Origin of the sequence: Enterobacter sp. WCHEn090032, assembly GCF_003986875.1 — a bacterium.
Taxonomy (GTDB): Bacteria; Pseudomonadota; Gammaproteobacteria; order Enterobacterales; family Enterobacteriaceae; genus Enterobacter; species Enterobacter sichuanensis.
Genome location: NZ_RXRN01000009.1, coordinates 1 through 57671, shown reverse-complemented (window position 1 = coordinate 57671; position 57671 = coordinate 1). Strand labels below are relative to the sequence as shown.

Below are 57671 nucleotides of genomic sequence, written 5' to 3'. Positions count from 1 at the left end.
GCCGCCCTTCGGCAACCCCTGCTGGGCCAGCTTCATGCGCACCTCATGCACCTGCGATCCCGGCACCATGATAACGCCTCCCGGCGTCTCAATGCGGTAAGGCACATTCAGTTGCGTCAGCTGCGCCACGATCGCGCCGCCTTCTTCATCACTGATATTGCTGAACAGCACGCGGTAGTCTGGCTCTTTGGCCCAGAACAGTAAGGCGATAATGACGGAAAGCGCCGCTGCGCCGCAAATCACCAGCAGTAGCTTTGGGCTACCGCGAAGCGCGGACAGCATCGATTTCATTCGCTCTGCTGGATTGTTCGTTAAATCATTTAGTGTGGCACTCATGCCGTATTCCTGTATGAAATAGCACGCATCAACGATGCGCGTCAGCTCACGAAATTCGCGAGAGTGATGTCGACGATTCAAAAATATAAGATTTTTTCAGGCGGGCATTATCGTCTGAAAGGTGTTTTTTTTAAGGATAAATAAGCTCAAAGTTCTGTCGGCTTATTGGATTTTCTACCGTTTTTATTCACGTGTTAAGCTGGCAACGTTTAAAAGATATGCAATAAATAGCGGTTTTTATCTCATTAACCAGGAATAAAAGAATGTCAGCGACATTAATGCGTGGCGTCCTTGAGCAAATACAGACTCAGGCGCAACAGGTCGGAGGCCCGGCAAATCGCCTGCATCCGGCCCGCAACGACGGCCCGTCATTTTCGGATGCGTTACTAAACAGTATTAACGAAATAAATAAAACACAGGTCGAAGCAAAAACCAAAACCCAGCAATGGATGTCCGGTAGCAGTGATATTGGCCTGAATGATGTCATGCTGGCAATGCAGAAATCATCCATTTCTTTCAGCTTCGGCATGCAGGCCCGAAATAAAATGATCGGTGCCTATCAGGAAATAATGAATACTCCGGTTTAAGGTCTCCCTCTTTCAATGAGTGAAATTAACAGCATTCCTGCACGCTTATCTCTGAATACGCTTTCATTGACCGACGGCGAATTACAGCGTGTCGGCAAATTAATCTATAAGCGCGCGGGAATTGTCGTCAATGCCCAAAAGCGAGAGATGATTTTTAATCGTCTCTCTCGCCGTGTGCGCTCGCTGGCATTTAGCCGTTTTAGTGACTATATCGAATTACTTGAGTCGCATCCGGAGCATCCGGAATGGCAAAATTTTATTAACGCTCTGACGACCAATCTGACCTCTTTCTTCCGTGAGTCTTATCACTTTCCGGTTCTGGCGGAGCATGCGCGCCTGCGCGCAAATGGCTATCGCGTCTGGTGTACCGCAGCGTCAACAGGTGAAGAGCCCTGCTCAATTGCCATGACGCTGGATGAGCAGCTGGGTGTATCGGTGGCCGGCCCACGCGTCTGGGCATCCGATATTGATACCGAGGTGCTGGCAAAAGCCGAAGCCGGTATCTATCGGTTGAGCGACCTGGAGTCGCTGACGCTGGCGCAAAAGCGTCGTTATTTCCTGCGTGGCGCTGGCGATAACAGCGAATGGGTGAAAGCCAGACGAGAGTTGTTGTCCGCCATCCACTATCAGCAGCTTAACCTGCTGGATGAAAAGTGGTCCGCTCCGGGGCCGTTCGACGCCATTTTTTGCCGCAACGTCATGATTTACTTTGATGCCCCTACCCAGCAGCGGCTGCTGCAACGCTTCACGCGCCTGCTGAAGCCAGGTGGCTTGCTATTTGTGGGCCACTCAGAACATTTTAATCACTCACATATTCCGCTGCGCCTGCGCGGTCAGTCGGTCTATGAACTGACGGAGACGACACGGTGAACCCGATTCGCGTGCTGGCGGTCGATGATTCAGCCCTGATGCGTAACATGCTCAGTGCGGTAGTGAATCAGCAGCCAGATATGGAAATGGTGGGAACGGCTCCGGATGCGTTTATTGCACGTGAGCTCATAAAACAGCTCAACCCGGACGTGTTGACGCTGGATATCGATATGCCGCGCATGGACGGACTGGAGTTTCTCTCTCGCCTGATGCGCCTGCGTCCGATGCCGGTCATCATGATCTCCTCCCTGACCACGCGTGGCTCAAAAGCGACCCTGGCGGCTCTGGAGCACGGCGCGGTGGATTTTCTGCCCAAACCGGAACACCGCGGGGCAGATAATATCGAATGCTGGAGCCAGCAGGTGGTGGAGAAGATCCGGGTTGCCACACGAGCTAGGCTGGCCCAGCGTAGCCCAACCGACATCCCCATCCTCACCGGTATTACCGTGCGCCAGCAGAGCATCATCGCCATAGGCTCTTCCACGGGCGGCACGGAGGCGCTGCGTCGGGTTCTCATGCCCCTTCCCGTCAGCACACCGGGGATTGTCATCGCCCAGCATATGCCGGCCGGTTTTACCTTTTCTTTTGCACAGCGTCTCGACTCACTGTGCCAGATAGCCGTGCGCGAGGCGCAGGATGGCGAACCCGTGCGCTCCGGCACGGCGCTGATTGCACCGGGCGATCGCCATATGGAGATCATCAGTCAGGACAACGGCTACCGGGTCAGGCTCAGCGATGCCCCGCCAGTGAATCGCCATCGTCCCTCCGTGGATGTGCTGTTTGATTCCGTGGCCCGTCAGGCCAGCAAACACGCCAGCGCCGCCATTCTGACTGGAATGGGTGGCGACGGCGCACGCGGGCTCTTGCATCTGCGTCAGACCGGCGCTTTTACGCTCGCACAGAGTGAGGCCACCTGCGTGGTCTTCGGCATGCCGCGTGAAGCGATTGCCCTTGGCGCGGCGAAAAAGGTTGTCGACCTCGATGATATCAGCCAGTGCCTGCTGGACAGTTTTAACTATAAAAACTCACCTCAAACCGACTTACGACGTTAAGGAGATCCCCCCATGTCGGATAAGAATTTGCGTTTTCTGGTGGTGGACGATTTTGCCACCATGCGACGCATCGTACGAAACCTGCTGCAGGATCTGGGCTACAAGCACATTGATGAAGCCGAAGATGGCCAGGATGCCCTGAATAAGCTGCGTACCAGCGATTTTGATTTCGTGGTCAGCGACTGGAACATGCCGAATATCGATGGTCTGCAATTGCTGAAAACCATACGCGGTGATACAGCGATGGCAAAACTGCCGGTCCTGATGGTCACTGCCGAGGCGAAGAAAGAGAACATCATTGCCGCCGCCCAGGCGGGCGCCAACGGTTATATCGTCAAGCCTTTCACCGCGGCGACGCTGGAAGAGAAGCTTGGCAAAATCTTTGAAAAACTCGGGTAACCCTCATGAACTCCCCGTTAAACATGCAGGCGGATAACGCCAAAGAGATTTTCGTTCGCATTGGACAACTGACCCGTCTGCTGCGCGACAGCATGGCCAATCTGGGCCTGGAACAGGCGATTATGGAAGTGGCGGACGCGTTTCCGAACACCCGCGATCGTCTGAACTATGTGGTTGGTAAAACGTCACAAGCCGCCGATCGCGCGCTGACCAGCGTTGAAGTGGCGCGTCCGCTGCAGGAAGGGCTGAGTGAAAACGCCTCTGCTCTGAGCGCCCGCTGGGATGCATGGTTTGAAGCGCCACAGCCGCTCGATGAAGCCCGTGAACTGGTCAAAGCGACCCGCGGCTTTCTGAGCGAAGTCCCTGAAGTGACCCAGCAAACCAATCGCCAGCTAACGGAAATCATGATGGCGCAGGATTTTCAGGATCTGACCGGCCAGGTGCTGCAAAGCCTGATGCACGTGATTGAGACCGTTGAGAAAGAGCTGATCAGCGTGCTGGTCGAAAACATGAACGAGCGCGACATTGATGCGCAAACCAGCGATGCGCACCTGAAGAATGGTCCTCAGATCGATACCACCGCCGAAGGGATTGTTGCTTCACAGGAGCAGGTGGACGATCTGCTGGAGTCACTCGGCTTCTGATAACGCCGGGCAATTGCCATGTCAGAACAAAACGACAGCGAAAAAACAGAAGACCCCACCCCCCACAAAAAACAGAAAGCGCGAGAAGAGGGACAAGTTCCCCGATCGCGCGAGCTGACGAGCCTCTCCATGCTGCTGGTGGGCTGGGGATTGATGCTGGTGGCCGGAAGCTATCTGGCCAAAAAGCTGCAGCAACTGCTGCACAACGGTTTAACGTTTGACCGGCTGCTGGTCAGCGATCCACAGCAGATGCTGCATCATGCCGGATCGCTGCTCGGTCTGGCGTTTCTGGCGATCCTGCCCTTTGTTGGCGGGCTGTTTATTACCGCAGTCGCCACGCCGTCAATCATAGGCGGCCTGAATATGAGCGCCAAAGCGGTCAAGTTTAACCTCAAAAAGCTCAATCCATTGAGCGGCATTAAGCGCCTGTTCTCCGGGCAAATGGTGTCGGAAATGGTGAAGAGCGTACTGAAGGTCATGCTGGCGGGGATCGGTGGCGGGCTGTTTTTGTGGTTCAACAAGGACCGCTTTATCAACCTGGTATTCGAGCCGCTGCACATCGCCCTTGGCGATGTTAGCGCCCTGCTGACGGGCTGCATGCTGGTGATCATTTTATCGCTGATTCCGATGGTGGTTTTCGATGTGGTTTACCAGCTCTGGAGCAACTTTAAAAAGTTGCGCATGAGCCTGAAAGAAATCAAAGACGAGTTCAAAAATCAGGAAGGCGACCCGCTTATCAAAAACCGCATCCGGCAACTGCAGCGTCAAATGGCGCAGCAGCGAATGATGACTGATGTCCCCACTGCCGACGTGGTAGTGAATAACCCGACCCACTATTCGGTCGCGCTGAAATATCAGGAAGGTGCCATGGGCGCGCCTCTGGTCGTTGCCAGCGGCAGCGGGCTGATTGCACTGCGCATCCGCGAGCTGGCCGAAGAGAACCGGGTCCCGATGCTGGAAGCACCGCCGCTGGCACGCGCCCTGTATCGCCACTGTGAACCTGGCACCCCGGTACCTGCCGAGCTATATAGCGCGGTGGCGGAAGTCCTGGCCTGGGTTTACGGCCTCAAGCGCTGGCGTAAAGGCTACGGCTTACGTCCGCTGACACCTAAAGATCTTCCCGTTCCGGCGGGGATGGATTTCGCACAAGAGAGTAGAAAGTGATGGCCAATATCGCCACCAAGTTACGATTACCCAACATGAAGGAAACCCAGTGGCAGGTGCTGGCCGGCCCGGTGCTGATCATGACCATCCTTGCGATGATGATCCTGCCGCTGCCGACCTTCGTGCTCGACCTGCTGTTTACCTTCAACATCGTCCTGTCGATCATGATTTTGCTGGTCGCCATGTTCACCCAGAATACGCTTGAATTTTCAGCGTTTCCGACGGTGCTGCTGTTTTCGACCCTGCTGCGTCTGGCGCTCAACGTCGCCTCCACACGCGTGATCCTGATGAACGGCCATACCGGTTCCGAAGCGGCAGGTCAGGTGGTTGAAGCGTTTGGTCACTTCCTGGTGGGCGGCAATTTCGCCATCGGTATCATTGTGTTCATCATCCTGATCATCATTAACTTTATGGTTATCACTAAGGGTGCAGGACGTATCGCCGAAGTGGGTGCGCGCTTTTCTCTCGACGGAATGCCAGGCAAGCAGATGGCGATTGACGCCGATCTCAATGCCGGACTGATTGGCGAAGAAGAAGCGAAACGCCGCCGCAAAGAAGTGACACAAGAAGCCGACTTTTACGGTTCAATGGATGGGGCGAGTAAGTTTGTCCGCGGCGACGCCATCGCTGGATTGCTGATTATGGCGATCAATATCATTGGTGGCCTGGTGATAGGCGTGATGCAGCACGACATGTCTGTGGGCGTGGCCGGTGAAACCTATACCCTGCTTACCATCGGTGATGGCCTGGTTGCCCAGATCCCGGGGCTGGTCATCTCGACCGCAGCAGGCGTTGTGGTAACTCGCGTCGCCAACGATCAGGACGTTGGTGAGCAGATGGTCGGCCAGCTGTTTACTTCTCCTCGCGTCATCGTGCTGGCGGCGGGCGTGATCGGTTTACTGGGCCTGATCCCCGGCATGCCTAACTTCGTCTTCCTGCTGTTCACCGCCACGTTGCTGGGGGTCGCCTGGTGGCTACGCGGTCGAGAAAGCGAGGCGAAAAAAACAGGTGGTGTGACGGCGGCTGCAGCCGTGGACGAACCCGACGTCGCGCAGGTGCATGAAGCGACCTGGTCTGATGTTCACATGGAAGATACGCTGGGGCTGGAAGTGGGTTACCGCCTGATCCCGATGGTGGATCACGAACAGCAGGGTCAGTTGCTGACGCGTATTCGCGGGATCCGCAAAAAATTTGCCCAGCAGATGGGATTCCTTCCCCCTGCCGTGCATATTCGTGACAATCTGGAGTTGGCGCCGACGCACTACCGCATTCTGCTCAAAGGTGTTCGCATTGGTCAGGGCGAAGTTCAACCGGATCGCTGGATGGCGATCAACCCCGGCTGTGCAGAAGGTGAAGTTCCGGGTACGCCATGTACTGAGCCTACCTTTGGCTTACCCGCACTGTGGATTGATGAAGTTCACCGCGAGCTGGCGCAGACGCTGGGCTATACGGTGGTGGATCCCAGCTCGGTTGTGGCGACCCATCTGAATCATCTCATCAGCACCCATACCGATGAATTGTTTGGTCGTCAGGAAGCACAACAGTTGCTTGACCAGATCACGAAGCAGTCACCTAAGCTGGTGGAAGATTTGATCCCGGCGGTCATTAGTCTCACCACGTTGCACAAGGTTCTGCAGAACCTGCTGTCAGAGCGTGTGCCGATCCGCGATATGCGTACCATCATCGATACTCTGGCGGAATTTGCCACAGCCCAGAGCGATGCCGATGAGTTAACTGCCCGCGTGCGTGCCCGACTTTCCCGTGCCATTACCGAGCAGTGGTTCCCCGGTGAGGGCGACATTCAACTGATTGGTCTGGATCTCTCCCTGGAGCAATTGCTGGTCCAGGCGACCCAGAGCGGCAGCGCGATTGAACCCGGTATTGCAGAAAATCTGATGAAGCAGACGGAACTGGCCCTGCAGCATCAGGAAGGGCTGGGTGCACCACCGGTTCTTCTGGTTAATCCGGCCCTGCGCCTCATGCTGTCTCGTTATCTGCGTCGCATCTTCCCGCAGTTAGCCGTGTTGTCCAGTCAGGAGCTCAACACGCAGCGCAACGTACGTATGACGTATCTTATTGGAGGAAAAGCATGAGGAGAGTTGGGCTGGCACTGCTTCTGATTTCGCCACTGTCACTGGCGGCTGATGGATCCTGGAGCAGCGACAGTTTTGGTGGCACCCTAACACACGGAAAGCTGGTTCTCAAAAGCAAACCGGTGCAAAGCCCCTCCCCTCTGCCTTCCGGTGCGGTGGCCTCACGCGTCTACTGGAAGATTAAGACCTCAGGTTACACGCCCGACGGGTTTCGTATTCGCTTGTGCAGCGCCACGCGCTGCCTGCCATTATCTGGCTTTAGCGGTGAAAGCCCTCTGCCAGCCGGTTTTCCGGCTGCCGGGCCATTTCGTTTTGAGTATTATGCCGCCGTGGGCGGCCGACTCGACTCTCCCCTGACCGTGCTGAGTAATCAGGTCACGGTGAGTTATCGCCTCGTACGCTAAAAGTGTGCTTTACCGGCTAACCGGTAAAGCACATGTTGCCTTTAGAAATCCACTCTCAGACCGATATTTCCCGCTACCGGCGACTCGGTATGCTCGCTTTTCGCATAGCTCGCATCCAGCCAGACCATGGTTGATGGTGTCACCATGACGCTGATACCGCCCGTAAACTTACCGCCCGTGCCGGTGAAGTCGTTGGTAAATTCATAGGTTTCGTTAATTCGCGTACTGCCGTTTTTCACCAGCCCCTGACTCAGGGCAGCCGTCGCGTAAGGCATGACCTGCATTTCACCCGCCTTCAGACGGGTGGTCACCCGCAGACCCGCCTGCGCCTGCAGCGAACGTCCGTCGCCTGTTTCAGCCGTCATCCCGTTGTTTAACCTGACCGACTCGGATGGGGTGATCCAGCCGTCAAGACCCGCAAACGGCGTCAGACGCGTGGCATCGTTCAGGACGATATGACGACCCGCTTCCAGACCCAGTCCGTAACCCCAGCTGTTCCAGTCTGCACGCGCTGTGCCGCCATCGCTCATACGGGCGCTTAGCTTGTTGGCAAAGTGGCTCATCTGCGCTGAGCCGCTGGTGTACCAACCGTTAGCCGAGTTCAGCACGGCATACAGACCGCCACCGTAGCTGGTTACCCGGCTCTGGCCACCGCGGGCATGCTTAACCTGACCGGTTGACTGGCTCAGCCAGGCGCCTGTGGTCAGTTCCCCTGCCGAAAGAGTGTTCACCTTATCGCCACCCAGCATCATACCGTTCTGTTCCAGACGGTAGGCAGAACCCCAGACACCGTCTACATCAGTGCGGCTGTGCAGCACGGTTCCCCACATGCCGGACTGTGGCTGCGAGCGTGTATCGTCAAGGCGCGAGCGCAGGACGTTCAGCTCATTTTCGTGGATAAACTGTGGCGCTGAGGCCATGGAGAGCATCGCATCGGTCGAGGCAGAGGTTGAACCTGTCGACTGAACCAGCTCCCACTGATTGCCGTTACGCACCAGCTCGTGCTGCCAGGCCCCCATGTCAAGGTGTCCGCCGTTGAGGGCAAACTCCGCATCACCTCCGCTGGTATGTACCAGCGCCAGCGCATCACTGCTCGCCGCTTCGCGACCCGTTGCCGCCAGGTGGAGTATATGCTTCCCACTTGCGTTACCGGTGATATCCAGAAGATCGCCCTGCCAGCCTGAGGTATCAATATTCATCATAAAATGACCGTTACCGGAGAGCGTGCCGAGCGTCAGCGTGTGATTTTCCCCCGTCTCTGCGGCAGCGAATTTCACCGTTCCTCCCGCCAGAGAAAGCGCGCGGATGTCGGAGTTGGCGGTCATTTCATAGCGCGACGTACCGTCGAGTGAGAGGGAATTGACGTTGGTCATGCCACCGGAAAGCTGACTGCCATTGGCTAGGACAACATCCACCACAGCGCTGTCTTCTGCGCGAATGTCGCCCGCTGCATGACTGGCATTGAGCGTCAGGACAACGTCACTGCCTTTTTTGGCTGTCAGCAACGCCCCCGTCAGTGAACTGGCGCTGCTGCCATTTTGCAGGAGAATATGTTGCGTACCGCTGGCAACCGCAAAAGCGGGGCCGTTTACTGCCCAAACGCTGCTTCCGGCGAGGTCAACACTGTTATCACCACTCAGATACACCCCGGCGTTATGGCCCTTAATGATGCTGCTCGTAAACGCGGCGTTGGTACCCGCTAAATCAACAGCCCCCGTATACGTATCATCAATGTTGGCAAAGTAACCGTTATCAATAGCGATATCACCGTAACTTGCATAAAACTGTTGGGCACGAATGTGTGTCGCAGAGAGTTGCGCGTTAAAGACCACCAGCTGAGTTTCAATCGTGGTATTACGAAGTTGTGCGTCGCCCATTAGCGCGGCCAGTTTAATCGTCGCGTTATTAATGGCTGCTGTACTGCCAGCATCAATCTGTAGATATTCTGTGATCTGCCCCCCGTCCATCGCCAGATGTCCCGCAGTGACCATCATCTGACCGGCAACCGCGCCATTTGCGGTGAGTGTCGCGCCATTTTTAACCTGATAGTCTTCATTGACAGGGGAATTGCCATCAATCAGGCTGTCTTTATCGATAAGGGTGGCGGCAGAGGTAACACCGGTCGTCCCAAGTAGTGCAACAAGGATCGCCTGGCGTAGATAAGAGTATTGATATAACGGTTTCATGAATTGCCTTTGTATTTAGAAATTAATTAAGAGGAATTCCTCTCTGTTAATTCATCGGCGAAAAGGCAATCTACTGAAATTATTCAGCCAGCATAGTGTTCTCTTTTGCTGCAGTAAAAAGGCCACGCAATGTGGCCTTTTTATCGTTAGAAGTAGAAGGTAAATTGCGCGACACCGCCTATCGTACGGTCACGACCGGCAATGGCGGTTAAGTCAAACTGCATGGCGTCACCGGCAGAAAGTCCCACACCGCCCGTGACGACGCGGCGATCGTTGCCACGCATATCAAGGCGATAACCTGCCCGCACCTGGATCCAGTCCGCCGTGCGCCATTCAGCACCAAATGCGGCATACTGATTTTTATCGACATACTGGAAATGGCTGACCGGTGTCAGGTCAATATCTGCGCCCAGCGTCACTGATCCCGTTTGCCATGCTGTACCGGCGGTGACCTGCGGTCGAATAACAAAAGCAGGCTGATAGCCGTTCACCTCACGGGTTTTAACGCGGTTTTCAAACAGGTTTTGTGCTGACAGCGCTACCATCCAACCCGGCGTGGGTGAGGCAAAGAAACCGGCATCGATGTTGGCACTCATGGTCTGGTGCTGCCAGTTACCATCGCGCAGATCGGAGGTATCATAGTTGTTGATGGCAACGTTGTAGTTCCACGTTTCAATACGCTGGATCTTCGGCGTGATCCCCACGCCCATCGGCATATCGCCCACGGTAAACGGATGCGCAATCGACACGCCGTATTCGGTGACCAGCGCAGCCATCCCTTCAGCGCGGGAGGTTAAGTTATCCAGATCGTCTTTCACAGGAATAATTGACCCGTTGGCAACCCCTTCCAGATAGTCCAAATCGCTCTGGCTCACTAACGCGCGCGCATTCCCTTTGGCCCAGCTATTTACGGATAACGCGATGGGAAGTGAATCATCAGGCACCGCAAGCACCATTGCCAGGCCGACATTCGCATAGGCATTTTCCCCGGCGAGGCCAGACACAATATCACCCAGCTTGCCTGCGGCTTCAGCTTCTGTACCGGTGCCGAGGGCGTTTTCCAGCGTATCCCAGGCCGATTTGACGTCATCAAAACCGTCAATCAGGTTTGCCGAGTCGCTGACTTGCGCGCCGAGGGACGGTGCAATCAGGCTGATTTTATCTTGTGAGCGCGAGGTCGCAAGCAACGCCGGGTTCACTAACGGTGCCGCACCAAAATGTGCCGATGCCACGCCAGTGCCACCCATTGCGGTGCTGCGCGCATCAAAACCGTTATAAGATGCAGAGGCAAAAGGTACTGCCGTGCTAAAACCTGCGATTAACAGGCTGCGCATAATGATATTCTTTTTCATTTTATTCCCGGAGTAATATTGAGCGGTGTGTCAGGATGCTCATTGCGTGTGATATAAATTTCTCTTTATCATGTTAGCAAAAAGTTCATTTTGTTTATTTGGCGATAACCTAAAAGACATTCCCGTTATTGATGACTTTATTCATCAGAATTTTTTATTTCCCGCCCCATCCGCTGAAATGCTTACAAACATGACCGTTTATTAACGTTACAAACGATTGTTTGTAATAAACAGGCTGCGATAATGGCTCCTCAATTCATCTTTGCGGGAGAATAACCGTGCGCTATTTCGCAGTTGTGGTTTCGTCAATTTTAATGTGTGGCTCATCGCTGGCTGCATCCGTGAATTCAGCAACCCTTCCTGAGCTGGCTGAGGCATTAAATACACGATTCGAGGTGATGAAGGATGTGGCGGGTTATAAGGCGGCAAACCATCTTCCCGTTGAGGATCTCCCTCGAGAAAAAAATGTTCTCCTGAAGGCAGAAGCCGCTGCCCGTGACGTCATGCTGGATCCGCAGAGTATTGATGCGTTTGTCCAGACACAGATGGCCGTCAGTAAAAATATCCAGTATCGCTATCTTGATCGCTGGCGTTTGCAGCCTGAAAAAGCGTGGCACCCCCGCCCACTGGCAGAAGTAAGAGCACAAATTCTTGAACTGGATAACACCATTCTGAACCTGATTAGCCGTCAAATCATGACCGGGGGCGGATTTGGTGATGAGCAAGAGCGCATATTGACGCAGTTACTGAACGATAAGCAGTTATCCGTGCTGGAGAAGGTGCAACTGATTGACGCACTCAGGAAGATTAAACGTCTCTAACGGTCTGCCTGACCCGTCATATTTACGACGGGCTCAGGGTTTAATTTTCAATGCACATTGTGCAAAATCTGCCTTTAACGCTTTGATTTCATCCTGCTGTTTTCGTACCGCTTCAATCAGCGGAGCCACCCGTTTTTGATAGTCAACCTTTTTCCCCCTTCCATTTTGACTCGTTCAGGGTAGATCTTTTCAACCCTTTGCGCCAAGGTCGCCCAAAGCAGAGGTTGAAAACATTAGAGGAATAGCAGTAAAAGCGGTTTTCTTTAATTCGATAATCACTCCATAAATGTATGTAATTTACTGTATTTGCAGGATTAGATATTTAAAAATAAGCGTACCAGCAAGATATCACCGTGATGACGATAAACGTCAGCAATCTTTTTAATGTCAAACCACACGCCCTACCGGTCAATAAGAGCGTATCATTGCCGGCAATTACTACGAATAAAGTGTTCGACCCTCCCATTTTTTAAAATAGTCATTCTGTGCAGTTCTATTCGTTTATTACACATTTGGAACCTGGAAACATCGCGTAAAATATTGCCCCCATTACACTCACAAGGGTAATCATGAGAACTTTTATTTTGTTGATTGCAGCACTGGGCCTAACGGCGTGTCAGACAAACCGTGAGCTACCGGTACGGGTGGTACCTCCGGTCGCCATAGTACCAGCACCGGTTGTAGAAGAAGTCGCCCCGGCTACCACAGTCTCGCCAGAGGACCAATTGAAAGCATGTCATCTTAAAATAGAAGAACTAAAACACTACGATAAAAAGCGGGCAAACGCGGCACGTTATACCCTCTCCAGGGCGATAAAAACCAAAGCCGAAACGCTAGCCAGCGCAGCGCATATTTCTCCGGAGGCACTACACTACGCCCTGTACCATCAGGATCAAAGTATCGAGGTGACGTGCACGCAAGTTTCGCAGCGCCTGGACAGACTGATTCTGAACAAAGTGATGAAGACATCTGCCTGATCACTTTTTTCAACACGCTGATGCCCAGGGCAGCAAATCTACGAAATCCCTGTCTTAACATGGTTTTATTTATGGGATTTTCGCTTATTAAAGAAACAGGAACGGTGCTTAAATAATGGCCAGAGAGGCCAGCCTCTCTGGCCATTCCGACATCTCGACGTTTTGTAGTTGCCTTTATGACCCCGCACAAGTTATGTGGGAGCGCTTTAGTCGGTGAGCTTAGGGGGACAAACACCATTTCCGATGGAAGCTTAATACACTTTTTCAGCTTCAACTGACGGGATGTTCCCGAGACGTTCCAGTTATCTGCGATTGTTGTACCTCTCCCCTCTAGTCAGAGTCGCCAGTCCAACCACAGCATGGATTTGCAGTGCAAGCGGTATCCCTCACCTTGTAAAGGCCGTTGATACTTTCGGTCATTACATTTTCATACAAGTCTCCTCTGTTTCCCGCGGAGGCCAACAACACTACTTCCTTCAGCTCTTGTATGTATGAATATGAGGCGTACTACGATCGATTGGCCAAGCGATGGCTAATTCCGTACAGGTGACGGGACCACAGTGCTCCTCAAGCTCATCCACTACGAACGCCGCCTCCATCGACGACACCCGACAAGACCACGATGATCCCGGCGAACACATTTATATTTATGATGATCGCTACATACGCGATACCCTGGCAGATGCTGACACAGCTCCAGGTGCTGATAATATGTAAACAGGGCGATACCCAACTTATGGCATACCAGTCCGACCCCATGGCTCCCGCTGAAGGGAGCCAGCACTAGCATCACTTTTCCCATAGACGGTTAAACCACCTTCACGAAATAAGCTGAAGCCAGCCGCAGGAAATCGTTATTGCATGGCAGTTGCCAGACTTCCCAATTCAGATCATTGATTCGTTCGCGTTCCGAACGGTACTCACCGCGCTGATCCAGGAACATCCTGACAGACCTCTATCCAATGTCCGGGGAGTAAAGGTTGGCTGATTTCGAAGTCATTTATGGTCTTCTTTTACTTAAAGATTAGTCTCCCGGCCCCTTCTCCAAGAGTTGTCGGGCATTACCTCATACTATCAGGTAATGCCCGACAACTACGGCGGAAGATGTTTGCGCTGGTTTAGCCGAGTGTTAAATGACTGTCAGAGATGTTGAAACAATCAAGTGATCCTGTTGTCGCCCTGGGTCGACTTACCTATGCTTCCCTGCTCAGCAGTTGATAGATACCCTAGCTAATACTCAGTGGTGAAGAAAACTTTGCGCCCCGCTTCATGGAGTCAATGTGCCAGAAAGACCCGCTACTGAAAATGGGACAACAGTTATCCCTCAGCTTCTACCGGATGTTGGAAACGTAGAATAATTAACTGTTAAACCAATGGTTCTCTGATTCATCCTAAGTGGGTTCGTTGACCTTCGGCGCCATTTTACCGGGATGGAAGCTGGTGCAACAACAATACACGAAACGATATGAACCAGCTGGAGTAACGGTATTTTAGTAAACCATCTATATCGTCTGAAAATGCCTAAAGGACAGATGTATGGTCGGGTTACCTTCGTGTTACTGCGCCGACGAATCATGAGCCTATTGGCAGAAAATCCCCACCAAAACAGACTCCTTTTATGACGTGAGATCATTCACCTGTCAGACGTTTTGATTTATTCTCTTACTGCGGGCATATATGTCCCGGGATAACAGAGATACAAAAATGAATCTTTCACCAGAAATTTACCAAGCCAGCCAGAACATCACGACCGTTTTAACAAACTTTCACGCAGGAAAAATATCACAACCGTATCCGGTTGCCTCATTTCCAGCAGTGCTAGAAAATATTATCCGCTCATTGCACGAGTCTACGCACATCCCCGCAGAGCTCATCGGTAATGTTGTACTGGCTGCAACATCGCTCGCCTGCCAGTCACTGATTGATGTCATTCAGCCACATACAAATACCCCGGAATCGTGTTCACTTTATCTTATGACCATCGCGGAATCGGGGGAAGGCAAAACGACCATCAATAAACTGGTGATGAAACCTCTTTATGCTTATGCCGCCGAAATGAAGCGTGAATATGAAGAAAAGTTAGAGCCCTACAGACGTGAACATAATATCTGGAAAATAAGAAACCAGGCCCTTAATAGCAACCTGAGACAGGCAATTAAAAAAGGGTATTCTGGTGAAGATGAAGAACGCGAAATTGTAAAACATGCGGAGTCCGAACCACATCGCCCAGCACGCCCGAATTTTATTTATGAAGATACCTCGCTGAAGGCACTCGTTGAAGGCCTCGGTGAACACCCGGAAGCCGGTTTTATTTCTGACGAAGCCATCACGTTTTTTAAAAGCTATCTGAAAAACAATCCGGGCCTTCTGAATAAAGCCTGGGACAGTGAGATGTTTGATTTCCGCAGAGCGGACGGAGAAATTTACCAGATTAAACCACTCCTGACATTTTCCTTAATGTCCCAGCCGGATGTGTTCAAGGAATACCTAAAAAAACATACCGTCACCGCCAGAGCCAGCGGGTTTCTTTCTCGTTTTTTATTTGCATGGTGTGAAAGCACCATCGGCACCCGTAACGGTCATGCCGATTATTCCAACACAGAGCAGGCGCTGAATACCTTTTATGACCGAGTCAATGAATTATTGAGGCAGAATAAAGCCCGCGTTAGTGACAATACACATACACCTAAAAAAACATTAGCATTGTCAGACCTGGCCCTGTCAGACTGGAAAACAAATCGAACTAAAACGGAAAAGAAAATTTCCACTGGCCATGAATGGGAGCATATTCGGGATATTGCTTCAAAATCAGGTTCCAATACCCTAAGATTAGCCGCTCTGTTACAGTATTTTTACGACGATACCTCAGTTAATGTTTCACAGGGAGCTATGGGGTCAGCAATTACCATTATGGACTGGTATTTGAATCAGGCAAGTCAGATATTCTACCCGCAGTCTGAACGCTGGCAATTTGAGCAGGATGTTCGGGAACTATTTCACTGGATTATGAACCGCATACGACAAAATAATGGTTTCGCTATCCTGAAAAATGACCTTGAGAAATATGGACCACACCGACTGAGGCGGACGGATAAGCTCACCCCTGTTCTAAACCAGTTAATTAGCCAAGGGTATTTCGGAGTCATCCAGATGATTAAAAATGGCGCACTTTATATCACTCTCCGTCATTCGAACGGCACATTTAATCTACCTGCCGGTTATAGTTACATTGATCATGCAATTATCGTCCAGTCTCCGGTTAACACTCATGGCCGACCTTATCCAGTGAATATCTAAGGCTTCTGAACACTCTGCATACTTCAATTGTATGCAAACATAACGGGAAATAAGCGAAAGCATGAATGCTTCGTATGAAAGATAGTTAACCTGTTTCTCCGGGGTAATAAAAAAGACTAAAATAACATCAATTTCAGTACCATTACCTCTTCAAGATTCGGCTTCAATTGCTACTGTAGCAATTGAAGCCAGATAAAAGTTAGATGCAATTCCTTTTTTGTATATTTTTCATGCACCCACAGGTACCTTCTCTCAACAGCATACATGCATAACAGACCGTATCTCGGTGTAACAACTTTCGAATCAACAGGAATTTCTTTATTGAAAAATATAGAATCTCACGACATCAATGATATTAAAGGATATAAGCTTCGTGATGCCGATATAAGTTCCCCCACCATTCTTCAACTACACTTATGAACCCACGTTAACTACGTCCCGCTTTAATGGAATTAGGGAAAAATTGATTATGAATTAATTTATAATATAACTGTCGAATCATGCTGGAAATTCCGCAATGGCTGTCACACAATCATCTTATCATTGAACAGGACTCTTTTTTTATCAGACATGAATATTCCTCTGTCTTAAGATAATGAAAGACAGGGGCACCATTAAGTAGTCGTTTATCCTGAGTCTGGTGCACCCGTAACTTTCCTCTCGCCAGTAAAATAATACTTATGACTCCGTCAGTATTGACTACAGCCAAAATTACGCTGGCTATCAGAATTATCTTTGCTGTAGTCCTTCGCCAGATAGTTCAACCTGTCAGTGACATTTGATAACTGATTCGTAAAGTTGTTATGATTTTTACTGAGGTGGGAATAGCAACTGGCAGGAAATTCCACGAGAGAATAGTACTGTTGATGGTTATTTACTGTATTCAACCCCAGGGCACGAATCCAGGCCTCCATAATCATCATGGCCAAATTGTGGGTATATTCTCCGTCTGTACTGGTATAGGTTCCAGGATAAGCATATGCTTCGCGATTAAAGAGTAAGGCCACATGATAATGTTTTTTCCCGTGTTCATTAAACTCCCTTGCCCAGATATGACGAACATAACAAGAGTGAACCCGCTTCCCCGCATTGTATTTTTTCAATAAATCAGCTTCAATCTGTGATTTTAGAGACACAATGAAACGGGTAACGATGCCTGAGTCAGACTTGTATGTTCCTGTTTCAATCTCAGGTAAACGAAGATCCACCCTCAGTACCATAACTCGGGGATAATCATTAAGGGCTTTTGTGATAGTCTCCTGAATACGTTTAACGTAGTTCTTATTCAGCACACCGTAGCTGTTAGTATTGACACTCATGATGAAAGACCTTATTTAGTGAGTTTGTTCAATAGAATATATATAGACAGTAATAAATTAATCTCCGTCTTTAAGATTGATACTTGGGAGTGCAATGCTATACGAATGTGTATTACTGATTTAACGTTAGACAAAGTCTTGTTGATTATTCGCAACCAATGAGCTTGTTTATTAGCTGATTTCGCTTGCATTATGCATAATCGTTGAATGTATTCAGCACGCTTATTAACATACTCACAAAACATCAGTAATGTGTATCTATATTAATATATTACCAACCCGACAAAAGCCCGAGTATTTTTACACAAAAATGCAATAGAAGAATAAAATGCTTAAAACTCGTGTTTTCACATCAAATAAGCGCTTGTTTTTACTCTCAAGTTAGCACTTTTTCACATACAATAGACAGCTTAGAAAATGATCTTTTACACCTAATCTGTCATACCCAAATCTGCCCTCTCTACGATAACAGTTCATCTCCTTCAAAATTAGATTCAAAAAAAACTCAGACCGATATTACCAGTCTGAGAACGGAAGCAGAAATGCTGCCGTTTTGTTTTTTCACTCATGGAGGTTAATGTGTCCGATAAAACTGAACAGGGCCTTGATACCCTGAAGCAACAGCTGTCTATCCTACCTGAAACACTCTCCTGCACGATACTGAACCGCATCAGGCAGCATATCCATTACGAACCAGTCATTGGCATCATGGGTAAAACAGGGAGTGGAAAAAGTTCTCTCTGTAATGCTCTCTTTCAGCAGCCCCTCAGCCCAGTCAGTGATGTGCAAAGCTGTACCCGTGAACCGCTTCGCTTCACGCTTGATACAGGCGGACGCCGCATGACACTGGTCGATTTACCCGGTGCAGGAGAATCTCTCATCTATGACCGTGAATATCAGCAGCTCTATAAAGAACAACTACCGAAGCTGGATTTAATTCTCTGGGTGATTAAAGCGGATGACCGAGCCTGTTCAACCGATGAGGCGTTTCACCGGTTCCTGCTCGAATGTGATGTTTCACCAGCCAGCATTGTATTCGTCATTAACCAGGCCGACAAAGCAGAACCTTCGCTGGAATGGGACAGGGAAGCGTCTCAGCCCTCCACCGGCCAGTTGCTGACCCTGACCGCACGAAGCGCAGCCATTTCACGACAGTTCTCCTGCCCATATCCTGTTCATGCGGTGTCGGCCAAAACCGGTTACAACCTAGCCCGTCTGGTTGAAACCATGATGTTTGCCCTGCCCTCGGAGGCCAGCAGCGGCGTGTTTCGTCAGGTCAGAGAAGAGCACCGAACTACGGAGGCAGAGAGTACTGCCCGAAAAGATTTTGGCGATTTGCTAAGTGAACTGCTCAGCCAGATTATGGACGCAATTCCTCTGCCAAAGCCCGTCCGGGAAGCATTTGTAACGATCCGCGAAGGCATTGTGAATGTCGCATCTGCCCTGTGGCACTGGTTTTTTTGATAGATGGGAAAATGATACTCATGAAGTTGTCATGGCCTCTTTTGAGCATGCTGCTGCGACATCTCTGCAGACGGTCAGTTACCCGGCCCCTGTATTACTTTCAGCGCAGGCTTGCCGGAACAAGAATCCTGAATGTCCATTTGGCTTTCATCGTTTTGCTGCGCATTTTGTTACATGTACTGAGTGAGCGATTTATACAATGCTGCAGAACTGCCTCTTTTAGATTTGCCAATTACACCTGCCGACCTCCTTATTGACAGGGTATGTCCATCTGCAGTCGCCCTGAAGAAGCGATCGTAATATTTCTCTTTAATTCAACAAGTTACTATGGGAAAAATAATTCATCTTTTCTGCCAGTCTCGCTCATCGCTGGTCATAACCTGTCCAGCACGTCCTGCATAATAACCGCTTGAGTTATTTCAGTGTTTTTCATTTACGGAGGGCATATGCGCGCCACGGATCCTGCGCATCGTCACGACAGGCTGGCACTCAGGCTGTCAGTTATTATCAGTCGGCTTCTTGCCGGAGAATCCCTTTCACTGAAATCTCTGTCTGACGAATTTGGCGTGTCTGAACGCACACTGCGCCGGGATTTCTCTCAGCGACTGCTGCATCTAGATCTCACTGGCGATAACGGCTGCTGGCGTTTACGGACTAACCCGATGCGCGATCATACTCCTGGTGCGCTGGCATTTGCCCGCAACACCGGAATTGCCCGCCTTATTCCCTCACAGAGCCGTCAGTTAATGCAGCTGTTGATGAATGAAAATGGCACATCTCCGTGTCTGATAGGTCATGTATATCAATCTGCAGGGATCCGCCCGGACTGCTTTCAGCGACTTGCTGAAAGCATTTATCTCCATCGGATGGTCAACCTGCTCGTTAAGGGTATTCATCACGACCACCTTGAGCCCTACCGGCTGATTTTTTCACATGCAAATTGGTATCTGGTGGCCTGCCGGCAGGGAGTCATTCAAGTTTTTTTACTTGACGAAATTAACTCTGTCTCACTGTCAGAGCAGAATTTCAAACATCGCAACGAGACTAACGCGCTTATCGTCATGGAGGACTTCATCAATGCGCTCCCGCATTTTCACTTTATCAGCAACGTTATTCATACCTTCGGAGAGCCTTCTCCCGAGACTCAGACCAAACCAAAAGGAGTCAAAACATGAAACATGGTACACCTCTTCTGTTAAGCGCAGGAATAATGCTCTCATTGATGTCGGCCGCAAATGCCGCGACGCCCGAAGCTCTTATACAGGCGCATCACCAGCGCTGCGGCAAGCCCGTCTTCTATGCTCAGACCTCTAACCACAAAAAAGAGGTCGAGATTTGCATCATCACCCCGTCGGTATCGTATTCATTCGGCAGGATCGGCACAGAACCTAAGGAAATGAACATTACCGTACCGACCACCGCCACCACGTATGCATACCAGAGAAATCAGGTTATCAGCCTGCAGGAATTTACTGTCCGGAACGGTGATATCTCATACCTGGTATCTGCCGGGACAAACGATGAAGGTAAACCTTTCGCGTCCCTAGACGTTTATCAGGGAACACCCGATGCGGGTAAGCATCTGGCAGAAATCCGGCTCGACCCGGATACGGTGGTGAACAACATCAGCCATGCCCTTGCACAGGAAGGTGTAGCGCAATCAGACAGTCTCTGAGCACAGATGTCTAAACATATGGATATTTACAGAATGATTAACAGGCAATTAAAAATGACGACGGCTCCCTGGGGCGTATTAGTGCTCTTCACTCTTCTGTCAGCTCTGGCCGTCAGCGGTTGTGGTGACAAGAACGAAAGCGAGTTTATCCGGGGCTGCAAGTCCAGTGGGGGAACCACCGCGGTCTGCAACTGTATTTGGGATACGCTTAAGACGACATATACCCACGGGGAACTGGAGAAAATAAACCAGCAGTATGGCTATGTGCCGCCACGTTTTATGGACAACATGCAAAGAGCTGCTTTGCAGTGCAGAAATAAGGACTGACCAGAATGACGATTGTTCTTAAATATTTCGCGATTGCCTTCGCCATCGCGCTTGTGGTTCTCCTGTTTAACGTATTCGGGAACACGGGCGAAATTCGCAGTTTCGGACAGGGGATGGGGTATCTGTTCTGGATGACACTCGGCCCCGGAGCCGGTATGACAGTCGGCGCGTTCCTGCGCCTGTGGCTGATGCCGGACAGCGTCTATACCACCGGTGGAATGGGAGGCCTGCTGAAGGCCCGTTTGTTCTGGCTTATAGGCCCTCAGTGTATCGGCTGGCTGGCCGGTCTGATGACGGTTGGCAAACAACTGATGTAATACGTTACACGTCCCCATGTCCATATAAGAATCGCAAAAAATTTATATATCCTTCAGAAAGGAAAGACCATCATGTTTAAACATGTACTGACCGCCACGCTGATCATCATCAGCACCTCAGCCGAGGCTGACACTGCGCCTCTGTCCGTAAATTCACAGGGAACGTATTTGATTAATAATCCGAATCTTCCCGTCTGGCAACTCACTCTGACCAGCCTGGAAAACGACATCACCATTCAGTCACTCACTCTCAACCGAGGCAACTGTCTGATTTCCATCGCTGGACGGGGTAAGAATATGAACAAACGTCTGGGCTACGGGCAAACGTTTTCTTTCACCACGCCGAGTAACAGTAACTTCACCCGTTGCCGTCCACTGGAACTGACGGTTCAAACGAGCAAGGGTCCCTATACCTTTAACTGGCAGTAATGGCAACCACTTCTTTTGCACTTAATATTTGAATTCATTATCTGATAAGGAAATTATCCCATGGTCGACATCAATACCCTCAGCCAGCGGCTCAATACCCGTACGCTGCATTTGATCCTGCTCAGCATGGCCACCTGTGGAGTCTGGCCCCTGCTCTGGCTCTACAAAAAACAAGATATCATTAGCGATACCACGGGTTACCCGCTTTACGGCAAGATGTTTATTATTTGGTTGACCGTCTGTTTCGGGCTCAGCCGCCAGCTGGGTGCAATGGCAGCGCCTGACCCCTACGGCTATGACTCAACCGGTGATATCCTGCTTGCGCTTAGCGGACTACTCTCAATGGCCAGTGGCATCATGTATGTGGTCTGGGCCTTTAAAGCCAGAACGGCGCTACGTCACTATGCGCTGAACACGTTTCGCTTCGACCTAAAGATGAACGCCTTTTATACCGTGCTGTTTAATGTCTTCTACATCACATATTGCATCAATGACATGCACCAGGCACTGGCGAAACACATGATTATTCATGGTACTCCCGCAACATCGAACGCCCCCGCTCCGGCCCGGACAGAACAGACAAACCTGCCCTGATAACTACCACAACATCAGTACCACAACCCTCCGACGCCCTGCTCATCCGAGCGGGGCGTTTTCTTTTGTTTCTCAGAAAGGAGATATCCATGCGTTTAGCCAGCCGTTTTGGCGCAGTCAACCTTATCCGTCGTGACCGACCGTTAACCCGTGATGAACTGGCACATTATGTACCCAGCGTTTTCAGTGAGGAAAAGCATGCCTCCCGCAGCGACAGATATACCTGTATCCCCACCATCACCCTCCTCGATAACCTGCAGCGCGAAGGGTTTCAGCCGTTCTTTGCCTGCCAGACCCGCGTGCGGAACCCTGACAAACGTGAACACACGAAGCACATGCTGCGCCTGCGGCGTGAGGGCCAGATTACCGGTAAACAGGTCCCGGAAATCATTCTCCTCAACAGCCATGACGGCTCCAGCTCATACCAGATGCTGCCGGGGCTGTTTCGTTTTGTCTGTCAGAACGGTCTGGTCTGCGGCGAAACCTTTGGGGAGGTGCGGGTGCCGCACAAGGGCAATGTGGTGGAGAAGGTCATTGAAGGAGCCTACGAAGTGCTGGGGATATTTGACCGGGTGGAAGAAAAGCGGGACGCCATGGAGTCGCTGATACTCCCCCCACCGGCACAGCAGGCGTTTGCCAGAGCCGCGCTGACGTATCGCTTTGGTGAAGCGCACCAGCCGGTAACAGAGTCTCAAATCCTCTCTCCGCGCCGCTGGCAGGATGAGAGAAACGACCTGTGGACAACCTGCCAGCGCATTCAGGAGAACCTGATGAAAGGTGGCCTGCCGGGCAGAACCGCAAAGGGAAAACGGGCCCGCACGCGTGGGGTTAACGGTATCGACAGCGACGTGAAGCTCAACCGGGCCCTGTGGGTGATGGCAGAAAGCCTGCTGGAAAACCTGAAATAATGTCGCGTTTTCCCGATGGTGTGATTCAGGTATCAACTCATTCACATCCCCTGACCCGCCAGGACAGTTGTCGCGCCATCTCAGACGACGACCTGTGCGCCTGGTGTTCGCACCTTCTTACCGCCCCGGTGAACTCTGCCTGTGTAGCTTAAGCCTCCCCGAAGGTCACTGGCCCTCATGCTGTGATGAAGATGGCTATTCCCAGGCCTGTCCGTCACTTCGCTTCAACAATCCCTCTCAATAACAAAGGAAATTGCATGAATAATGCACTTCACCTCACCTGCACGGTGACGGAATCTCTCACATCACCACGAACTGATGCAGACTGCATCGTGTGCACACCGGTGCCCGATGAACAGCGTGTCGACTTCTGGCCACAGCACTTTGGCAGCATACCGCAGTGGATAATCCTGGAGCCCACAGTCTTCGCCTGGATGGACCGCGTCTGTGAGGATTACAGTGGGGGCATCTGGCAGTTTTATACGTTAAGCAATGGCGGTGCGTTTATGGCGCCCGTAGCCGCTGCCGGCCGCGATGAAAAGTGGAGGTTATTTAACGCCATGAACGGTAACGGTGCCGAAATGAGTGCAGAGGCTGCCGGGCTGGCTGTCTGCCTCATCGCATACAGCCATCATGCCTGCCGCACGGAATGCGACACCATGACGGAGCACTATTACCGGTTGCGGGATTATGCGCTGACGCATCCTGAATGCAACACCATCATGCACATCATCGACTGAGGCCAGCCGCTATGAAACAACAGCTACCCTTGTTTGCCATCGCACTACCGGCATCCGCACAGCAGACTATCCGGGAGGCTATCACTCTGCTGGAAAATCAATTACGTGAACCCGGTACGCCATTCACGTCCAGCCAGTCAGTACGTGACTGGCTGCGTCTGCAGTTTGCCACGCTTGAGCGTGAAGTCTTTATCGTGATATTTCTTGATAACCAGCATCAACTACTGGCTTACGAGATACTGTTTCAGGGCACCATTAACAGTATTACCGTGCACCCACGTGAGGTGGTCAAGGCCGGACTGAAACATAATGCCGCTGCAGCCGTTCTCGCGCACAATCACCCGTCAGGCTACGCAGAACCCAGCACTGCCGACAGGCAAATTACAGAATGCCTGAAACAAACACTGGCATTGGTTGAGATCCGCCTGCTGGACCACCTGATTATCGGTGGTATGGATATTGTTTCTCTTGCAGAGCGCGGCTGGCTATAAGGGTCAGGGAGAAATACGTCTGTAATTAATATGTAATTCTCTTATGAATATACGCTATAGGCACAAATGCCACGAGTTCAGCACGGTAAACAAGAACAAAATCATTATCAGAAGAGGGAAAATAATCAGAAGCAAACGAAAACGCCACATAAACCACATATGGAATTGCTAATATTATAAGCTCATGTGAGAATGCCTTCCTTAAAAGGGGCATTCTCAATCCTCCTGGGGGTAATTATTTTTTTGCTGATTTATAAGATGAACTCAGCTTAATAACATTTATTTTTGTAGCTCTGCTTCGGCTTCCTGCAAGTCTGCCCTGGATTCGTTGAGCTTAGCTTGTTTTTTTGCGATCTTATCAGCACTTCCGGACGCATTTGCCTCCTGAAGCTCCTGTTCCCGCTCGATGACCTTTTGCTGTTTTTTAAGCACGTCAGCCTCACGCTCTTTTGTGAGCGAGGCATCCGTACAGGTTGCGACAACTTCTGCATAGGCTTTTTTTAAGCCCTTAACGCGATAACTATTTTCGTGCGTTTCCGCCTGCCGAATTTGCTGCTCGATGTTATACCGTTTAGCAGCACATCCCGTTAATGCTTCCGCCGCCTGTGCTGAAAGAGAAATGCCCATCGTGACAATTACTGCGATAATTGATTGCTTTTTCATATTTTGATTCTCCATTTATTTAACTCGTCTACTTTGAATCATTTCGGCAAATATAGAATTTTCTGAAATTTTTATTTTCCATAGATGAAGGATTGACGATGAAAGAAACAATAATTTATGTTACAAGTTAATAGCTTTTATAAAAGAGGAACCTGTTTCCATGAAAAAATCTACTATACCAGGATTAGCGTTCATTGCGATAACCAGCTTACTGGCTGGTTGTCATGCACAAACGCAAACATCGGCCTCCAGAGATCAAATTCAATTTAAGACTCAGACAGTGCCTTTGCCGTACAACGTGGTGCTCTCAGGTTCTGTTAATGATCATATGCAATGTGAAAACTGCGGTAATAACGGCAAAAAGACCTTCATCAAAGGAGGTGAGCATCTCAGCCAGTACAGTATGATGATTGACAGCCCGTACTTTGTCTTCCTCTGTAATAACTCAACCGACGACTGTCGCAACGGAAAATGGATTGCAATTAATAAAAATCTCGTCGAACCGCATGTCAGAACGATTTCACTCGCCGGCGATACGGTTCTTAGCGATCTCCGCCCGGCAAATGACGCGCATAACACCTGGCTACAGGTGACTTATGCCAATGGAGAGCAGCACGTATTTACTTTCGACAACAATAAATAGTCGCATATCAACCGACTTTTCTCGCCTGGTTTTCTCAATGGGATTCTTGTCACTGAAAGGAAACGGGATAAGTGTTTGAATAATGGCTGAGAGGCTGGCCTCTCCTGCCATTCCGACATCTCTACGTTTTGTAGTTGCCTTCATGCCGGGTTCTTTGGCATGTTAACCTAACCTGACCTTTCCATTTTGTTCACGTGACGAGTTTGCGAGCACAGCGATGATTAAGTGGCCCTGGAAATCAAATGACGCTGGTCAACATGTGGCGCTGCCGTGGGATGACGCGCTGGCGATCCCCGTGCTGGCCAACCTCCAGCCGGATGAACAGTCAAAGCTGATTCAACTGGCAGATCGCTTTTTGCAGCAAAAGCGGCTGGTCCCGCTGCAGGGGTTTGAGCTGGATGCACATAAAAGTGCACGTATCGCCCTGCTGTTTTGCCTGCCGGTGCTCGAACTGGGTATCGAATGGCTGGATGGTTTCCACGAAGTGCTGATCTACCCGGCGCCGTTTATCGTTGACGACGAATGGGAAGATGATATCGGGCTGGTGCATAACCAGCGCGTGGTGCAGTCCGGTCAGAGCTGGCAGCAAGGGCCGATCATCCTTAACTGGCTGGATATTCAGGACTCGTTCGATGCCTCTGGCTTTAACCTGATTGTTCACGAAGTGGCGCATAAACTGGATACCCGCAACGGCGATCGCGCCAGCGGTGTTCCGCTGATCCCGCTGCGTGAAGTCGCCGGTTGGGAGCACGACCTGCATGCGGCGATGGAAAATATCCAGGATGAGATTGACCTTGTCGGGGAAAGCGCGGCCAGCATTGATGCCTATGCGGCAACCGATCCGGCCGAGTGTTTTGCGGTGCTGTCAGAGTATTTCTTCAGCGCCCCGGAGCTGTTCGCCCCGCGTTTCCCGGCCCTGTGGCAACGTTTTTGTCATTTTTATCAGCAGGATCCCTTGCAGCGTTTGCGGCAAAGTGAGGAGTCCGGCAGCCACGCCTCCCGCCAGGTCCACTAAGGCCTTCCGACAGGGGGACGCTCAACCGACCGTACCCCTAAGCTCAGGGCTAGAAACAGCAGCGCCATCGCCCAGGCGGCCACGATTAAAAACGTTTCACCGAACATGCGCGTCACCAGCGGCACCAGCAACGCGCTGAGGCCGTAGCCCAGGGTATGGCTGGTGGCGATCACCCCCGCCCCTTTGCCTGTCGTTAACCTGTCGTTCAGCAGCAGCTGATATCCGGGCGTTGCCATCGCCGCCCCCAGCGAGGTGATGACGATCCCCACATAGAACAGCGCCACATCCGCGAGACACATCACCCCAAGCCCGACCACCATCAACACCGCGGCCAGGCAAAGTAACGTCATCGGGCGAAAGTGCTGCGGACGCACCACCAGAAACTGGGCAGCGAGCGTTGCCAGCGCGGCCAGGCTCAGCAGCAGCGCAACGTGATGACTGATTTGCGCCGCATTGCCGTCCAGCAATGGGCTCAGATGGGGTGACAGGCCAAGCTGCATCAGACTCACCAGCGCCGCCAGCAGCAGCGCCAGCAGCAGAAACGGCAGCATTGCTGCGGTTAGCCGGGTCGACTGGTGCGCCACCGGCGGCAGCGGCGGATCGGCGACTTCGCGCAGCACCAGCAGCAGAGCGATTAACGGCGCGATCGCCATCAGCCACAGCGGCGCCACCGGGTCAACGCTGAGCATCATCGCCGCCAGCGGCGGACCGAGCAGACGCCCGCAGCTGAGACCGGAGCTGATTGTCGCCAGCGCGGCCATTCTTTTCTCCAGCCCCGCACGCTGAATCGCCCACGTCTGGGCCGCAGGCACCAGCCCTGAGACCGTCAGGCCGTACAGCGTTCGCGAGAGAACCAGCCCCGCCAGCCCCCAGGCGGTATCCAGCCTCCCGGCGGCCATCGCCCAGACCACCAGCGCCATGACGACAAAACTGGCCAGATAGCCGCTGAGCGCGGCCAGCATCACGCTTTTACAGCCGTGCCGCTCGCTCTGGCGTCCCCACCAGGGCGAGGCCGGTAAAAAGAGCATCGATCCGAACATCAACAGACCCGCCCAGACGGAGAGCGAGAGTCCGGTCAGGGTGACCAGCTGCGGCAGCATCACCAGCAAACCGTTTTGTCCGATCCCTAATAAACCTGCACACAATGCCAGGGGCCAGTTCGCTTTCGGGGTGAGATTGTCCGTCAGAGTGTCAGAAAGTGAGCGCATAGAATTGTGAACATAGTGTCAATAAATGTGTGGAAATCATGAACTTTATGAAAACAAATATTGCAAAAATAGTTGCGACTGTAAACAGAATGAATATCATAACGAGAATTATTATCAGTCATGGAATGAGGTACACCTATGCGTACTCTGCCCCGCTCTGCCGGTACAGACGTTGCGGCCCAGTGTTTTTTAAACGCCCTGTTGCGCGAAACGAAGGACTGGCGCTATCTCCCCGCGACCTGTGCGGATGCGTTATCGCAGATCCATATCCCGCTCTCGCCAACCCAGGCCATTCGGGTTTCAGTACACTATTTTTCCCCAACCCAGCATCATCAGTACCGTTTCCCGGCAACGCTTATCCAGAGCGACAGCGACCATGGTGACGCCGTCACTTTCCCTCAACTGGTTGATTTAATTCTTGAAAAACCCTCTGTAAAAGGCTCACTGGATGCCGATACGCTGGCGCGTTTTAAACAGCGCGTCCTCGAAAGCCATGCCCACACCTGGCAGGCGATCGACTTGCGTCACCGCTGGGCAACCCTGCGCGACGCGCCGCTGACGTTCGCCGAGGCGGAACAGGCGCTGCTGGTGGGGCATGCGTTTCACCCGGCCCCGAAATCGCACGAGCCGTTTAACGAAGCCGAAGCGCGTCGCTATTTGCCCGATTTCGCCTCCCGCTTCCCGCTGCGCTGGTTTGCCGTTGAGAGCGAACTGATTGCCGGCGACAGCCTGAACGTCTCCCTGCGCGAACGCCTGCTGCGCTTCGCCGCCCAGAGCGCGCCTGAGCTGCTCGGCCACTTCACCGACACCCGCTGGCTGCTGCCGATGCATCCGTGGCAGGCGGAGTATCTGCTGGAGCAGGCGTGGTGCCAGCGGCTGGTGACGAAGGGTGCTCTGCAGGATCTGGGCGAAGCGGGCGCACAATGGCTGCCGACAAGCTCTTCCCGCTCGCTGTACAGCGAAACCAACAGCGACATGATTAAGTTTTCCCTCAGCGTGCGCCTGACCAACTCGGTGCGCACGCTGTCGGTGAAAGAAGTTAAGCGCGGGATGCGCCTGGCGCGTCTGGCGAAGACGGCGCGCTGGCAGGAACTCCAGGCGCGCTACCCCACCATGCGCGTCATGCAGGAAGACGGCTGGGCGGGTCTGCGTGATGAAAGCGGCACCATTCAGGAAGAGAGCCTGATGGCGCTACGCGTCAACCTGCTGTTTGATACCCCGGCTACGCAAACCAACGTGCTGGTGAGCCTGACGCAGGCCGCGCCGGACGGCGGTGATAGCCTGCTGGCCGCGGCGGTGCGCCGTCTCAGCCAGCGGCTGGATTTACCACTAGCCCAGGCCGCGCGCTGCTGGCTGGACGCCTATTGCGACCGCGTGCTCCTCCCGCTGTTCAGCGCCGAGGCGGACTACGGTCTGGTGCTGCTGGCACACCAGCAAAATATCCTCGTTGAGATGCAGCAGGATTTCCCCGTCGGGCTTATCTACCGTGACTGCCAGGGCAGCGCCTGGACCGAAGGGGCCGACGCGTGGCTGCAGGAGGCGGGCGAAAGCGAGGTGGAAAACCGCTTCGGCGAGAGCCAGCTGCTGCGCTACTTCCCCTATTACCTGCTGCTGAACTCCACCCTTGCCGTGACGGCCGCCCTCGCCGCTGCCGGCTTCGACAGCGAAGAGAGCCTGATGTCCCGGGTGCGTGATGCACTGGCCGGACTGCGCCAGACCGCGAAGCAGACCCGCTGTCTTGACTACGTGCTCGACAGCCCGACCTGGAACTGCAAGGGCAATTTCTTCTGCTACCTGCACGACCGCAACGAAAACACCATTGCCGACCCGGCGGTGATCTATTTCGACTTTAGCAACCCGTTTTACAAGGAGAAGGCGTGATGGCTAACGCGAATATCGTCCATTCCGGCTACGGCTTTCGCTGCACCACAACGGATAAATCTCTTCCGCTGAGCCTGGGTCTCGACGGCAGCGCGGTGCTTGAGCGCATGAACGACATTCCAGACGGCTGGCTGGTCGAGGCGCTGGATCAGCTGTTCGTCGCCGCACCGTCGCTGACCGGCATCACGCTGCCGTGGGCAGTCTGGCAGGATGAACCCCAGGCGCAGGCGCTGTTTCGCCAGGCTCACGGGGATTATCTGGCCCGCGAGACCTTCTGGCAGCTGCCGCTGTGGCTTAAAGGCGAACGTCCGCAGGCCAGCGGTGGCATGCAGTTTGATGAGAGCCGTCAACTGTACTTCCCGCTGCGCCCTCACCGTCCGCAGGGCGAAGTCTATCGCCGTTACGATCCACAGATTAAACGCACCCTGAGCTTCCGCGTGGCGGACGTGGCGCTGGACGGCGAACGTTTTACCCAATGGATGAACAATCCACGCGTCAACGCCTTCTGGGAGATGGCCGGCCCGCAGGCCGAGCAGGAGAACTACCTGCGCCGTCAGCTTGATTCGACGTACTGCTATCCGGTTATCGGCTGCTTTGACGATCGGCCGTTCGGCTATTTTGAGCTTTACTGGGCGCCGGAAGATCGCATTGGTCGACACTATCGCTGGCAGCCGTTTGACCGCGGGCTGCATATGCTGGTCGGGGAAGAGAACTGGCGCGGCGCGCAGTATATCCGCAGCTGGCTGCGCGGCCTGAGCCACTATCTGTTTATGGATGAACCGCGCACCATGCGGATTGTCGCCGAGCCACGTTTCGACAACCAGCGCCTGTTCCGCCATCTGGCTAGCGCCGGTTTCGACACCATCAAAGAGTTCGATTTCCCGCACAAGCGTTCGCGCCTCATCATGAGCGAACGTCACCGCTTCTTCAGCGAGGTGGGCCTGTGAACGCACTCTGGCAAAAAGTGAACCGTGAGATGGTGGCGAAGATCCTCGCCGAGCTGGAATACGAGCGCACCCTGCGCGCCGAGTCCCTGGACACGGACCGCTGGCAAATCACCATGGGCAGCGAAACCTGGCAGTTTCACGCCACGCGCGGGATCTGGGGCTGGCTGCATATCGACCCGAACAGCCTGACCGCCGTGAGCGGCGCGGCCATTGAAGCCGAAAGCGCGCTGCTGCAGCTGGCCACGGTGCTGGAGATGAGCGATGCGCAAACGGCAGAGCATCTGGAAGATCTCTACGCCACGCTGCGGGGCGATATTCAGTTGCTGCAGGCGCGTGAAGCGCTGGATGCCGACGCGCTTATCCACCTCGACCCGGACGAACTGCAGTGTCTGATGAGCGGCCATCCGAAGTTTATTTTTAACAAGGGACGCCGCGGCTGGGGGCTGGATGCGCTGCGCCAGTACGCGCCGGAATACCGCGGGCGTTTTCGCCTGTACTGGGTCGCCGTTAAGCGTGAGCATCTGGTCTGGAGCAGCGACGCCGATTGCGACATTCACAATCTGCTGGCCAGCGCGATGGACAACGCCGAGCGCGCCCGCTTCAACACCCGCTGGCAGGCGTTGGGGCTCGACGACAGCTGGTTGCCTGTGCCGCTGCACCCGTGGCAGTGGCAGCAGAAGATCGCCATTCATTTCCTGGCCCAGCTGGCGCGCGGTGAGATGGTGGAGCTGGGCGAATTTGGCGATGAGTACCTGGCGCAGCAGTCCCTGCGCACGCTGACCAACGCCAGTCGTCGTACGAAATATGACATCAAGCTGCCCCTGACCATCTACAACACCTCCTGCTATCGCGGTATTCCGGGCAAGTACATTGCTGCCGGGCCGCTGGCGTCGCGCTGGTTACAGCAGCAGTTCGCCAGCGACGCCACCCTCACCCGCTCTGGCGCGCAGGTGCTTGGCGAACCTGCGGCGGGGTATCTCTCGCATCCGGGTTATGCCGCATTGCCGAAAGCGCCCTATCGCTACCAGGAGATGCTGGGCGTGATCTGGCGGGAAAACCCCTCCTGCTATCTGCAGGACGGTGAACAGGCGGTGCTGATGGCGGCGCTGATGGAGACCGATAACGCCGGGCGTCCGCTGATTGACGCGTGGATCACACACTCGGGGTTAAGCGCCGAAGCGTGGCTGGAAACGCTGTTTGAGGCGACGGTGATCCCGTTCTATCACCTGCTGTGTCGCTACGGCGTGGCGCTCATCGCCCACGGGCAGAACGTGACGCTGGTGATGAAAGATTACGTCCCACAGCGCATCCTGCTGAAGGATTTCCAGGGCGATATGCGCCTGGTGGATGAGGATTTCCCGCAGGCGCAGAGCCTGCCGGAGCAGGTGAAAGCCGTCACGGCGCGCCTGAGCGCGGATTACATCATTCACGACCTGCAAACCGGCAACTTTGTGACGGTGCTGCGGTTTATCTCGCGTCTTACCCAGCAAAGCGGGGTCAGCGAAACGCGTTTCTACCAGATCCTCGCCGGCGTGCTGCAGCGCTATATGGCTGCGCACCCGGATCTGGCGGAGCGCTTTGCCAAATTCGATCTCTTCAGGCCGCAGATCATTCGCGTGATCCTCAACCCGGTCAAACTGACCTTCTCCGAACACGACGGCGGCAGCCGCATGCTGCCGAACTACGTCTCCGACCTCGATAACCCACTTTTTCTGGCCTCACGGGAGTCAGCGCAATGAAAACCTATGATTTCATCGGCATTGGTATTGGCCCGTTTAACCTCAGCATCGCCGCCCTCGCAGAGGGGCTGGACGGCTTTAGCTCGCTGTTCCTTGAGCGTAAACCGCATTTTTCCTGGCACCCGGGAATGATGGTGCCGGACTGCCACATGCAGACCAGCTTCCTGAAGGATCTGGTCAGCGCCGTGGAGCCCACTAACCGCCACAGCTTCCTCAACTACCTGGTGCAGCGTAAAAAGTTCTACCGCTTTCTGACCACCGAGCAGCGCACCGTCTCTCGCGAAGAGTTTGCCGATTACCTGTGCTGGGCGGCGGAAAACCTCACCAACCTCGCCTTCAGCCAGCAGGTGCAGCAGGTCAGTTTTGATGAGAACAGCGGCCTGTTTGAGGTGGTAACCCAGCGCGATCGCTTCCTGGCACGCCATGTCTGCGTGGGGATTGGCAAACAGATCAATCTGCCCGACTGCGTCACCGTGCAGGACGATACCTGCTTCCACGCCAGCGAGATGATGCTGCGCACGCCGGATCTTGCGGGCAAGCGCGTGACTATCGTCGGCGGCGGACAGAGCGGCGCCGACCTGTTTTTAAATATCTTCCGCGGGGAATGGGGACAGCCGCTGAGCCTGAACTGGGTGTCACGCCGCAACAATTACAACGCGCTGGATGAGGCCGCATTTGCCAACGAGTATTTCACGCCGGAGTACGTGGACAGCTTCTCCACGCTTGGTGAAGAGGCCCGTCGCCAGATGCTGCACGAGCAGAAGATGACCTCCGACGGGATCACCACCGAGTCCCTGCTGGCCATTTACCGCGCCATGTACCACCGCTTTGAAGTACTGCGTGAAAAACCCTGGGCGCACCTGATGCCGTCCCGCTCGGTGACCGCGCTGACGCGGCTGCAAAACGGGCAGCGCCTGAGCATACAGCATCATCTCGACGGCGGCAGCGAGCAGCTGGAGAGCGACGTAGTGATTTTTGCCACCGGCTACCGTGCCGTACAGCCGGCGTTCCTCGCGCCGCTGGCTCACCGCCTCCAGCTGGATAAGGACGACGCCTTCTGTATCAACAACGACTTCACCCTTGAATGGGACGGCCCGCAGAGCAATCGCCTGTTTGCCGTGAATGCCGGGATGCACCGTCTCGGCATTGCCGAACCCCAGCTCAGCCTGATGGCATGGCGTGCAGCGCGAATTCTGAATCGCGCGCACGGCGATGAGCCGTTTGAGCTGGCCACTACCCCCGGCGTGATCCACTGGCGCAGCACCGCCAGCCCGGAGAGCAGCCAGGTTTTTAAATCGTTAGCCAAAACGACTGAGTACTGACACACACATTCAGGATCAACATAACAATGAAACGTTCTCATCTTTGGGTTTTAAATCCGTGCTTGCTTGCAATGCTTTCTACCTCTGCGTGGGCAGAAGAACAAAAGGAAGAAAATATCGTTGTCTCCGCCAGCCGCGCGCACCGCAGCGTGGCGGAGATGGCGCAGACCACCTGGGTTATTGAGCGGGCTGAAATTGAGCAGCAGGTTCAGGGGGGAAAAGAGATTAAAGACGTCCTGGCGCAGCTGATACCGGGCATGGACGTCAGCAGCCAGGGGCGTACCAACTACGGCATGAACCTGCGCGGCCGTTCAATGATGGTGATGGTGGACGGCGTGCGTCTGAACTCGTCCCGCAGCGACAGCCGTCAGCTTGACTCGATCGATCCGTTCAACATCGACCGTATCGAAGTGATCTCCGGCGCCACCTCGCTCTACGGCGGCGGCAGTACCGGGGGTCTGGTGAACATCGTCACCAAAAAAGGCCAGCCGGAGACTGAGGTCGAGTTCCAGACCGGTGCCAAAAGCGGCTTTAACAGCCATAACGATCACGATGAGAACGTGTCGGCGGCGGTCAGCGGCGGGAATGATAACGCGTCCGGCCGTCTGTCGGTCTCCTATCAGCGCTACGGCGGCTGGTATGACGGCAAGGGCGACGAGGTAATTATCGATAACACCCAGACCGGCTTACAATATTCCGACCGTATTGATGTGATGGGCACGGGCACCATCAACATTGACGATCACCAGCAGCTGCAGTTAACCACGCAGTACTACAAGAGCGAATCCGACGGCAAGCATGGCCTGTATCTCGGGAAGAACTTCTCGGCGGTAACGGGTGATGCCACGGCGTATAACAAAAACAACCTGGACTCTGATCGTATTCCTGGTACCGAGCGTCATCTGATCAACCTGCAGTACTCCAATACCGATTTCTGGGGTCAGGACCTGGTTGCGCAGATCTACTATCGTGACGAGAGCCTGACCTACTACCCGTTCCCGACCCTGAGCAAAGGGGCGGTGACCAGCATTGGCGCCTCCCAGCAGAAAACCGATTTTTACGGCGGCAAGCTGACGCTGAACAGCAAACCGGTGGATGACCTGACGCTGACCTGGGGTGTGGATGCCGATCACGAAACCTTTGATGCCAACCAGCAGTTCTTTGACCTGAGCAAAGCGGCGGCGAGCGGCGGCATGAAGCTCGACAACGCCTATAACGTGGGCCGTTATCCGGGCTACAGCATCACCAACCTCGCCCCGTTCCTGCAGGCAAGTTACGACATTGACGCCATCACCCTGAGCGGCGGGGTGCGTTACCAGTACACCGAAAACAAGGTGGACGACTTTGTTGGTTACGCCCAGCAGCAGGCCATCGCCACCGGGAAAGCCACCTCCGCAGACGCGGTACCGGGTGGGAAAACGGATTACAACAACTTCCTGTTTAACGCCGGGATCCTTGGCCGCCTGACCGAACAGCAGCAGCTGTGGTTTAACTTCTCTCAGGGCTTCGAAATTCCTGACCTGGCGAAATATTACGGTTCCGGCACCTATCAGCTTGTCGACGGGCACTATCGTCTGGTTAACAGCGTGAACGTGAACGATTCGAAACTGGATGGTATCAAGGTCAACGCGTATGAGCTGGGCTGGCGTTATACCGGGGATAACCTGCGCACGCAGGTCGCGGCCTATTACTCGCTCTCGGATAAAACCATCACCATCAACAAGACGGACATGACGATTAACCTCGAAGACGACAAGCGTCGTATCTACGGGGTGGAAGGTCAGGTGGACTATTTCTTCACCGACAGCGACTGGAGCACGGGCGCAAACTTCAACGCCATTAAGTCCGAAACCCGTGAAAACGGCAAATGGGAGAAGCTGACGGTTGACAGCGCCAGCCCGTCGAAAGCCAGCGCCTGGGTCAACTGGGCACCGGGCGACTGGACCCTGCGCGTGCAGAGTACGCAGACCTTTGACGTCTCTGATGCCGACGGCAAGAAGATCGATGGCTATAACACCGTCGACTTCCTTGGCAGCTACGCCCTGCCGGTGGGTAAAGTCAGCTTCAGCGTGGAAAACCTGCTGGACAAGGACTACACCACCGCCTGGGGCCAGCGTGCACCGGGGCTGTACAGCCCAACGTATGGCGCACCGGGTCTTTATACCTATAAAGGCCGCGGGCGTACGTTTGGTCTGAACTACTCCGTCCTGTTCTAAGTCATCGCGCCGCCTGCCTGCGGGCGGCGCACTTCCTGTGTAATTTCAGCGCGATTTTGCTATAAAATCAGCGATTTGCTGAAATTGTCGGCAAACGATCAAAAAGGGTGTTTTCCCCCTTTGACAAGGCGTACTGAGGTCGTTACTATGCGCCTCGTTCACACGATTCCTCTGTAGTTCAGTCGGTAGAACGGCGGACTGTTAATCCGTATGTCACTGGTTCGAGTCCAGTCAGAGGAGCCAAATTTGAAAAGCCTGCTTTTGAAGCAGGCTTTTTGCTTTTCTGCGCAAGGTAAATGCAAAACGGCAACCCGGTTGCCGTTTTTAGTGTGTGCACCCTCTCCCGTAGGAGAGGGTTGGGGTAAGGGCATCAAACCGCACGATGTTAACTCAGAATTGCATCCAACCTGGCAAGAACCTCATTTACAACGGCGTCAGGTATGCGTTCCAGCCGCATGCCGTTCCGGGCAGCCATATCAATGGTTCTGGGCTGGTCGCAGCGAATAACGCCCGTTGTTTTTGTCCCCGCCCCTTCCAGTGAAACGGTGAAACCTGCTGTACGTGCAAAGTTCCCGCCGCTGGTGACGGGAACCACTACCGGTAGCCGGGTCAGCTTGTTAAACGATGCCTTCGATACGATGAGTACCGGACGTTTTCCACTTTGCTCGTGGCCGGCAATGGGATCCAGTGAAACGAGCCAAATTTCGCCTCTGTCCATTTACAGGATCTCCTTGCCCACCGCAGGCGCATCAATCCATTCCCGCTCCTCTTCACTCATTTCAGCGTGCGGATCGCACTGCGCCAGCAGCTCCTCAAGGGAATAATGAGGCCGTTTCTGGGGTTCAATAATCAGGCAGCCATTATTAATGGTCATGCCGACTTCGCTGTCCGTCGACAGCTCCAGCGTTTTCAGCACGGCGGGAGGAACCGCCAGCATGATGGATCCACCGACCTTTTTCAGGCGTGTTGTATACATAGCGCACCTCCGAATATTATATTTTAATATAACATCCATAGAGGGAGGTGCACAATTATTCATCAGATTCATGGTGATTTCCTTTTCGTAATGAGTGTGCAGAAAGCCGTTATCCATCGAAGGAGAGTGCAGGTGGGAACGAAGTGCGTAACGAAGAAGGCTGATAATAGAAAACTGGTTTTGCGGTTCAAAGAATTATGGCGGATCGGATAAACGAAATGCGAGGCGGCTTCCGGATTGGAGCTGTGTCGGAGGAGCATCAGCCCGGCGTTACGGGAAACCGCCGCTGTTGAAAAGCCTGCTTTTGAAGCAGGCTTTTTGCTTTTCTGGACTTTGGCGTTAACTCAGCCTATTACGAGGAATAGCCTCCTCCCCCTTCAGAACCGTGATACGAGGAAAAACTCCCGGTTGAGGAGAAATCATTCATACGCGAGCCCATAGATCGTGCAGATGCAGCGCTGGAGCCCCTGAAGCTGACAGGCTGGAAAAGATGCTCTGGCAGCAACAACTGAATGTGCGGCAGAAGGTTTGTTCGTCTGGCTTGCGGCGTGGGCTGATAGTGACCGCTGTTGTTACTCCAGCTGACCAGAATACCATTGTTGATGAGCATATCACCCGCATAGAGCACCTGCTGCCCCCCGGAGAGGGAAGTATGGCCTTCCACGGCGTCAACCGCGCCACTGCTCATATACTCATTGAGAGGATCGTGCCCCCTGGCGCAACGAATTTGTGTGGGATCGGTCATCAGGATGACAAAAATGAACCGGCCGTTAGGTGGCATGGTGACCGCGTTTCCCTGAAGCGTCACCAGCGATAATGTGCCTGGAGTGAGGCGCTGCAAGGTAAAAATCTGATCCTGCCTCGCCGGCGCTTGTGGAGTAAAAAGAACCAGAGAAACGGGCTGTATTGCCGAATGAGTAGCTAATACCTGAGATAATATCCCGGTAAAAGGCATTTCGTCTTTAAGCATCTCTACTTCCTGTCTGAGGTTTTACTATCCATGTAGTGGATAAATTGATGACATAAATCTGAATGATGAAAAATAATACAGGCCGGAATATACCGGCCCTGATTGACTAGGCAGTCGCCCGCTCATTCCACGCATCTGAATGGATGATATTTCCGTCCTTGTAGGTCCAGGTGATTTTTTCATAACGCAGCTGAACACTTTCCATATGATTGAATTTTTCCGTCGCCGGATTTTTAACGTTATGCATTACCGGTGCGACGGAAACCACCTTCACGTTTTCCAGTTTGATATTGTAATACTCCGCCTCCTGTCCCGCGTCATTAATCGCGTACCACTTGAATTCTGCAGATTTCAGCGTCTGGCCTGTCGTCACGGCCTTAAACAGATAAGGCGATGAAGAGTCGAACTCTTTGACAAAGACGACGGGCGCATGAATACGGGTACCCGTGAGTCGCCCGGTATTGCCGTCTGTCGGAATACTCAGGGAGTGCACAAATTCAATAACCTCAATACTGCCTTCACGTTTCTCGACATCAACAGAGCCTTTGATATCTGCACCACCATCATCCTTCAGCCAAAGATAAGACGGAATAGCCATTTCATAAATTCCTTTTAATTAATAAAGATAAATGCATTCATGTTACAAATATGAATGGGATTATTACGATATCATATAACTCTGTTTCTCGTAAGCCAGCATATTTCCTGAGATAAAGACTGCCAGATCAGAATAAATCAGAATTGACATTCTTTTTATATAATATGAGATCAGTAAACATATATATAGCGAATGATTAATACTTCAGAAGTCGGTAATTTTATCGTTATAGTCATGCGCCAGCGAACGCAGTATTTGCGTTACGCGCCCTGCGGAAAGTTTGGCACTATGGTTAAAATATGTTTGTGTATTTATCCAGTGAATGAAACGCCTGCTGGTCGTTAAAGAGAGCGTTTGCGCGTGACTGCTATCCCCCCCTGTTAATGGGCAAACCATCTTACGATTTTCCCCCTGCGTCCAAAGCTGCCACTGGCTTTGCCACCAGCCATGCTGTGTTGTCGCCTGTAAATGCCAGGGTTTACTACTCTCCCCGTCATAGATCTCCTCTTCGATAAACCAAAGTTCGCCCTGCCGCTGACGAAACAGATCTGCCCAAACGGTAATCACTGCGCCGCGAAGAAAGCATTCGTGTGAAATAACATGCATTTTCACTTCAGGAAAAAGGAGGTGCAGTACCCTAAAATGTCCGTGAGCTGCGATAACAGGCCGAAGTATCGCACCTCTGGCATTACGTTTCAGTTCTGCACTGCCATACTGAATTTCATCAAACTGGCTGCGACGCAGAAACTGCATCTCACGCTTATCAACGCGATTGACAATATCCGTTTGTCGCAAATCAGGCTCAGTACTCCCGCGCCAGCGATATCGTAGCGTTTCGCCAGTATCGTGCTGAGTGAAATTTGTGGAAACATGAAGAATATTACCGCGTGCGGCATCGAAACTGAGGAGAACGTACAGTTTCTGTTCTGCACTGCTTCCCTGGAACGGCACAATGAGTGGAACCGTTTCAATACGTTCTGGGGGAGCACTCTTTCTTAATATTTGCTGTTTGGGTGTCCAGACTTTTCTACAGGTCCGGCACTGAATGCGCTGTGTTCCCTGGGGGTTATAACCATAGCAGATAGTTTCCTGGCAATAACATTCAGGGCAAAAAAGACCCTTTTCTGAAGCATATGCAGTTAAGTGAGCAGAGAGCCACTGATTAAATTGTTGTTCGTCAAACAGTGGAGGATAACTCCCGCATGCTCGACAGTGTAATGCCGGATATCCCAACCTGTAATCTGGCCAGATGTAATCTTCAGATGCTGATAGGGGAACACCTAAATTACGGCAACCAAACGATTTGCAGGTAGTAATCGTAAATTGAATCACTCTACGTCACCAACGATTTTTAAAGGTCGATGATTTTGACTCATAGCGTGAGTTTAATAGTGTGAGCAGACTCGCATAAAAAATGCTTTCAGAACGTAAAGTAACGCCTCTTTATATAACTAAAAGGAACTGATTGTGAATATAAAAGCGGTTACCGTAAGTATTCTGTTGGCGTTACCGTTATGGGCTAACGCCAGGGATGTCACCCTTATTTATACCAACGATCTCCACGCACATGTGGAGCCGTATAAAGTTCCCTGGAGTGCTGATGGCAAACGAGATGTCGGGGGGTGGGCGAATATCACCACCCTGGTAAAAGAGGAAAAAGCCAAAAGTAAAGCCACATGGTTTTTTGATGCCGGTGACTATTTTACTGGTCCTTATATCAGTAGTTTAACGAAGGGAAGAGCAATTATTGATATAATGAATACCATGCCGTTTGACGCTGTCACAATGGGTAATCATGAATTTGATCACGGCTGGGATAATACGTTATTACAACTCAGTCAGGCGAAATTTCCAATTGTACAGGGCAACATATTTTATCAGAACAGCAGCAAATTATTCTGGGATAAGCCTTATACCATCATCGAAAAAGATGGCGTGAAAGTCGGCGTCATTGGTTTACACGGCGTGTTTGCCTTCGATGATACCGTATCAGCTGCAACGCGCGTAGGTATTGAAGCCCGGGATGAAATTAAATGGCTTCAGCGCTACCTCGATGAACTGAAAGGAAAAGTCGACTTGACCGTATTGCTGGTTCATGAAGGTACGCCGGCGCGCCAGTCCAGTATGGGGGGGACCGATGTGCGCCGGGCACTGGACAAAGATATTCAAACGGCAGGCCAGGTGAAAGGTCTGGATATTCTGATTACGGGCCATGCGCATGTTGGAACTCCGGAGCCGATTAAAGTCGGCAATACGCTGATCCTCTCGACCGACAGCGGCGGTATAGACGTAGGAAAACTGGTCCTGGACTACACGAAGCCGCATCAGTTTACGGTGAAAAAATTTGAGCTTAAAACGATTTACGCGGATGAGTGGAAGCCCGATCCGCAAACGAAACAGGTGATTGATGGCTGGAATAAGAAACTTGATGTTGAGGTGCAACAAACGGTGGCGCAGTCGCCGGTTGAACTGACGCGTGCCTACGGTGAATCAGCCTCGCTGGGGAATCTGGCAGCCGACGCACTGCTGGCGGCAGCCGGTAAAAATACTCAGCTCGCCTTAACCAATTCGGGCGGTATACGCAACGAGATCCCGTCTGGCGCGATAACGATGGGCGCCGTCATAAGTACTTTCCCGTTCCCTAACGAACTGGCCACGATGGATCTGACGGGTAAACAACTGCGCACATTAATGGAACATGCCGCAAGTTTAAGCAATGGCGTTTTACAGGTATCAAAAGGCGTGGAGATGAAGTACGACAGCAGCAAACCGATTGGTCAGCGGGTCGTCTTATTCACACTAAATGGAAAACCGATTGAGGACGCGACACTCTACCACATTGCCACCCAGAGCTTCCTTGCGGACGGCGGTGACGGCTTTACGACGTTTACAGAGGGTAAGGCACGTAATACAGCAGGCGGTTACTACGTTTCTAACGCGGTGATCGATTACTTCAAGGCGGGCAATACCATTACGGATGAACAACTCCACGGCATGCGTGTTGTTGATGTGAAGAAATAAAGGTTCATGCACTGAAAATTCGACTGAACTCCGTTGAAGGGTTCATACCCCGGAATGAGCCCTTTTCAGGCTATCGCCTTTTTTCAAAGGAACGGGTTATGAAGATAAAGCTTAGTATGATGGAGCCAGATTTGAAAAACCTGCTTTTGAAGCAGGCTTTTTTGCTTTGCCGCCTTACAGCACAAACTCATAGTGCGAGCCATCCGGCAGCTCTACGGCAAGCTTAAGTTTTCCACCCGCTGCCTCAACGTAGCGCTTGAGTGAAGAGAGTTTCAGATCGCGCCCGGGCTTTTCCATAACCGCGACGGTGGGCTGCCTGATACCCAGCGCATGCGCCATTTCGACCTGCGTTTTTTGCACCTTTTCACGTAGCTCTGCAAGGTTGATGTTAAGCAAAATGTCAGCAGCCATTGCCTGTGCGCTGGTAACAACATTCGGTTTTTCATCCGCTATAAGCTGCTCAAGGTTTCTGCCCATCACGTAACGTCCTCTCTTTTAATGTATTCAACCAGTGAGTGAATTCCCGGTCAGCCACCAGAAGCATCTCATCGTAAAATCGTCTTTCGTTACCGGCCTTATTGCCTGCACAAAGCACAATGCCCGTTCGGTTTGGGTCAAATGCGAAAAATGCCCGCAACGGATCACCCTTACTCTGAATGCGCAACTCTTTCATGTTACTGTGACGAGAGCCTTTAAGCGTATCAGCATAGGGTCTCGACAATGCCGGCCCCTTTTCGCGCAAAACAAGCAGTGCTGCCAGCACGCATGCTCGGTCAGTATCGTCAAGTGAACGAAACCAGTAATCAAACCTGTCCGTCGTGTTAATTGTCCACACACTTCCCCCAAGAAATATAGATCACAAACTATATAGTCGTAAAGCTATAGCAGCGATTATCCTGAGAGAACGTGCATGATTCATGTGTTGATACGCGAAAGCTGAAGACGTGCAGGAGTATTTCGGTGAATCCTCGTCAGACATTCACCGCATTGCGAGCAGTATCGTAAAAAAGTTCAGGATTCCGTGAGCTGACGCCAGGCCGCCACTTCCTCCTCCAGCCATTCGACGAAGAGAGCCACTTCCGGTTTCGCCTCCGTTAACTGCGATGTTACCAGCCAGTAAGGCCAGGGATACGGCGCAGTGAATGGGGTAAGCTGGACCAGTTCACCCCGGGTGATGGCATCCTGAACCAGAGAACGGCGCTCCAGCGCGATACCTTTACCGAGCCTGACAGCCTCAAGGACTAAGTTTGAATCGTTAATGCATAAGCCGCCGGGCACAATTTCTTTTTCCAGCCCCGCATTAAAACACCAGGTTTTCCACGACTCCATGGAGAATATGATCTGGCTTTTCGCCACCTCAGTCGGCGTCGTCGGGAGGACACCGCCGTTATATCCGGGCGCCGCCACAACAATCAGCTCATCAGAAAAAAGATAATGGCAGTCGCTTCCTTCCCAGTTCCCTTTCCCCATGCGTATCGCAATATCTATCCCTTCCTGCTGCATGCTGGTGATCGTCAGGCTGGCCTGAAGTCGCAGCGTGATGTGCGGATATTTTTCCCGAAACCGTTCCAGACGCGGCAACAGCCAGTGACAACCAAAAGACGGCACCATCGCCAGCGTCAGTTCCAGTATTCTCGGTTTCACCTGCACGAGCCGGGTGGCATCTGCGATATGGTTAAGCGCCTCGCGCACCTGTAACGCGTAGAGCCGCCCCTCTTCGTTGATCTGCACCCCTCGGCCATGACGGATAAACAGCTTCACCCCCACCATTTCCTCCAGCACTTTAATCTGCTGGCTGATGGCGGAATGAGTCACATGAAGCTCTTTCGCCGCGAGCGTTACGCTGCCAAGGCGAGCCACCGCTTCAAAACTACGCAAACTTGCGATAGGTGGAAAATCCGACATGAAACCACTCCCTCATATGCTGAATCAGATAAACGGCAACCGGCCAATATGTCAGTAATACTAACTCAGGCCGTAAGATACTGATGATATTCGCCATAACGAATTTATTGTAATGTCTGTTTATCATCTTCTATGAAGCGTTTTTTCACACAGACAGGAAAACAGGAATCATGATAAAGCTGATTGGCATGATGGATTCTCCTTATGTACGCCGCGTGGCGGTCTCCCTGGAACTTTATGGCGTTGCGTTTGAAAGCCAGCCGCTGTCGGTATTCAGCACATTTGAGGAATTTTCCCGGATCAACCCTGCGGTAAAAGCGCCCACACTGGTTCTGGATAATGGAACACGTCTGATGGACTCATCGCTGATACTGAATTATTTTGAGGCCCAGGCTGCCCCTGAACGGAGACTGCTGCCCGTGGCACCGGATGCGCTGGCAAACGATCTGCAGACGCTGGGCTTTATCCTCGCCGCCGCGGAGAAAGCGGTCCAAAATGTGTATGAACACCACCTGCGCCCGGCTGAGAAGCAGCACAATCCATGGATAGAACGCATCACCCACCAGTTGCTGGCTGCCTGCCGGGAATGGAACACCCTGCTGGAACGGCGTCCGGATAATGCGGTGGCCGATCAGGTTGCGGTCACCAGTACGGTTATCTGGACATTTATTCAGTCAATGATCCCTCACGTCGTTAACGCCGGTGATTTTAAAAAGATTCAGGCGGTTGCCGACGTTTTCGAAAACCAGGCGGCATTTAAGAAGTACCCTTTCAGTTAACGCTTCGCTCGGCGTGTTATGGGGCTTTTCAGCCCCTTTTTTTTAGGCTGGAATCGACAGACCGGCGGTGGTCGCATAGCGACCGTTGAAGAAGATGAGCGGCTCACCTTCAGTATGTAACGAATCCACCACTTCACCGATAAAGATCCAGTGATCGCCACCGTCTACCTGACGCCACATTTTGCATTCAAGGTGCGCAAGTGCGCCGTCAATTAAAGGCAGTTTATAGCTACTGACCCGGTGGTCTACACGATGAAATTTATCGCTGCCTGCGCTGGCAAAAATATCGCTAACCTGATGCTGATGCCCCGACAGGACATTTATCGCAAAGGCTTCCGTCTTCAGAAAATGTTGAGCGTACCAGGATTGCTTACGCAGGCTCCAGAGTACCAGTGGGGGTTCCAGGGAAACGGTGTTAAAGCTACTGATGGTTAACCCATGGAAATGGTTATCTTTATCCATCATAGTCACGACACACACGCCAGTGGCGAATTGACCAAATACGTTGCGTAAGGTTCGGCTATCAAACTGCGCCATATCGTTTCACCTCTGTTAAACCTGTAGACGCGATCTGCTGTTGCAGCGCGCCAGCAAAAATTGTCAGCCCTTCATCCAGAACGCTGTCTTCAATCGTCAAGGGCATTAAAAAGCGGATGGCATTCGCCTGTTTGCCACATTTAAGAAGAATTAGGCCTTCACGGGTACAGCTTTTGACTAACCGATCGATAAGCCCGGTCGCCGGCGTTCGCTCTCCGTTCTCCAGAGAAAAAAGCTCCAGCGCAATCATGGCCCCGACTCCGCGTATTTCATAGCCAATCGCCAGCGGGCTGACAATGGACTCTAAGGCTTTGCGCAGACGCTGACCCAGACGGCGGGCTGCGCCCAGCAGGTCCTTCTCCTCAAAGAGGTCAAGTACCGCCAGCGCTGCCGCGCAGGAAAGCGGATTGCCTGCCCAGGTTCCGCCAAGACCGCCCGGTGCCACCTGGTTGATAAGCGACTCGCGACCGACAACGCCGGACAGCGGAAGTCCGCCGGCAACAGATTTTCCGAACACGATTAAATCGGCGTCAACGCCGGTTTGTTCGATAGCAAAGAACGTCCCCGTGCGACCCGCGCCAGACTGGACTTCATCAGCGATTAACACGATACCTTCCTGGTCGCAGAGTTCACGCAGACCACGCATAAACGCAGGCGGCACGACGTAAAACCCGCCCTCTCCCTGAACGGGTTCGATGACGATGGCGGCCACATCCTGCGGCGCAATGTCGCTCGTTAATATCGCCCTGAGGCCAGCCAGCGCCTGCGCAATATCACGTTCCGTCTCTCCCTGCGGAAAGGGAGCTCGAAAGACCGGGCCAGGCATGACCCCCATCCCCTGGCTATAGGGCGCAATTTTGCCATTCATCGCAAGCGTCATAAACGTACGCCCGTGATAGGCGCCGCTGAAGACAATTACCCCGCTGCGCCCGGTGGCTGCACGGGCAACCTTAAGCGCGCCTTCCACCGCTTCAGACCCCGTCGTCAGGAGAAAACTGCGCCGGTCAAAATCTCCGGGCATGAGGGCGTTAATACGTTCACACACCGCGATATACGATTCATAAGGGGTGGCGGCAAAACAGCTGTGGGTAAACTGATGCAGCTGGCGCTCCACAGCCGCGATGACTTTAGGATGGAGATGCCCGGTATTCAGCGCGGCAATGCCGCCGGAAAAATCGATGTAGCGTCGATTGTTGACGTCATATATCACCGCATTCTCTGCTCGCTGAATATACACCGGATGCATCTGGTTTATGCCACGGGCAACGGCGCCCTCCCGTCGCTGTAAAAGTTGTTCGACTACCGTATCCATAACGCTCTCCTCAGGGGGCGGCCCGGACAGCCGCCCGTCAGGTTATTGATGACGCATCTGTTGCAACATGGCATCAGCATGCTGGTTTAACTGCTGACGATCGCCATAGCGGTAAGGATCGAGGAAATCGAATCGGACCGGTTTATCCCCGCGATCGAACAAGTGGCCAATGCCGCCAGGCGCGTTATGAGCCCAGTAGAACAGGGAATCGGCGAATTCCTCCGTTGCCCGGGAGAGGTAGCGATTGGTGAAATCTGAAAAATCGATCGGGAAATGCTCGCGGTTGTCAGCAAAAAGCGCATGAAGCGTAGCAATCACCTCTTTTTCAGGAAGATGACCAGCGCGATAGGCTTCCATTGTTTCGCAGGCTTTATCGAAAATAGCCTCATAGTACGGGCTTTCAATGGAAAGGTGGCCGGGCCAGGTGGCGCTTTCAAATTCCTTCTCGAGGCGCTCGTCATCACCGTGCTGCTGGTAGTCGCTCAGGATTTTGCGCAGGCGCAAAACGCCAATGTAGCTGCCGCTAATCCAGATACGGAACCACGCATTCCACAGCGGGAAGCTATCAAATGCGGTGAATGAATTTGCCACCAGCCTGTCGTTAACTTTTACCACTTCCAGGCTGTAATCCTGATAGCTGGAGAAACGCTCTTTTGACCAGTCATCCTGTCTGACGGCATGAACAATTTTAGGCGCGACGCGCAGAATCGATTCGAACGTATTGACTAACCCGCGCGAGAACAGCGGATCGACAAAGCCCACCGCATGGCCTAAAAGACAGTAACGCTCGCCTACGCTTTCGCGGCTGGTGTAATTCAGGCGAGGTGCAACGGTCCATTCACGTACCCGGGCTGCGCTTTCAAAGTGGCGGGCAACGGAGGGGTGCTCATCGAGAAAACGGGTAAACTCTTCTTCCGGGTCTCCTGCAGGACCATGTTTATCGATATCGAACTGCAGGCCAACGCTACATAAGGTATTGGTCGAATAGGGATGATTGTTGAAAGGAATAATCCAGAGCCAGCCGCCTTCAAACATGTGATGCAGCGTACTCTGTGAGAGCGGGGTCGGCGAACCGGTCACATCCGTTGAGGCGATGACGTCTTCATACAGTTTGACGCCTGTCATATGGGTGAACAACGAACGGGTACGGCTCTGCATCTCACGCGCACCTTCGCGCAGGCCGAACTTATCGGCAACCGGTGAGCGAAAGCCTGCAGCATCCACGACATATTTGACCTGGATCTGTTCTTTACCCAGATCCAGCAGCATCCCGTCGCCGGTTTCTTCAATAGACTGAATGCGGGTTTGCTGGCGAATGTCTGCACCCAGACGCGCGGCCAGCGCCAGGTAATAGGCATCAATATCCTGGCGGAACAGATGCGCTTCCGGAGACAGTACCGGTGTCGACACAACGTCCTGCGGATTATGCGCTTTATTCTTACCGTTCCATGCAAAGCTGAATGCCAGTTTAATTCCTGCGCTCGACGTGCCAATATTCTCCATCAGTGCATGAATTTCCCCCGGCCATGCCAGCTCAGGAATATTGTACCGGCGGGCAAGTATTTTCAAAAGCACAGCACTTTCCGGTACCATCGATTCCCCCACTGCAAAGCGAGGATGGGTACCTGCATCAATAATCACCACGTTCAATTTCTGTTTTGCCAGAATAGCGCCGAGCATGGTTCCAGCAATACCACTCCCGATGATGGCCACATCATAATGACTTTGTTTCATTGCTTTACCCTTAATAATATTACTGAGAGACTAACTGTGTTGTTATTTCGATTTCATTTTCACGCGCGTGATCGGCCTGAATCAGAAAAAGATGTGTCGCTTGTTGCGTTAACCATTCCCTCGCCAGAGACATAGCAATCTCTTTGCCGGTGCGCTGCGGCATCGTCAGTACCAAAGTAGGCCCCTGAAAGCGAAAGCGCGTACAGCAAATGGAAACGGGCGCCCCCACATTGGCATTAATAAAATCGACCGGTGAGACGCGCGATTTTATTGTCATGTCATTAATAATTTTCTCACTGGTATTTACAGGGAATGCCGTACCAAACTGAATAAACCCGACACTCTCATGATGCTTATCCAGCAATGCCTGATGCTGTTGATAAATTTTATTGACAGTAAACAGCACATTTAATGACAACGGGTCTGCTGTTTTTAACCCCCGGCGCAAGGTCTCATCTAAATCTGACCAGATTAATGAGCTTGCGGTACTTGAAGAAACGATTTTCATTAGCTGACCCCCGTTTTACATTACGGTAAATATCAGGCAGGTGTTAAAACCCCCAAACCCAATCGTCATGCTCAAACCCGTTTTTCCCTTTAAGGGCTGAGGCTGTGTGGCGGGTAAATTAAAGCGCAGGCCATCAATTGGTTTTTTCAGCTCATAGACCGGGGGGATCGTGCCCGTATTGAGGCTGTGAATGAGCGCGATGGCTTCCAGCGCCCCTGTAGCCCCTAGCGTATGGCCAAAATTACCCTTTGTGGCGAAGACCCAGGGACGATGCGTGAAAAACTGGTTATAGGCATTGCTTTCAACCCGATCGTTGGTCAAGGTACCCGAACCGTGCGCATTAATAAGCGCAATGTCGCCAGGCTCAAGTCCTGCCTGCGTCAGGGCACGCTGCAATGCCAGGCGGATGCCATTGCCTTGCTCATCCGGCGCGGTCAGTCCCGCCGCATCGTTAGACGCCCCCGCGCCGACAAGCCTGGCCAGCACGCGTGGCGCAGACCCGCCTTCCCGTTGCAATACCAGAAAACCGGCCCCTTCTCCGAGAATGGTACCCTCGTGTGTGGCATCGAACGATTTCAGGGTCGAAAGAGAAAGCGTACCCAGCGCGCTATGGGCCAGACGTTTTGAATCAGTAAGAATATCCGCCCCGCCGCATACGCACAGGTCTGCTTGCCCCGTCGCAATTAAATGCGCCCCCAGAAGAAGGGCATCTGAGCCCGATGAGCAGGCGGTAGAGAGGGCGATCCCTTCCATCCCCAGCGACGCCGCCACCTCGTTAACCCAACTGTCGAGAGGCTCCCGGCAAAATGCCTCGCTGTCGAGACGGAATCCAAGACTGGTACCCACAATCAAAAAGCGCCGCTCCTCCGGCACGGGTTCTCCTGCCCCCGCATCTTCAAGCGCCCGGAGGGCAGTACGTTTTGTCAACGCGATCAGTTTTTCACGCATTTCTGCTGGCCACTCGCCCGGCAGCATAGCGGCCAGTTCAGTACGCAAGCTTCGCTCCGATGGCGCTGGCGCAATACCGGTCTGGCTTTCCAGTAAGGTCTGAAAAACATCCTCGATGCGATCGCCAGACGCAGTTGTCCATCCCATGCCGACAACATTTGCGACATACGTTGTAGTAGTCATCATTTTTCCTTTACCGAAAATAATACGGTAAGCTGGTTAAATTGAATTAACGATATATCAGTTGAAGGTGCGTAAAAATTCGTTAAATGGCTTATCCTCAAGCGGAGAAGGATAAAAATTATCTTTGATCTCGCCTGCAGTTAATTCTATTTTCCGTTGATAAGGCTCTTTTTGTAGCCAGCGTGGACCTTCAATGAAATCGAATGTGATATCTGTCGCATCAAACCCATCCAGTTCGGCAGGCTTAACCACTTTCCTTCTTTTACGGTCCAGCACCTGGGCATAAGCAGAAATATCAAAATACCGAATCCGCTCATTCTCCACCACCGCATTAATACAATGCCATGGGCGGGGTAAATAAAGATAATTCACAAAAATATTCCGTAATGAATACACGGGTTTATTGATAATCTGGCTATACAGTATCGCCGCGACATCGGCCATTTCCGAACAGAAACAGGGTAAACGCTGTGTTTGTTTCAGCATTTCGCGAAGATAATCCTGAGGCGTCAGGTTACGTATGACCTCGTCGCGAAAATGCTCATAACGTGAAATATAATAATCCCAGTGTTCCTCAGGAAACTTGAGGCGAACGATGTCCGCTGGCCATGTTTCAAACACATCTGATTCCTGGAGGACATGACACATTGTTTTTGGCACTTCACGCAAAATATCCTCAAGGTTCGTCAAGTGATATTTTTCAATGACCGCCCGTGCCAGTTCCCGAAGTTCATCATTCATGACATCACCTTATTTATATTGTGTTAATGAGGCCGCGCCACAATAAACAAAGTTTATATTTCGCGGCCGTTCGTGGCGTTTGAGTTTTTTCAGCAGGAGGGCACTGTGCTGCTGGCAATTGGTTTCATTGATCAATGATTCGTCGCAGGTCAAAAAAATATCGAACCCCGCTATTTGGTCACCCTCACTGACGATTTGGGTTTTGCAGGTCATTACCCCTTTAATTTCCCGGCACAGCTGTTTCACGGCACCGATATTGACCTTCTCATCCCTAATGACAATGAAATCACTGATTCTGCCTTTGAAAAAAAGGAACCCATCCGCGTCCTGGAAGAAGATATCTCCAGTGCGAAGCCAGCGTTTGCCATCAAGCTCAATAAACGTTTGTCGGTTACCCCGCCCGATACGTTTTACAAGCAAGGTATCAGAACAAATCAGCAACTCCCCCTGCCCGTCCTGCCCGTCTGCACCTGGCAGGATGCGAACTTCCGTCTGGTCAATAGGACGTCCGGCTGAAGCATAATATCCTCTCCCCAGCAGATGAGCCGGGCACGTCGACACTCGGGGTCCGGCTTCGCTGATGCCATAAGTCAGATATAGCTCAAGCCATGGCTGCCGGAGTAAGAAGGCTTCCACCTCTTTTGGCGCAGCCAGATCGCCCCCAATCGTCAGTTTTTTCAAACCTGGCGGAAGCGTGGTTTCCCAGGCGTTCAGCTGTCGTAGTAATACGGGAGTAAGCGAGCTGAGGGTAACGCCGTATCGTTGTAAATCATCCAGATAATGGGGTACAGAAAACGGAGGCCCACTGATAACCATTTCACAGCCGGTCTCCAGGGCAGCAATCATCTGTGCAACCAGCGCGGTGGAATAGCACATCGGCAAACTGATCAATACCCTGTCACTGGCGCTCATACCAATACTTTTGGCGTGGCGCAGCGCGTTACGGCGCAGAGAATCAAAATGATGAACACACCCGCTGCTGAACGACGATGACGTCCCGGACGTGGCAATCACGACCTGCCCCGGCTGTGTCTGTACGGGGCCGCCATGACGGCATTTTCCCACCTGCCAGCGCCCTAAGCTTTCAGTTGCGCTCACCCCCAGTTCCTGCCAACGCCCTTGCTGAACCGGCGTTCGCACCAGCGCCCCTGCTGCAAAGTCCTCAAGCATTTGCAGAATGCGTTCTGCTGGCGTGAGCGCCGGGATCAGCGCTGGCACAAAGCCGCTGTTGAGGACGGCAAAGAACATGTACATCAAGTCCGGGCAGTTCGGCATCGCTATCAGCACCACCTGACCGGGTTCTAAACTCTGCCGCTGCCAGTAATCGACATAGTATTGATAACTCTCTCCTTCAGCGCCGCTGGTCCCCACCGCAGACGTTGCCAGCACCGGAGAAAATAAACCGGCAGGCTCATAGGGAACGAAAGCGGCACGTTCTTCTGCTCGCGTTAGCATTTTCAGGCTCCAAGCTTATTCATAATGAAACGCGAAAGGGTTTGGCATGAATAAAAATTCGCGGGTGAAAACTCTTTATCCTCAACTTTAATATTAAATTCTTCCTCGCACTGGAAGCGTAATTCGACAAATCCAATAGAATCCATTCCTACCATTGAGGCGAGACCGGTTTCGTCAGCAATATCTTCGCGCTCGACGTCCAGACCAATACGTTCAGCGATGATTTCTTTAATACGATCGACAATCACAGGCATATCCAGTTTCATAATTTTACCCTTTAATGTTTTCAAGCGTTTTATTTACTACAGCGGAAGAGGATTCTTTATTTAACCAACGTAATATTGGCGGTGTCGTTGCCGTCACCACGAGCGCCACGATGACCATAATCGAGTAGACACGTTGCGAAATAAGGTGCAATTCGAGCCCAATGGACAGCACGACCAGTTCCATCAGACCACGCGTATTCATGAGCGCGCCAATCATGGAGGCGTCACGTAGTGAATAGCCTGAAATACGCGCCCCAAGCAGAGCACCACTGAACTTGGTCATAAATGCCAGTAAGGTGAACCCGATTATCCAGGCAATATCCTGCGATGCCATACTGAAGTCGAAATGCGTTTTCAGACCGGCACTGACAAACAACACGGGCAGTAAAACATAGTGCATGAAGCCGTTCATACTCGCGTGCCATTGCTTTGCTAACCCAGGGATCCGCGCGAGCATACTGCCCGCCAGCAACGCACCGAAACCACTGTGCAGGTGAAGATAATCCGCTCCCCACGCGCTGATCAAAATCCAAAAAATAATCGCCGGAAATCTCATCTCAGGTTTGTGCGCATACCGAATGAGAAGTGGCACCACGACTTTGCAGGTCACCAGCCAATACAGTACCAGGGTTACCGTCACGACCGATAAATAAGACCACAGCGAATCGGATTTTCCTTCAACCGCAGCAAATACGCTGTCCAAAGCCAAAATCCCCCAGCCTGTCACATCGGTAAGAATGGCAGCTGTGATGACGGGAGGAATGATAGCCAGGTGAAGCATCTTTAAGTCTTCAATGATCCTCACAATCACCGGCAGAGCGGATACCGCCAGTGCCGTTCCCATAAAGATATTAAATAAAAGACGATCGGTTTGTGGCGCCAGTTCGGCATGTACCGAATTCCCCGCTAACACGCCACCGATAAAAGGGAGCAGCATGCCTAATGCCGCTATTTTTAACGCAGCGATAGTTTGCTTACGGCGGCCATGGTTATTACCATGAAAATGCGACAACCCAATATCAAACATGAGCAAAATCATGCCCAAATTCGCCAGCTTATCAATGGTGGTCAGCGACTCCTGGCTAAATAAAGAGATTTGAAATGAGAACAGCGACATTATTCCGGGAAAGAACGTCGGTCCCAATAAAACGCCTGCAGCAATATGGCCAATGACCTGCGCCTGACCTATCTGCTCCATAAGTTTGCCCACGACATAGCAGGCAAAAACAATCACGGAAAGCTGAATAATAAACATGGGTATCCCCGCCATAGCTAGCGTTGAGTTTATTGATAGTAAAAACGTTCAGTTCGAAACGTGGGCGACGCTATTTTCGTTAAAATGACCTATTGCGGTGGTCATCATCGCAATAATCACCATCACGACGCTCACTAAACAGATGCCCTGCCAGTCCCATCTTTCATACACCCACGGACCGGTAACGGACCCTGCTGCTCCCATTGCATAATAAAAGAACATATAAAGCGCATAGAGGCTGCTTCTTTTATCCGGGTGTAGTCCGAGAACTCGCGTCTGGTTAGCCACCTGCGCGGCAAAACACCCTAAATCGAATAAGATAATACCCAGCGTTAGCCCCGGTAAGGACGCAGGAAAGAGAAACAGGACGGTTATTCCCGCCACCACGAGTACCATTCCGCTAAAAATCACGCTGCGACACCCGAAGCGGTCAGCCAGTTTTCCCGCATAATTCGCCAGTACAAGACCGACGATACCCGCCAGGCCAAATAATCCGGCGGTTCCCGCAGGCAGATGCAAAGGCGGCCTTTGCAGATGAAGCATGATGGTCACCCATAACAGGCTAAAGACAAAAAACCATGCGCCTCCGGTTACAGCAGACTCAATCAGCCGCGCGTTACGCAGTAAACCCGGCAATTTCACCATGACGCTCAGATACCCCGTATCCCTTGCGGGCTTAACATCGGGCAGACATCTGATGGCCAACAACGCCATGGAGGCCATAACGGTGGCGAAGATGGCCAACATCCCTCGCCAGCCAAGCGCATCGGCCAGACTGCCGCCCACTAGCCTTGCCAGCAGGATCCCTGCCGAAATACCCATCGTGATCAGACCGACCGTGGCGCCTTTTGGCGTAATATGAAATCCAAGCGCATTCAGCTGCACTGCGCTTGTCGCCATCGCGCCCGTCACAATTCCCGCGCTAAAAAGGAGCAACGGTTGACGGGTCAGGGAAGCAGTGAACAGCGCAAGCGAGAGGAGGAAAAACTGACAAACGATCAGTTTTTTACGGTTAACGCTATCTCCCAGCGGAACAAGAAAGAGTATTCCCAGCATATAACCTATTTGCATGCTCGCTGCAATGAAGCCGGTATAAAACAGGGGCAGCTGCAAAGATGTCGCGATAGCAGGTAATACGGGCTGGAGAATATAGTTATTCGCCATGGCGGTACCGGCCGCAATGCTGGCAAACCAGATAAACAACGGCGAAACCGCATTGTCTTGTGCGATATCACTCATTAATTACCCCCTGTCTTTTTTTTGCCACAATATCAATTGCCACTTTCATTTTTTTCTCGGGAAAAGGTAATACATGCAATAACGTAAATGCAGGTCTGGAATCACGGAAATAGTTCCCATGAATACGAGCCACCTGCTGCCATTGTTCAATTTCAGTCAGATACAGCCTGCTTTGTATTACATCGTCTATCGCATAACCATTCGATTCGAGTATCCCCTTGATCTTATTAAGAACACATTCCGTTTGCAGTGCGATATCATCAGATTCAATCTCACCACCAGAATTAAGAGGTCCCGTTTTTGAAATATATAGCCAACCGTCAGCTTCTACCGCTCGCGAGAAACCGAAAGCCTCCTCCCAGCTGCTGCCGGAAGTAATAAGTCTTTTTGATTCCACAATGTCATGCCTTTCATCATTGGGTGAAACAAACATATTACAACCCGATCAAATTTGTCCAGAAAAAATAACAAAAAATTGATCTGAAATCTTACTGACAATTAAGTAAGCATTTCCTGGATAAGCTGTAAGCGCAGCTAACCAATCAACAATTAAATTAAACAAATTAAGTAATAAATAACCAACGAAATATCCCAAAACCAATACCAGCTAAAATAAATAAACATCAAAAAAAATGCCCATTTATTTAAACGGATATATTTATTACGCACAAATAATACAGAACGCAAAAAGAACAGTATTTCGTCATTTATTCTTATAAGTAACCCAATGTAAAATATGAGAAATATTATAATATAAGACAAACCTATGACGTCACGCGTAATCGTTATTGTTGAGAGGTTTTAATAATCCAGGGGGGAGAATTTTAAATGGCTTCAATAGAGAAAAGCCTGCTTTTAAGGGCAGGCTTTTGCTTCTTGTTTACGAGAGAGTCGTGCTATGAAGGGCTTAAATCTGATAATCAATCGCCACTTCTTCCGGCTCCATGACCTGGCGTTTAATCTCATCAACGGACAGCCCGGCATTGCAGAGCTCGATAAAGCGCCACACATAGTTGCGCTGGAGCTGTCCGCGCTTGAGGCCCAGCCATACGGTATTGGCGTCAAACAGATGACGTGTATCCAGACGCACCAGGTTCCCGGCTTCGCGCTCGCCTCCGGACTGTTCCGCCACCAGACCAATACCCAGCCCCAGCTCGACGTAAGTTTTAATCACATCGGAATCCTGCGCGCTGAGCACCACATCCGGCGTTAACCCTTTTCGGTTGAAGGCTTCATCAATGCGTGAACGTCCGGTAATGCCCTGGCGGTAGGTAATCAGTGGCCATTTTGCGATCTCCTCCAGCGTCAGCGGAGAGACCTGATTCAGGGGATGATCGACCGGAAGTAACAGACTGTGATACCAGCGGAACCACGGGAAGGCCACCAGCAGCGGGTCGTTGCTCAGGCGTTCACTGGCGATGCCGATATCCGCCCCACCGTTTTGCAGCAGCACTTCAATCTCCTGCGGCGTGCCCTGGATAAGCTCCAGACGCACCTCCGGGAAGAGTTCGCGAAAGACTTTAATCACCGGCGGCAGGCTGTAGCGCGCCTGGGTATGGGTGGTGGCGATGGTGAGCACGCCGGAGGCATCATTGGTAAAGAGATCGGCCAGACGACGCACGTTGCTGGCCTCGTTGAGGATCCGCTCCGCGATAGTGAGCAATGCCTTGCCAGGCTCTGTCATGCCGAGCAGGCGCTTACCGCGGCGGATAAAGATCTCTATCCCCAGCTCCTCTTCCAGCTCGCGGATATGGCGGCTGACGCCGGACTGAGAGGTATAAAGCATATTGGCGACCTCGGTCAGGTTGTAATCCCGCCTGGCCGCCTCACGGATAATTTTAAGTTGCTGGAAATTCACGATTCACTCCGGCGCATCTGACATAGCTCTATTGTTAGAGTCAGCTGAGCTGCAGAACAAATAATAAAAACCAGCATCTTATGCTTTTATGGAATATCAGCTCACGAGCTGAAGTTCGCGGTTCTCAAGCGATGGCTTGCTGACCAGCGACATTAGAATCTCTTTAACCGCCTGCGCCTGCGGCGACAGCGAGCCGCGTGCGGACATGTTCAGCGACAGCGGCAGGCTCATTGAAGGCGTGGTGATGCGCGCCATCCAGGCGTTTGCCGCGCTGCACAGCGAACGCGCGGCGGATTCCGGCAGCACCGTGACCCCCATTCCGCTGGCAATGGCTGCGGTCAGCGTGGAGATCGAGTCGATTTCGCCGATGATTTTTGCCGTCAGGCGGCGCAGGGAGAAGGCTTCGTCCACGCGCACGCGCACGGCGCTGTAATCGCGCGGCAAATAGAGGTTCATCTCTGCCACCGCGGTAAGGTCAACGCTCTGACCCGGGCAGTCGCGGGTGCCCACAAGATAAAGATCTTCTTTCAGCAGCGGCTGGCTGGTGATCCCGGCGACCGGGGAGCGATCGTAAAGCACCGCCATATCCAGCTGGCCGCTGAGCAGTTTGTCATTCAGCACGGACCCGCTGTTTTCGTGCAGGTACACCAGCACTTCTGGCAGCTCAGCGCGAACGGCCTGCAGCAATGGCATGGTAATAGATGATGCGGCCGTTCCCGGCGCCAGACCGATAGAAACATGCCCGCTCAACGTCTGGCCAACGTTATGAACCGCCAGCTGCGCCTGTTCACACTGGCGAAGAATAGTGCGCGCGTGGGTATAAAGGATTTTACCGGCTTCCGTTGGCGTAACGCCGCGTTTGGTGCGGATCAACAGCTGCTGATCCATCTCGCCTTCCAGAGTAGCCACCTGCTGGCTCAGCGCAGGCTGCGCAATATGCAGCACTTCCGCCGCTTGAGTCAGGCTGCCGATATCGACGATTTTTACGAAGTATTTCAGTCGTCTTAAGTTCATTTTGCCCCCTGTTCGAAATGCTGTGCCGGAACCGGCTGTCGTTGTTGAACAGGTTTTGCAATATGAATGCCAGTTTTACCAGGCGGTCTGAATTGTTCGCTAACCACCTGAAAATAAGGAATCCTAATCATGGAGGGGGCTTTTATTACTGAAACAGCAGTTTATGATCTGCCCCATTAGGGGTATATCCGCACCAAAGCAGTGCATTCCGCTGTCAAAAACGCCACTTTGCCGATTTTGTCAGCAAACGATCAAAAGGCGTTGATCCACCCTTTGACAAGGGAGACGCAGG

The 57671-nt window shown here is 52.3% G+C and carries 57 protein-coding genes and 1 tRNA gene (1 of these 58 running past the window's edge); 31 read left to right on the top strand and 27 right to left on the bottom strand.

Going from position 1 to position 57671, the window contains the following annotated elements:
* On the bottom strand, positions 1-336 hold the beginning of the coding sequence (gene fliF / locus EKN83_RS09600; RefSeq protein WP_126800807.1) for a flagellar basal-body MS-ring/collar protein FliF. 1344 nt of this gene lie to the left of the window's left edge; the window shows 336 of its 1680 coding nt (coding positions 1-336); the start codon lies at positions 334-336; the stop codon falls past the left edge of the window.
* A gap of 263 nt (positions 337-599) precedes the next feature.
* Between fliF and fliE the strand changes: the two genes are divergently transcribed.
* From fliE to EKN83_RS09560, 8 genes are read left to right on the top strand one after another with little or no spacing between them, the layout of a single operon-like run.
* Entirely contained in the window at positions 600-923 is a 324-nt protein-coding gene (gene fliE, locus EKN83_RS09595; protein ID WP_126800806.1) for a flagellar hook-basal body complex protein FliE, read from the top strand.
* Between the two features lie 15 nt (positions 924-938).
* A complete protein-coding gene (locus EKN83_RS09590) occupies positions 939-1793 on the top strand; it encodes a CheR family methyltransferase (protein ID WP_126800805.1) in 855 nt (284 codons plus the stop codon).
* The gene (locus tag EKN83_RS09585; RefSeq protein ID WP_126800804.1) at positions 1790-2845 is read left to right on the top strand and encodes a chemotaxis response regulator protein-glutamate methylesterase; all 1056 of its coding nucleotides are present in this window, start codon (positions 1790-1792) and stop codon (positions 2843-2845) included. Before EKN83_RS09590 ends, EKN83_RS09585 begins: the two co-directional genes overlap by 4 nt.
* Positions 2846-2857: 12 nt before the next feature.
* Entirely contained in the window at positions 2858-3244 is a 387-nt protein-coding gene (gene cheY / locus EKN83_RS09580; RefSeq protein WP_049023229.1) for a chemotaxis response regulator CheY, read from the top strand.
* A 5-nt stretch (positions 3245-3249) separates the two neighbouring features.
* Positions 3250-3888: a protein phosphatase CheZ gene (cheZ, locus tag EKN83_RS09575; RefSeq protein ID WP_126800803.1), complete on the top strand. Its 639-nt coding sequence runs from the start codon at positions 3250-3252 to the stop codon at positions 3886-3888.
* Positions 3889-3906: 18 nt separating this feature from the next.
* The gene (gene flhB / locus EKN83_RS09570; protein ID WP_126800802.1) at positions 3907-5052 is read left to right on the top strand and encodes a flagellar biosynthesis protein FlhB; all 1146 of its coding nucleotides are present in this window, start codon (positions 3907-3909) and stop codon (positions 5050-5052) included.
* A complete protein-coding gene (flhA, locus tag EKN83_RS09565) occupies positions 5052-7145 on the top strand; it encodes a flagellar biosynthesis protein FlhA (protein WP_126800801.1) in 2094 nt (697 codons plus the stop codon). The genes flhB and flhA overlap by 1 nt, the downstream gene beginning before the upstream one ends.
* A complete protein-coding gene (locus EKN83_RS09560; protein ID WP_126800800.1) occupies positions 7142-7549 on the top strand; it encodes a flagellar protein FlhE in 408 nt (135 codons plus the stop codon). The genes flhA and EKN83_RS09560 overlap by 4 nt, the downstream gene beginning before the upstream one ends.
* A gap of 41 nt (positions 7550-7590) precedes the next feature.
* Here the strand turns inward: EKN83_RS09560 and EKN83_RS09555 are convergent, their stop codons facing one another.
* Both EKN83_RS09555 and traF read right to left on the bottom strand, forming a co-directional pair.
* Complete coding sequence (locus tag EKN83_RS09555; RefSeq protein WP_126800799.1) at positions 7591-9735, bottom strand: autotransporter outer membrane beta-barrel domain-containing protein; 2145 nt, start codon at positions 9733-9735, stop codon at positions 7591-7593.
* A 146-nt stretch (positions 9736-9881) separates the two neighbouring features.
* Positions 9882-11087 (bottom strand): conjugal transfer protein TraF, encoded by a 1206-nt coding sequence (traF, locus tag EKN83_RS09550; protein WP_126800798.1) that lies wholly within the window; start codon positions 11085-11087, stop codon positions 9882-9884.
* Between the two features lie 278 nt (positions 11088-11365).
* Here traF and EKN83_RS09545 point away from each other — a divergent pair, with 278 nt between their 5' ends.
* The 3 genes from EKN83_RS09545 (at position 11366) to EKN83_RS09530 (ending at position 16182) form a co-directional block, all read left to right on the top strand.
* Positions 11366-11908: a chorismate mutase gene (locus EKN83_RS09545; RefSeq protein WP_126800797.1), complete on the top strand. Its 543-nt coding sequence runs from the start codon at positions 11366-11368 to the stop codon at positions 11906-11908.
* 569 nt (positions 11909-12477) lie between these two features.
* Positions 12478-12885, top strand: a complete 408-nt coding sequence (locus EKN83_RS09540) for a hypothetical protein (protein WP_126800796.1) — start codon at positions 12478-12480, stop codon at positions 12883-12885.
* A gap of 1704 nt (positions 12886-14589) precedes the next feature.
* Positions 14590-16182 (top strand): YfjI family protein, encoded by a 1593-nt coding sequence (locus tag EKN83_RS09530; RefSeq protein WP_260591173.1) that lies wholly within the window; start codon positions 14590-14592, stop codon positions 16180-16182.
* A gap of 689 nt (positions 16183-16871) precedes the next feature.
* Here the strand turns inward: EKN83_RS09530 and EKN83_RS09525 are convergent.
* The gene (locus EKN83_RS09525) at positions 16872-17501 is read right to left on the bottom strand and encodes an inovirus Gp2 family protein (RefSeq protein WP_126800794.1); all 630 of its coding nucleotides are present in this window, start codon (positions 17499-17501) and stop codon (positions 16872-16874) included.
* A gap of 579 nt (positions 17502-18080) precedes the next feature.
* Here EKN83_RS09525 and EKN83_RS09520 point away from each other — a divergent pair.
* The 10 genes from EKN83_RS09520 (at position 18081) to radC (ending at position 24446) form a co-directional block, all read left to right on the top strand.
* Positions 18081-18965, top strand: a complete 885-nt coding sequence (locus EKN83_RS09520; RefSeq protein WP_126800793.1) for a GTPase family protein — start codon at positions 18081-18083, stop codon at positions 18963-18965.
* A 446-nt stretch (positions 18966-19411) separates the two neighbouring features.
* Entirely contained in the window at positions 19412-20140 is a 729-nt protein-coding gene (locus tag EKN83_RS09515) for a helix-turn-helix transcriptional regulator (protein WP_126800792.1), read from the top strand.
* On the top strand, positions 20137-20640 hold the full coding sequence (locus EKN83_RS23520) for a hypothetical protein (protein WP_260591172.1): 504 nt from the start codon (positions 20137-20139) through the stop codon (positions 20638-20640). Before EKN83_RS09515 ends, EKN83_RS23520 begins: the two co-directional genes overlap by 4 nt.
* 33 nt (positions 20641-20673) lie before the next feature.
* Positions 20674-20967, top strand: a complete 294-nt coding sequence (locus tag EKN83_RS09505) for a hypothetical protein (RefSeq protein WP_260591171.1) — start codon at positions 20674-20676, stop codon at positions 20965-20967.
* 5 nt (positions 20968-20972) lie between these two features.
* The gene (locus EKN83_RS09500; RefSeq protein ID WP_126800790.1) at positions 20973-21284 is read left to right on the top strand and encodes a hypothetical protein; all 312 of its coding nucleotides are present in this window, start codon (positions 20973-20975) and stop codon (positions 21282-21284) included.
* 72 nt (positions 21285-21356) lie between these two features.
* Positions 21357-21713, top strand: coding sequence for a hypothetical protein (locus tag EKN83_RS09495; RefSeq protein WP_260591169.1), 357 nt, complete (start codon positions 21357-21359; stop codon positions 21711-21713).
* 60 nt (positions 21714-21773) lie between these two features.
* Positions 21774-22307 carry a DUF4234 domain-containing protein gene (locus EKN83_RS09490; RefSeq protein WP_126800788.1) on the top strand — a complete coding sequence of 178 codons (534 nt, stop codon included), beginning with the start codon at positions 21774-21776 and terminating at the stop codon, positions 22305-22307.
* An 89-nt stretch (positions 22308-22396) separates the two neighbouring features.
* Entirely contained in the window at positions 22397-23215 is an 819-nt protein-coding gene (locus EKN83_RS09485; protein ID WP_126800787.1) for a DUF932 domain-containing protein, read from the top strand.
* A 257-nt stretch (positions 23216-23472) separates the two neighbouring features.
* Positions 23473-23955, top strand: coding sequence for an antirestriction protein (locus tag EKN83_RS09475; RefSeq protein ID WP_126800786.1), 483 nt, complete (start codon positions 23473-23475; stop codon positions 23953-23955).
* A gap of 11 nt (positions 23956-23966) precedes the next feature.
* Entirely contained in the window at positions 23967-24446 is a 480-nt protein-coding gene (radC, locus tag EKN83_RS09470) for a RadC family protein (RefSeq protein ID WP_126800785.1), read from the top strand.
* Between the two features lie 279 nt (positions 24447-24725).
* Here radC and EKN83_RS09465 read toward each other — a convergent pair whose 3' ends face one another.
* The gene (locus tag EKN83_RS09465) at positions 24726-25109 is read right to left on the bottom strand and encodes a DUF1090 domain-containing protein (protein ID WP_126800784.1); all 384 of its coding nucleotides are present in this window, start codon (positions 25107-25109) and stop codon (positions 24726-24728) included.
* Between the two features lie 160 nt (positions 25110-25269).
* Between EKN83_RS09465 and EKN83_RS09460 the strand changes: the two genes are divergently transcribed.
* Together EKN83_RS09460 and mtfA are read left to right on the top strand one after the other, a co-directional pair.
* Positions 25270-25752, top strand: coding sequence for a hypothetical protein (locus EKN83_RS09460; RefSeq protein WP_126800783.1), 483 nt, complete (start codon positions 25270-25272; stop codon positions 25750-25752).
* A 217-nt stretch (positions 25753-25969) separates the two neighbouring features.
* Positions 25970-26767, top strand: coding sequence for a DgsA anti-repressor MtfA (mtfA, locus tag EKN83_RS09455; protein WP_046888392.1), 798 nt, complete (start codon positions 25970-25972; stop codon positions 26765-26767).
* Here mtfA and EKN83_RS09450 read toward each other — a convergent pair.
* Complete coding sequence (locus tag EKN83_RS09450; protein ID WP_126800782.1) at positions 26764-27975, bottom strand: MFS transporter; 1212 nt, start codon at positions 27973-27975, stop codon at positions 26764-26766. The genes mtfA and EKN83_RS09450 overlap by 4 nt on opposite strands.
* 138 nt (positions 27976-28113) lie before the next feature.
* Here EKN83_RS09450 and EKN83_RS09445 point away from each other — a divergent pair, with 138 nt between their 5' ends.
* The 6 genes from EKN83_RS09445 (at position 28114) to EKN83_RS09420 (ending at position 36323) form a co-directional block, all read left to right on the top strand.
* Positions 28114-29856, top strand: coding sequence for an IucA/IucC family protein (locus EKN83_RS09445; protein ID WP_126800781.1), 1743 nt, complete (start codon positions 28114-28116; stop codon positions 29854-29856).
* Positions 29856-30803: a GNAT family N-acetyltransferase gene (locus EKN83_RS09440; protein WP_126800780.1), complete on the top strand. Its 948-nt coding sequence runs from the start codon at positions 29856-29858 to the stop codon at positions 30801-30803. The genes EKN83_RS09445 and EKN83_RS09440 overlap by 1 nt, the downstream gene beginning before the upstream one ends.
* Positions 30800-32542: an IucA/IucC family protein gene (gene iucC / locus EKN83_RS09435; RefSeq protein WP_126800779.1), complete on the top strand. Its 1743-nt coding sequence runs from the start codon at positions 30800-30802 to the stop codon at positions 32540-32542. The genes EKN83_RS09440 and iucC overlap by 4 nt, the downstream gene beginning before the upstream one ends.
* Entirely contained in the window at positions 32539-33864 is a 1326-nt protein-coding gene (locus EKN83_RS09430) for a lysine N(6)-hydroxylase/L-ornithine N(5)-oxygenase family protein (RefSeq protein ID WP_126800778.1), read from the top strand. The genes iucC and EKN83_RS09430 overlap by 4 nt, the downstream gene beginning before the upstream one ends.
* 26 nt (positions 33865-33890) lie before the next feature.
* Entirely contained in the window at positions 33891-36080 is a 2190-nt protein-coding gene (locus EKN83_RS09425) for a TonB-dependent siderophore receptor (protein ID WP_047959011.1), read from the top strand.
* Between the two features lie 167 nt (positions 36081-36247).
* Positions 36248-36323, top strand: a tRNA-Asn gene (locus EKN83_RS09420).
* Between the two features lie 142 nt (positions 36324-36465).
* On the opposite strand, the gene EKN83_RS09415 is transcribed toward EKN83_RS09420, so the two are convergent.
* The 5 genes from EKN83_RS09415 to EKN83_RS09395 form a co-directional block, all read right to left on the bottom strand.
* On the bottom strand, positions 36466-36798 hold the full coding sequence (locus tag EKN83_RS09415) for a type II toxin-antitoxin system PemK/MazF family toxin (protein WP_036112097.1): 333 nt from the start codon (positions 36796-36798) through the stop codon (positions 36466-36468).
* The gene (locus EKN83_RS09410) at positions 36799-37056 is read right to left on the bottom strand and encodes an antitoxin (RefSeq protein ID WP_045286302.1); all 258 of its coding nucleotides are present in this window, start codon (positions 37054-37056) and stop codon (positions 36799-36801) included.
* Between the two features lie 352 nt (positions 37057-37408).
* On the bottom strand, positions 37409-38026 hold the full coding sequence (locus EKN83_RS09405; RefSeq protein ID WP_025760086.1) for a hypothetical protein: 618 nt from the start codon (positions 38024-38026) through the stop codon (positions 37409-37411).
* A 106-nt stretch (positions 38027-38132) separates the two neighbouring features.
* Positions 38133-38624 (bottom strand): Hcp family type VI secretion system effector, encoded by a 492-nt coding sequence (locus EKN83_RS09400; protein WP_045286301.1) that lies wholly within the window; start codon positions 38622-38624, stop codon positions 38133-38135.
* A gap of 204 nt (positions 38625-38828) precedes the next feature.
* On the bottom strand, positions 38829-39956 hold the full coding sequence (locus tag EKN83_RS09395) for a cytoplasmic protein (RefSeq protein ID WP_126800777.1): 1128 nt from the start codon (positions 39954-39956) through the stop codon (positions 38829-38831).
* Between the two features lie 135 nt (positions 39957-40091).
* On the opposite strand from EKN83_RS09395, the gene EKN83_RS09390 reads away from it, so the two are divergent.
* On the top strand, positions 40092-41645 hold the full coding sequence (locus tag EKN83_RS09390) for a bifunctional metallophosphatase/5'-nucleotidase (RefSeq protein WP_126800776.1): 1554 nt from the start codon (positions 40092-40094) through the stop codon (positions 41643-41645).
* A gap of 174 nt (positions 41646-41819) precedes the next feature.
* Here EKN83_RS09390 and EKN83_RS09385 read toward each other — a convergent pair whose 3' ends face one another.
* The 3 genes from EKN83_RS09385 to EKN83_RS09375 form a co-directional block, all read right to left on the bottom strand.
* On the bottom strand, positions 41820-42122 hold the full coding sequence (locus EKN83_RS09385) for an XRE family transcriptional regulator (RefSeq protein WP_126800871.1): 303 nt from the start codon (positions 42120-42122) through the stop codon (positions 41820-41822).
* Complete coding sequence (locus EKN83_RS09380; protein ID WP_095450342.1) at positions 42106-42480, bottom strand: type II toxin-antitoxin system RelE/ParE family toxin; 375 nt, start codon at positions 42478-42480, stop codon at positions 42106-42108. Before EKN83_RS09380 ends, EKN83_RS09385 begins: the two co-directional genes overlap by 17 nt.
* 176 nt (positions 42481-42656) lie before the next feature.
* A complete protein-coding gene (locus EKN83_RS09375) occupies positions 42657-43550 on the bottom strand; it encodes a LysR substrate-binding domain-containing protein (RefSeq protein ID WP_126800775.1) in 894 nt (297 codons plus the stop codon).
* A gap of 170 nt (positions 43551-43720) precedes the next feature.
* On the opposite strand from EKN83_RS09375, the gene EKN83_RS09370 reads away from it, so the two are divergent.
* A complete protein-coding gene (locus tag EKN83_RS09370) occupies positions 43721-44329 on the top strand; it encodes a glutathione S-transferase family protein (RefSeq protein ID WP_025760078.1) in 609 nt (202 codons plus the stop codon).
* 42 nt (positions 44330-44371) lie between these two features.
* Here the strand turns inward: EKN83_RS09370 and EKN83_RS09365 are convergent, their stop codons facing one another.
* The 13 genes from EKN83_RS09365 to nac form a co-directional block, all read right to left on the bottom strand.
* Positions 44372-44866, bottom strand: a complete 495-nt coding sequence (locus EKN83_RS09365) for a flavin reductase family protein (RefSeq protein ID WP_025760076.1) — start codon at positions 44864-44866, stop codon at positions 44372-44374.
* Positions 44853-46178, bottom strand: coding sequence for an aminotransferase class III-fold pyridoxal phosphate-dependent enzyme (locus EKN83_RS09360; RefSeq protein ID WP_126800774.1), 1326 nt, complete (start codon positions 46176-46178; stop codon positions 44853-44855). The genes EKN83_RS09365 and EKN83_RS09360 overlap by 14 nt, the downstream gene beginning before the upstream one ends.
* A 42-nt stretch (positions 46179-46220) precedes the next feature.
* Positions 46221-47912 carry an NAD(P)/FAD-dependent oxidoreductase gene (locus EKN83_RS09355; protein ID WP_126800773.1) on the bottom strand — a complete coding sequence of 564 codons (1692 nt, stop codon included), beginning with the start codon at positions 47910-47912 and terminating at the stop codon, positions 46221-46223.
* Positions 47913-47931: 19 nt separating this feature from the next.
* Positions 47932-48420 carry a hypothetical protein gene (locus tag EKN83_RS09350; RefSeq protein WP_126800772.1) on the bottom strand — a complete coding sequence of 163 codons (489 nt, stop codon included), beginning with the start codon at positions 48418-48420 and terminating at the stop codon, positions 47932-47934.
* A gap of 15 nt (positions 48421-48435) precedes the next feature.
* On the bottom strand, positions 48436-49554 hold the full coding sequence (locus EKN83_RS09345) for a beta-ketoacyl synthase N-terminal-like domain-containing protein (protein ID WP_229235404.1): 1119 nt from the start codon (positions 49552-49554) through the stop codon (positions 48436-48438).
* A 54-nt stretch (positions 49555-49608) separates the two neighbouring features.
* Positions 49609-50292, bottom strand: a complete 684-nt coding sequence (locus EKN83_RS09340) for a hypothetical protein (protein ID WP_025760069.1) — start codon at positions 50290-50292, stop codon at positions 49609-49611.
* 9 nt (positions 50293-50301) lie between these two features.
* The gene (locus EKN83_RS09335; protein WP_126800771.1) at positions 50302-51747 is read right to left on the bottom strand and encodes a class I adenylate-forming enzyme family protein; all 1446 of its coding nucleotides are present in this window, start codon (positions 51745-51747) and stop codon (positions 50302-50304) included.
* A 2-nt stretch (positions 51748-51749) separates the two neighbouring features.
* Positions 51750-52013, bottom strand: coding sequence for an acyl carrier protein (locus EKN83_RS09330; protein WP_014884442.1), 264 nt, complete (start codon positions 52011-52013; stop codon positions 51750-51752).
* A 4-nt stretch (positions 52014-52017) separates the two neighbouring features.
* Entirely contained in the window at positions 52018-53268 is a 1251-nt protein-coding gene (locus EKN83_RS09325) for a cation:proton antiporter (protein WP_185857664.1), read from the bottom strand.
* Between the two features lie 48 nt (positions 53269-53316).
* Positions 53317-54507 carry an MFS transporter gene (locus EKN83_RS09320; RefSeq protein ID WP_126800769.1) on the bottom strand — a complete coding sequence of 397 codons (1191 nt, stop codon included), beginning with the start codon at positions 54505-54507 and terminating at the stop codon, positions 53317-53319.
* Positions 54500-54940, bottom strand: coding sequence for a Rid family hydrolase (locus EKN83_RS09315; protein WP_126800768.1), 441 nt, complete (start codon positions 54938-54940; stop codon positions 54500-54502). The genes EKN83_RS09320 and EKN83_RS09315 overlap by 8 nt, the downstream gene beginning before the upstream one ends.
* Positions 54941-55414: 474 nt before the next feature.
* Positions 55415-56365 carry an HTH-type transcriptional regulator Cbl gene (gene cbl, locus EKN83_RS09310; RefSeq protein ID WP_126800767.1) on the bottom strand — a complete coding sequence of 317 codons (951 nt, stop codon included), beginning with the start codon at positions 56363-56365 and terminating at the stop codon, positions 55415-55417.
* Between the two features lie 96 nt (positions 56366-56461).
* Positions 56462-57379, bottom strand: coding sequence for a nitrogen assimilation transcriptional regulator NAC (gene nac, locus EKN83_RS09305; RefSeq protein ID WP_045286298.1), 918 nt, complete (start codon positions 57377-57379; stop codon positions 56462-56464).
* Between the last annotated feature and the right edge of the window lie 292 nt (positions 57380-57671).

Excerpts from the sequence above, each read along its gene's own strand:
- EKN83_RS09475 (WP_126800786.1), top strand. The coding sequence starts at position 23,473 with ATGAATAATGCACTTCACCTCACCTGCACGGTGACGGAATCTCTCACA.
- EKN83_RS09450 (WP_126800782.1), bottom strand. The coding sequence starts at position 27,975 with ATGCGCTCACTTTCTGACACTCTGACGGACAATCTCACCCCGAAAGCG.
- cheY (WP_049023229.1), top strand. The coding sequence starts at position 2,858 with ATGTCGGATAAGAATTTGCGTTTTCTGGTGGTGGACGATTTTGCCACC.
- EKN83_RS09360 (WP_126800774.1), bottom strand. The coding sequence starts at position 46,178 with ATGGATACGGTAGTCGAACAACTTTTACAGCGACGGGAGGGCGCCGTT.
- EKN83_RS09505 (WP_260591171.1), top strand. The coding sequence starts at position 20,674 with ATGATTAACAGGCAATTAAAAATGACGACGGCTCCCTGGGGCGTATTA.
- traF (WP_126800798.1), bottom strand. The coding sequence starts at position 11,087 with ATGAAAAAGAATATCATTATGCGCAGCCTGTTAATCGCAGGTTTTAGC.
- flhA (WP_126800801.1), top strand. The coding sequence starts at position 5,052 with ATGGCCAATATCGCCACCAAGTTACGATTACCCAACATGAAGGAAACC.
- EKN83_RS09315 (WP_126800768.1), bottom strand. The coding sequence starts at position 54,940 with ATGTTTGTTTCACCCAATGATGAAAGGCATGACATTGTGGAATCAAAA.
- EKN83_RS09540 (WP_126800796.1), top strand. The coding sequence starts at position 12,478 with ATGAGAACTTTTATTTTGTTGATTGCAGCACTGGGCCTAACGGCGTGT.
- EKN83_RS09410 (WP_045286302.1), bottom strand. The coding sequence starts at position 37,056 with ATGTATACAACACGCCTGAAAAAGGTCGGTGGATCCATCATGCTGGCG.
- cheZ (WP_126800803.1), top strand. The coding sequence starts at position 3,250 with ATGAACTCCCCGTTAAACATGCAGGCGGATAACGCCAAAGAGATTTTC.
- mtfA (WP_046888392.1), top strand. The coding sequence starts at position 25,970 with ATGATTAAGTGGCCCTGGAAATCAAATGACGCTGGTCAACATGTGGCG.
- EKN83_RS09385 (WP_126800871.1), bottom strand. The coding sequence starts at position 42,122 with ATGGGCAGAAACCTTGAGCAGCTTATAGCGGATGAAAAACCGAATGTT.
- EKN83_RS09490 (WP_126800788.1), top strand. The coding sequence starts at position 21,774 with ATGGTCGACATCAATACCCTCAGCCAGCGGCTCAATACCCGTACGCTG.
- flhB (WP_126800802.1), top strand. The coding sequence starts at position 3,907 with ATGTCAGAACAAAACGACAGCGAAAAAACAGAAGACCCCACCCCCCAC.
- EKN83_RS09485 (WP_126800787.1), top strand. The coding sequence starts at position 22,397 with ATGCGTTTAGCCAGCCGTTTTGGCGCAGTCAACCTTATCCGTCGTGAC.
- EKN83_RS09365 (WP_025760076.1), bottom strand. The coding sequence starts at position 44,866 with ATGGCGCAGTTTGATAGCCGAACCTTACGCAACGTATTTGGTCAATTC.
- EKN83_RS09515 (WP_126800792.1), top strand. The coding sequence starts at position 19,412 with ATGCGCGCCACGGATCCTGCGCATCGTCACGACAGGCTGGCACTCAGG.
- EKN83_RS09555 (WP_126800799.1), bottom strand. The coding sequence starts at position 9,735 with ATGAAACCGTTATATCAATACTCTTATCTACGCCAGGCGATCCTTGTT.
- EKN83_RS09500 (WP_126800790.1), top strand. The coding sequence starts at position 20,973 with ATGACGATTGTTCTTAAATATTTCGCGATTGCCTTCGCCATCGCGCTT.
- EKN83_RS09320 (WP_126800769.1), bottom strand. The coding sequence starts at position 54,507 with ATGAGTGATATCGCACAAGACAATGCGGTTTCGCCGTTGTTTATCTGG.
- EKN83_RS09465 (WP_126800784.1), bottom strand. The coding sequence starts at position 25,109 with ATGAAAAAGCAATCAATTATCGCAGTAATTGTCACGATGGGCATTTCT.
- EKN83_RS23520 (WP_260591172.1), top strand. The coding sequence starts at position 20,137 with ATGAAACATGGTACACCTCTTCTGTTAAGCGCAGGAATAATGCTCTCA.
- EKN83_RS09370 (WP_025760078.1), top strand. The coding sequence starts at position 43,721 with ATGATAAAGCTGATTGGCATGATGGATTCTCCTTATGTACGCCGCGTG.
- EKN83_RS09525 (WP_126800794.1), bottom strand. The coding sequence starts at position 17,501 with ATGAGTGTCAATACTAACAGCTACGGTGTGCTGAATAAGAACTACGTT.
- EKN83_RS09350 (WP_126800772.1), bottom strand. The coding sequence starts at position 48,420 with ATGAAAATCGTTTCTTCAAGTACCGCAAGCTCATTAATCTGGTCAGAT.
- EKN83_RS09330 (WP_014884442.1), bottom strand. The coding sequence starts at position 52,013 with ATGAAACTGGATATGCCTGTGATTGTCGATCGTATTAAAGAAATCATC.
- EKN83_RS09530 (WP_260591173.1), top strand. The coding sequence starts at position 14,590 with ATGAATCTTTCACCAGAAATTTACCAAGCCAGCCAGAACATCACGACC.
- EKN83_RS09345 (WP_229235404.1), bottom strand. The coding sequence starts at position 49,554 with ATGATGACTACTACAACGTATGTCGCAAATGTTGTCGGCATGGGATGG.
- EKN83_RS09590 (WP_126800805.1), top strand. The coding sequence starts at position 939 with ATGAGTGAAATTAACAGCATTCCTGCACGCTTATCTCTGAATACGCTT.
- fliE (WP_126800806.1), top strand. The coding sequence starts at position 600 with ATGTCAGCGACATTAATGCGTGGCGTCCTTGAGCAAATACAGACTCAG.
- EKN83_RS09415 (WP_036112097.1), bottom strand. The coding sequence starts at position 36,798 with ATGGACAGAGGCGAAATTTGGCTCGTTTCACTGGATCCCATTGCCGGC.
- EKN83_RS09405 (WP_025760086.1), bottom strand. The coding sequence starts at position 38,026 with ATGCTTAAAGACGAAATGCCTTTTACCGGGATATTATCTCAGGTATTA.
- EKN83_RS09400 (WP_045286301.1), bottom strand. The coding sequence starts at position 38,624 with ATGGCTATTCCGTCTTATCTTTGGCTGAAGGATGATGGTGGTGCAGAT.
- EKN83_RS09375 (WP_126800775.1), bottom strand. The coding sequence starts at position 43,550 with ATGTCGGATTTTCCACCTATCGCAAGTTTGCGTAGTTTTGAAGCGGTG.
- radC (WP_126800785.1), top strand. The coding sequence starts at position 23,967 with ATGAAACAACAGCTACCCTTGTTTGCCATCGCACTACCGGCATCCGCA.
- EKN83_RS09340 (WP_025760069.1), bottom strand. The coding sequence starts at position 50,292 with ATGAATGATGAACTTCGGGAACTGGCACGGGCGGTCATTGAAAAATAT.
- EKN83_RS09430 (WP_126800778.1), top strand. The coding sequence starts at position 32,539 with ATGAAAACCTATGATTTCATCGGCATTGGTATTGGCCCGTTTAACCTC.
- EKN83_RS09440 (WP_126800780.1), top strand. The coding sequence starts at position 29,856 with ATGGCTAACGCGAATATCGTCCATTCCGGCTACGGCTTTCGCTGCACC.
- EKN83_RS09560 (WP_126800800.1), top strand. The coding sequence starts at position 7,142 with ATGAGGAGAGTTGGGCTGGCACTGCTTCTGATTTCGCCACTGTCACTG.
- EKN83_RS09355 (WP_126800773.1), bottom strand. The coding sequence starts at position 47,912 with ATGAAACAAAGTCATTATGATGTGGCCATCATCGGGAGTGGTATTGCT.
- EKN83_RS09495 (WP_260591169.1), top strand. The coding sequence starts at position 21,357 with ATGTTTAAACATGTACTGACCGCCACGCTGATCATCATCAGCACCTCA.
- EKN83_RS09425 (WP_047959011.1), top strand. The coding sequence starts at position 33,891 with ATGAAACGTTCTCATCTTTGGGTTTTAAATCCGTGCTTGCTTGCAATG.
- EKN83_RS09445 (WP_126800781.1), top strand. The coding sequence starts at position 28,114 with ATGCGTACTCTGCCCCGCTCTGCCGGTACAGACGTTGCGGCCCAGTGT.
- EKN83_RS09335 (WP_126800771.1), bottom strand. The coding sequence starts at position 51,747 with ATGCTAACGCGAGCAGAAGAACGTGCCGCTTTCGTTCCCTATGAGCCT.
- EKN83_RS09460 (WP_126800783.1), top strand. The coding sequence starts at position 25,270 with ATGAAAAAATCTACTATACCAGGATTAGCGTTCATTGCGATAACCAGC.
- EKN83_RS09325 (WP_185857664.1), bottom strand. The coding sequence starts at position 53,268 with ATGTTTATTATTCAGCTTTCCGTGATTGTTTTTGCCTGCTATGTCGTG.
- nac (WP_045286298.1), bottom strand. The coding sequence starts at position 57,379 with ATGAACTTAAGACGACTGAAATACTTCGTAAAAATCGTCGATATCGGC.